General features: G+C 70.4%; 48 protein-coding genes. 41 read left to right on the plus strand and 7 right to left on the minus strand.

Annotated features, from left to right (window positions below; all coding sequences use genetic code 11):
* The 26 genes from dapF to QZ500_RS13900 all read left to right on the plus strand — a co-directional run.
* A partial coding sequence (gene dapF, locus QZ500_RS13775) for a diaminopimelate epimerase (protein WP_295855972.1) occupies positions 1 to 848 on the plus strand: 848 nt, incomplete at its 5' end.
* Complete coding sequence (locus QZ500_RS13780) at positions 845 to 1,570, plus strand: DUF484 family protein (RefSeq protein ID WP_295855973.1); 726 nt, start codon at positions 845 to 847, stop codon at positions 1,568 to 1,570. The genes dapF and QZ500_RS13780, both read left to right, overlap by 4 nt.
* A gap of 5 nt (positions 1,571 to 1,575) precedes the next feature.
* Positions 1,576 to 2,637 (plus strand): tyrosine-type recombinase/integrase, encoded by a 1,062-nt coding sequence (locus QZ500_RS13785; protein WP_295855974.1) that lies wholly within the window; start codon positions 1,576 to 1,578, stop codon positions 2,635 to 2,637.
* Between the two features lie 62 nt (positions 2,638 to 2,699).
* Complete coding sequence (locus QZ500_RS13790; protein WP_295855975.1) at positions 2,700 to 3,887, plus strand: class I SAM-dependent methyltransferase; 1,188 nt, start codon at positions 2,700 to 2,702, stop codon at positions 3,885 to 3,887.
* 69 nt (positions 3,888 to 3,956) lie between these two features.
* Positions 3,957 to 5,012, plus strand: coding sequence for a GTP-binding protein (locus tag QZ500_RS13795; RefSeq protein WP_295855976.1), 1,056 nt, complete (start codon positions 3,957 to 3,959; stop codon positions 5,010 to 5,012).
* 91 nt (positions 5,013 to 5,103) lie between these two features.
* Positions 5,104 to 5,820, plus strand: coding sequence for an RNA polymerase-binding protein DksA (gene dksA, locus QZ500_RS13800; protein ID WP_295855977.1), 717 nt, complete (start codon positions 5,104 to 5,106; stop codon positions 5,818 to 5,820).
* A gap of 52 nt (positions 5,821 to 5,872) precedes the next feature.
* Positions 5,873 to 7,639 (plus strand): STAS domain-containing protein, encoded by a 1,767-nt coding sequence (locus tag QZ500_RS13805; RefSeq protein WP_295855978.1) that lies wholly within the window; start codon positions 5,873 to 5,875, stop codon positions 7,637 to 7,639.
* A gap of 46 nt (positions 7,640 to 7,685) precedes the next feature.
* On the plus strand, positions 7,686 to 8,252 hold the full coding sequence (gene hslV, locus QZ500_RS13810; RefSeq protein ID WP_295855979.1) for an ATP-dependent protease subunit HslV: 567 nt from the start codon (positions 7,686 to 7,688) through the stop codon (positions 8,250 to 8,252).
* A 178-nt stretch (positions 8,253 to 8,430) separates the two neighbouring features.
* Positions 8,431 to 9,789 (plus strand): ATP-dependent protease ATPase subunit HslU, encoded by a 1,359-nt coding sequence (gene hslU, locus QZ500_RS13815; RefSeq protein ID WP_295855980.1) that lies wholly within the window; start codon positions 8,431 to 8,433, stop codon positions 9,787 to 9,789.
* 297 nt (positions 9,790 to 10,086) lie between these two features.
* Complete coding sequence (gene mraZ, locus QZ500_RS13820) at positions 10,087 to 10,515, plus strand: division/cell wall cluster transcriptional repressor MraZ (RefSeq protein ID WP_295855981.1); 429 nt, start codon at positions 10,087 to 10,089, stop codon at positions 10,513 to 10,515.
* Between the two features lie 17 nt (positions 10,516 to 10,532).
* Positions 10,533 to 11,441: a 16S rRNA (cytosine(1402)-N(4))-methyltransferase RsmH gene (gene rsmH / locus QZ500_RS13825; protein ID WP_295855982.1), complete on the plus strand. Its 909-nt coding sequence runs from the start codon at positions 10,533 to 10,535 to the stop codon at positions 11,439 to 11,441.
* Between the two features lie 25 nt (positions 11,442 to 11,466).
* A complete protein-coding gene (ftsL, locus tag QZ500_RS13830) occupies positions 11,467 to 11,778 on the plus strand; it encodes a cell division protein FtsL (protein ID WP_295855983.1) in 312 nt (103 codons plus the stop codon).
* Positions 11,775 to 13,526, plus strand: coding sequence for a penicillin-binding protein 2 (locus tag QZ500_RS13835; protein WP_295855984.1), 1,752 nt, complete (start codon positions 11,775 to 11,777; stop codon positions 13,524 to 13,526). Before ftsL ends, QZ500_RS13835 begins: the two co-directional genes overlap by 4 nt.
* Positions 13,526 to 15,076, plus strand: coding sequence for a UDP-N-acetylmuramoyl-L-alanyl-D-glutamate--2,6-diaminopimelate ligase (locus QZ500_RS13840; protein ID WP_295855985.1), 1,551 nt, complete (start codon positions 13,526 to 13,528; stop codon positions 15,074 to 15,076). Before QZ500_RS13835 ends, QZ500_RS13840 begins: the two co-directional genes overlap by 1 nt.
* Complete coding sequence (gene murF, locus QZ500_RS13845) at positions 15,073 to 16,500, plus strand: UDP-N-acetylmuramoyl-tripeptide--D-alanyl-D-alanine ligase (RefSeq protein WP_295855986.1); 1,428 nt, start codon at positions 15,073 to 15,075, stop codon at positions 16,498 to 16,500. Before QZ500_RS13840 ends, murF begins: the two co-directional genes overlap by 4 nt.
* Before the next feature lie 46 nt (positions 16,501 to 16,546).
* Positions 16,547 to 17,725 carry a phospho-N-acetylmuramoyl-pentapeptide-transferase gene (mraY, locus tag QZ500_RS13850; RefSeq protein ID WP_295855987.1) on the plus strand — a complete coding sequence of 393 codons (1,179 nt, stop codon included), beginning with the start codon at positions 16,547 to 16,549 and terminating at the stop codon, positions 17,723 to 17,725.
* Positions 17,726 to 17,732: 7 nt separating this feature from the next.
* Entirely contained in the window at positions 17,733 to 19,466 is a 1,734-nt protein-coding gene (gene murD, locus QZ500_RS13855) for a UDP-N-acetylmuramoyl-L-alanine--D-glutamate ligase (protein WP_295855988.1), read from the plus strand.
* Entirely contained in the window at positions 19,463 to 20,743 is a 1,281-nt protein-coding gene (gene ftsW / locus QZ500_RS13860; RefSeq protein ID WP_295855989.1) for a putative lipid II flippase FtsW, read from the plus strand. The genes murD and ftsW overlap by 4 nt, the downstream gene beginning before the upstream one ends.
* Positions 20,740 to 21,807 (plus strand): undecaprenyldiphospho-muramoylpentapeptide beta-N-acetylglucosaminyltransferase, encoded by a 1,068-nt coding sequence (gene murG, locus QZ500_RS13865; RefSeq protein ID WP_295856017.1) that lies wholly within the window; start codon positions 20,740 to 20,742, stop codon positions 21,805 to 21,807. Before ftsW ends, murG begins: the two co-directional genes overlap by 4 nt.
* Positions 21,804 to 23,240 carry a UDP-N-acetylmuramate--L-alanine ligase gene (murC, locus tag QZ500_RS13870; RefSeq protein WP_295855990.1) on the plus strand — a complete coding sequence of 479 codons (1,437 nt, stop codon included), beginning with the start codon at positions 21,804 to 21,806 and terminating at the stop codon, positions 23,238 to 23,240. The genes murG and murC overlap by 4 nt, the downstream gene beginning before the upstream one ends.
* On the plus strand, positions 23,237 to 24,226 hold the full coding sequence (locus tag QZ500_RS13875) for a D-alanine--D-alanine ligase (RefSeq protein ID WP_295855991.1): 990 nt from the start codon (positions 23,237 to 23,239) through the stop codon (positions 24,224 to 24,226). The genes murC and QZ500_RS13875 overlap by 4 nt, the downstream gene beginning before the upstream one ends.
* A gap of 4 nt (positions 24,227 to 24,230) precedes the next feature.
* Positions 24,231 to 25,091, plus strand: coding sequence for a cell division protein FtsQ/DivIB (locus tag QZ500_RS13880; protein WP_295855992.1), 861 nt, complete (start codon positions 24,231 to 24,233; stop codon positions 25,089 to 25,091).
* A gap of 49 nt (positions 25,092 to 25,140) precedes the next feature.
* Positions 25,141 to 26,370, plus strand: a complete 1,230-nt coding sequence (ftsA, locus tag QZ500_RS13885; RefSeq protein WP_295855993.1) for a cell division protein FtsA — start codon at positions 25,141 to 25,143, stop codon at positions 26,368 to 26,370.
* 176 nt (positions 26,371 to 26,546) lie between these two features.
* Positions 26,547 to 27,761 (plus strand): cell division protein FtsZ, encoded by a 1,215-nt coding sequence (gene ftsZ / locus QZ500_RS13890; RefSeq protein WP_295855994.1) that lies wholly within the window; start codon positions 26,547 to 26,549, stop codon positions 27,759 to 27,761.
* 148 nt (positions 27,762 to 27,909) lie between these two features.
* Complete coding sequence (lpxC, locus tag QZ500_RS13895; RefSeq protein WP_295855995.1) at positions 27,910 to 28,833, plus strand: UDP-3-O-acyl-N-acetylglucosamine deacetylase; 924 nt, start codon at positions 27,910 to 27,912, stop codon at positions 28,831 to 28,833.
* A 21-nt stretch (positions 28,834 to 28,854) separates the two neighbouring features.
* Positions 28,855 to 29,031 (plus strand): hypothetical protein, encoded by a 177-nt coding sequence (locus QZ500_RS13900; RefSeq protein ID WP_295855996.1) that lies wholly within the window; start codon positions 28,855 to 28,857, stop codon positions 29,029 to 29,031.
* A 48-nt stretch (positions 29,032 to 29,079) separates the two neighbouring features.
* Here the strand turns inward: QZ500_RS13900 and QZ500_RS13905 are convergent, their stop codons facing one another.
* The 3 genes from QZ500_RS13905 to QZ500_RS13915 form a co-directional block, all read right to left on the minus strand.
* Entirely contained in the window at positions 29,080 to 30,186 is a 1,107-nt protein-coding gene (locus tag QZ500_RS13905) for a porin (protein ID WP_295855997.1), read from the minus strand.
* A 128-nt stretch (positions 30,187 to 30,314) separates the two neighbouring features.
* Positions 30,315 to 30,863, minus strand: a complete 549-nt coding sequence (ruvC, locus tag QZ500_RS13910; RefSeq protein ID WP_295855998.1) for a crossover junction endodeoxyribonuclease RuvC — start codon at positions 30,861 to 30,863, stop codon at positions 30,315 to 30,317.
* 84 nt (positions 30,864 to 30,947) lie between these two features.
* Positions 30,948 to 33,404: a PAS domain-containing protein gene (locus tag QZ500_RS13915; RefSeq protein WP_295855999.1), complete on the minus strand. Its 2,457-nt coding sequence runs from the start codon at positions 33,402 to 33,404 to the stop codon at positions 30,948 to 30,950.
* An 89-nt stretch (positions 33,405 to 33,493) separates the two neighbouring features.
* On the opposite strand from QZ500_RS13915, the gene greB reads away from it, so the two are divergent.
* Positions 33,494 to 34,063, plus strand: coding sequence for a transcription elongation factor GreB (greB, locus tag QZ500_RS13920; protein ID WP_295856000.1), 570 nt, complete (start codon positions 33,494 to 33,496; stop codon positions 34,061 to 34,063).
* Here the strand turns inward: greB and QZ500_RS13925 are convergent.
* From QZ500_RS13925 to gmk, 3 genes are all read right to left on the minus strand, one after another.
* Entirely contained in the window at positions 34,039 to 36,315 is a 2,277-nt protein-coding gene (locus tag QZ500_RS13925; protein WP_295856001.1) for a bifunctional (p)ppGpp synthetase/guanosine-3',5'-bis(diphosphate) 3'-pyrophosphohydrolase, read from the minus strand. The genes greB and QZ500_RS13925 overlap by 25 nt on opposite strands.
* 110 nt (positions 36,316 to 36,425) lie before the next feature.
* Positions 36,426 to 36,626, minus strand: coding sequence for a DNA-directed RNA polymerase subunit omega (gene rpoZ / locus QZ500_RS13930; protein WP_295856002.1), 201 nt, complete (start codon positions 36,624 to 36,626; stop codon positions 36,426 to 36,428).
* Between the two features lie 39 nt (positions 36,627 to 36,665).
* Positions 36,666 to 37,289, minus strand: a complete 624-nt coding sequence (gene gmk / locus QZ500_RS13935; RefSeq protein ID WP_295856003.1) for a guanylate kinase — start codon at positions 37,287 to 37,289, stop codon at positions 36,666 to 36,668.
* A 152-nt stretch (positions 37,290 to 37,441) separates the two neighbouring features.
* Here gmk and QZ500_RS13940 point away from each other — a divergent pair, with 152 nt between their 5' ends.
* The 14 genes from QZ500_RS13940 (at position 37,442) to QZ500_RS14005 (ending at position 51,561) form a co-directional block, all read left to right on the plus strand.
* On the plus strand, positions 37,442 to 39,802 hold the full coding sequence (locus QZ500_RS13940) for a bifunctional salicylyl-CoA 5-hydroxylase/oxidoreductase (RefSeq protein ID WP_295856004.1): 2,361 nt from the start codon (positions 37,442 to 37,444) through the stop codon (positions 39,800 to 39,802).
* The gene (locus tag QZ500_RS13945; protein WP_295856005.1) at positions 39,802 to 40,578 is read left to right on the plus strand and encodes an SDR family NAD(P)-dependent oxidoreductase; all 777 of its coding nucleotides are present in this window, start codon (positions 39,802 to 39,804) and stop codon (positions 40,576 to 40,578) included. Before QZ500_RS13940 ends, QZ500_RS13945 begins: the two co-directional genes overlap by 1 nt.
* A gap of 1 nt (position 40,579) precedes the next feature.
* Positions 40,580 to 41,218, plus strand: a complete 639-nt coding sequence (locus QZ500_RS13950) for a MarR family transcriptional regulator (RefSeq protein ID WP_295856006.1) — start codon at positions 40,580 to 40,582, stop codon at positions 41,216 to 41,218.
* Positions 41,215 to 42,069, plus strand: coding sequence for an enoyl-CoA hydratase family protein (locus QZ500_RS13955; protein ID WP_295856007.1), 855 nt, complete (start codon positions 41,215 to 41,217; stop codon positions 42,067 to 42,069). The genes QZ500_RS13950 and QZ500_RS13955 overlap by 4 nt, the downstream gene beginning before the upstream one ends.
* Before the next feature lie 114 nt (positions 42,070 to 42,183).
* Positions 42,184 to 43,368: an acyl-CoA dehydrogenase family protein gene (locus QZ500_RS13960; RefSeq protein ID WP_295856008.1), complete on the plus strand. Its 1,185-nt coding sequence runs from the start codon at positions 42,184 to 42,186 to the stop codon at positions 43,366 to 43,368.
* A gap of 83 nt (positions 43,369 to 43,451) precedes the next feature.
* Positions 43,452 to 45,137 carry an AMP-binding protein gene (locus QZ500_RS13965; protein WP_295856009.1) on the plus strand — a complete coding sequence of 562 codons (1,686 nt, stop codon included), beginning with the start codon at positions 43,452 to 43,454 and terminating at the stop codon, positions 45,135 to 45,137.
* Positions 45,134 to 46,324, plus strand: a complete 1,191-nt coding sequence (locus tag QZ500_RS13970; protein ID WP_295856010.1) for an ABC transporter substrate-binding protein — start codon at positions 45,134 to 45,136, stop codon at positions 46,322 to 46,324. Before QZ500_RS13965 ends, QZ500_RS13970 begins: the two co-directional genes overlap by 4 nt.
* A gap of 5 nt (positions 46,325 to 46,329) precedes the next feature.
* Positions 46,330 to 47,250: a branched-chain amino acid ABC transporter permease gene (locus QZ500_RS13975; protein ID WP_295856011.1), complete on the plus strand. Its 921-nt coding sequence runs from the start codon at positions 46,330 to 46,332 to the stop codon at positions 47,248 to 47,250.
* Between the two features lie 13 nt (positions 47,251 to 47,263).
* A complete protein-coding gene (locus QZ500_RS13980; protein WP_295856012.1) occupies positions 47,264 to 48,277 on the plus strand; it encodes a branched-chain amino acid ABC transporter permease in 1,014 nt (337 codons plus the stop codon).
* Entirely contained in the window at positions 48,274 to 49,056 is a 783-nt protein-coding gene (locus QZ500_RS13985; RefSeq protein WP_295856013.1) for an ABC transporter ATP-binding protein, read from the plus strand. The genes QZ500_RS13980 and QZ500_RS13985 overlap by 4 nt, the downstream gene beginning before the upstream one ends.
* A 62-nt stretch (positions 49,057 to 49,118) precedes the next feature.
* Positions 49,119 to 49,820 carry an ABC transporter ATP-binding protein gene (locus QZ500_RS13990; protein ID WP_295856018.1) on the plus strand — a complete coding sequence of 234 codons (702 nt, stop codon included), beginning with the start codon at positions 49,119 to 49,121 and terminating at the stop codon, positions 49,818 to 49,820.
* On the plus strand, positions 49,817 to 50,287 hold the full coding sequence (locus QZ500_RS13995) for a thioesterase family protein (protein WP_295856014.1): 471 nt from the start codon (positions 49,817 to 49,819) through the stop codon (positions 50,285 to 50,287). Before QZ500_RS13990 ends, QZ500_RS13995 begins: the two co-directional genes overlap by 4 nt.
* A 4-nt stretch (positions 50,288 to 50,291) precedes the next feature.
* A complete protein-coding gene (locus QZ500_RS14000; RefSeq protein ID WP_295856015.1) occupies positions 50,292 to 50,684 on the plus strand; it encodes a RidA family protein in 393 nt (130 codons plus the stop codon).
* Positions 50,685 to 50,694: 10 nt separating this feature from the next.
* The gene (locus QZ500_RS14005; protein WP_295856016.1) at positions 50,695 to 51,561 is read left to right on the plus strand and encodes an alpha/beta hydrolase; all 867 of its coding nucleotides are present in this window, start codon (positions 50,695 to 50,697) and stop codon (positions 51,559 to 51,561) included.
* A 28-nt stretch (positions 51,562 to 51,589) separates the two neighbouring features.
* Here the strand turns inward: QZ500_RS14005 and QZ500_RS14010 are convergent, their stop codons facing one another.
* The gene (locus QZ500_RS14010) at positions 51,590 to 52,513 is read right to left on the minus strand and encodes a YicC/YloC family endoribonuclease (RefSeq protein WP_295856019.1); all 924 of its coding nucleotides are present in this window, start codon (positions 52,511 to 52,513) and stop codon (positions 51,590 to 51,592) included.
* Between the last annotated feature and the right edge of the window lie 19 nt (positions 52,514 to 52,532).

The following is a 52,532-nucleotide window of genomic DNA, read 5'->3' on the forward strand; positions in this document are numbered from 1 at the left end:
GCGCGGGCAACGACTTCGTCGTGCTCGACGAGACGCAGGGGCCGCTCGGCCTGTCCGCCGCGCAGTACCGCTTCCTCGCCGACCGCCATTTCGGCGTCGGCGCCGACCAGGTGCTGTCGGTACGGCCGCCGCCGTCGCCCGACGTGGACTTCGAATACGTCATCCACAACGCCGACGGCGGCGAGGTTGAGCAGTGCGGCAACGGCGCGCGCTGCTTCGCCCGCTACGTGCACCAGCGCGGCCTGACGGCGAAGGAGGTGATCCGCGTCGCCACCCGGGCCGGCACCATCGCGCCGCGGCTCGATGCCGACGGCCGGGTGACGGTCGACATGGGCGCACCGGTGTTCGCGCCGGAGCAGGTGCCGTTCGACGATGCCGGCCTGTCGCCCCAGGCCGACGGTGGGTGGCAGAAATGGCCGCTCGCGCTCGGTACGCGGGCGGATGATGCTATCGTTTCCGTAGCAATCCTGTCGATGGGCAATCCGCACGCGGTGCAGCTGGTCGACGACGTGGACACCGCGCCGGTCGCCGAACAGGGCCCGTCGATCGAGCACCATCCCCGCTTCCCGAACCGGGTCAACGCCGGCTTCCTGCAGATCGTCGACCGCGGCCGGGTGCGGCTGCGGGTGTACGAGCGCGGCGCCGGCGAAACGCTCGCCTGCGGCACCGGCGCCTGCGCAGCGGTGGTCGCCGGCATCCGGCTCGGCCTGCTCGACGACCGCGTGAACGTCGAGACCCGCGGCGGCCGGCTCACCATCGCCTGGGCGGGCGGCACGGCACCGGTCCTGATGACCGGCCCGGCCGTCACCGTCTTCGAAGGCCAGATCGACATTCCCGAGACCCTATGACCGTTCCTTCCTCCCCCGCCTCCGATTCCGCCACCGCCGTCCCGCCGATCACCGAGGACGACATCGCCCACTTCCTGGCCAACACGCCCGACTTCTTCGAGCGCCATGCCGAACTGCTGGCCGAGGTGCAGCTGACCAGCCCGCACGGCAGCCGCGCGGTCAGCCTGCAGGAACGCCAGGCCACGATGCTGCGCGAGAAGATCAAGGGCCTGGAGCACCGGATCATGGAGATGGTCCGGCACGGCCACGAGAACACGCTGATCGCCGATCGTTTCCAGCGCTGGGCGCTGGAACTCGTCGCCACCCGCGACGCCGTTGCACTGCCGGCCCGCATCGTCGAGCAGGCGCAGGAGCAGTTCCTGGTGCCGCAGGCGGCGATCCGCGTCTGGGACGTGGCGGCCGCCCATGCCGGCGCGCCGTTCGCCCAGGACGTGGGCGCCGACCTGCGGACCTTCGCCGCCTCGCTCGGCGAGCCGTACTGCGGGCCGAACCGCGGTTTCGAGGCGGTGCAGTGGCTCGACCGGCCGGCCGAGGCCGCGTCGCTCGCGCTGCTGCCGCTGCGTGCGCCGGTGTCGACAGGCGCGGCCGGCGGCGGCGCGGTGTTCGGCCTGCTGGTGCTCGCCTCGGGCGAGGCCGGGCGCTTCGACACCACCATGGGCACCGACTTCCTGCAGCGCATGGCCGCCCTGGCCAGCGCCGCGCTGACCCGGCTGCAGGGCTGAGCGGCATGCGGCCGACGGACGACGCGACACCGGCGGCCTCCCGGCCCGTCTCTGCGTCCACTTCTCCGTCGGTCTCTTCGCCCGTTGCAGCGCCCGCGCCCGCGCCGGTCGATCCGCTGGTCGTCCGCTACCTCGACCATGTGCGCTACGAGAAGCGCCTGGCCGACCGCACCACGACGCTCTACACCCTCGACCTGGAAAAGCTCGCCGCCGCCTGCGCCGCCGCCGGCATCGCGCCCGCCGCCGCCACCCAGGCCCACATCCGCCGCTTCGTCGCGCAGATGCATGCATCGGGCCGCAGCGCCCGCGGCATCGCGCTGATCCTGTCGGGCTGGCGCAGCTTCTACACCTGGCTGGGGCGGGAGGGCCTGATCGCCCAGAACCCGGTGCAGACCGTGCGCGCGCCGAAGGCGCCCAAGCCGCTGCCGAAGGCGCTGCCGGTGGACGAGGCGATGCAGCTCGCCGATTTCTCCGCGCCCGCCGGCGAGGACGAGCAGGACGCCTGGCTCGACCTGCGCGACGCCACCATCGTCGAGCTGTTCTACGGCTGCGGCCTGCGGGTAGGCGAGTTGGTCGCGCTGGACGCGACCGCCTCGGCCGCCGCCCAAGCCGCCGGCCGGGGCTGGATCGACCTGGCCGACGGCATGGCGCACGTCCGCGGCAAAGGCCGCAAGTGGCGCGCGGTGCCGATCGCCGGCAAGGCGGCGGAGGCGGTCGCGCTCTGGCTGCCGGTGCGCGCCTCCGGCCTGCCGGCCGACGCCGCCGACCAGCCGGCGCTGTTCCCCGGCCGGCGCGGCACCCGGCTCACGCCGCAGGCGGTCTGGCAACGGCTGCGCGGCCGCAGCGCCGCCGCCGGCCTGGCGACGCCGGTGCATCCGCACATGCTGCGCCACTCCTATGCGAGCCATCTGCTGCAGTCCAGCGGCGACCTGCGGGCGGTCCAGGAACTGCTCGGCCACGCCAGCATCGCCGCCACACAGGTCTACACCCGGCTCGACTTCCAGCACTTGGCACGCATCTACGACGCCGCCCATCCGCGGGCGGGCGTCAAGCTATCGAAAAAATAGCGCGCTGCGCAGGTGATGCCTGCGCAAAAGGCACTTTTCCTTCTCATATTGCCCGTTCTGCCATGAAAACCCTGCGTCTGCGCGAAGGCAAGGAGCGCTCGCTCCTGCGCCGCCATCCCTGGATCTTCGAATCGGCCATCGCCAAGGGCGGCGCCGACAGTGGCGAGACGGTGCGGGTCGAATCGCACGACGGCCGCTTCCTCGCCTGGGCCGCGTTCAGCCCGAGCTCGCGCATCCGCGCCCGCGCCTGGAGCTTCGACGAGGCGCAGCGCATCGACGCCGCCTTCTTCCAGGCGACGCTGGAGCGCGCCATCGCCGCCCGCGCCTGGTTCGACATCCGGAGCGACGGCCTGCGGCTGGTCCACGGCGAATCCGATGGCCTGCCGGGCCTGGTGGTGGATCGCTACGGCGACGTGCTGGTCGCGCAGTTCGGCTCGGCCGGCGCCGAACGCTGGAAGGGTGCGATCGCCGACGCGCTGGTGCGCATCACCGGCTGCCGCCAGCTCTACGAGCGGTCGGACGCCAGCGTCCGGGCACTCGAAGGCCTGCCCGCCGCCACCGGCTGGCTGCGCGGCGACCCGGCGGCGCCGACCGAACTGACGATCCGCGAGCACGGCTGGCAGCTGACGCTCGACGTGGCCGAAGGGCACAAGACCGGCTTCTACCTGGACCAGCGCGACAGCCGCCACCGCTTCTACGAGACCACCCGCCGACGCGGCTTCCAGCGGGTGCTCAACTGCTACTGCTACACCGGCGGCTTCACCATCGCGGCGCTGGCCGGCGGGGCCGGGCATGTCACCTCGATCGATTCGTCGGCACCGGCGCTGGCCCGTGCGGCGGCGCACGTCGCGCTCAACGGCTTCGACGCGGCCCGGGCGGAGTTCCTCGATGCCGACGTGAATGCCTCGCTGCGCCGCTTCGCGCAGGAGGGCCGGCGCTTCGACGCGATTGTGCTCGACCCGCCCAAGCTCGCACCGACCGCCGCCCATGCGGACCGCGCCGCCCGCGCCTACAAGGACATCAACCGGATCGCGCTCGGGCTGCTGGAGCCGGGCGGCGTGCTGTTCACCTATTCCTGCTCGGGCGGCATCCCGCCGGAGCTGTTCCACAAGATCGTCGCCTCGGCCGGTGCCGACGCCGGGGTGGACGGCTTCATCGCCGAGCGGCTGATGGGCGCGCCCGACCATCCGATGACGCTCGCCTTCCCCGAAGGCGACTATCTCAAAGGATTGGTTGTCGTCCGACGCTGACACGGCCCGGCCGTCGCTACACTGCCGCGTTGCTTTCCCCGCCGGCCGCTGCGCCGGCCACGTCCCGCCATGGCCCTGATCCCCGCCACCATCCTCACCGGCTTCCTCGGCTCCGGCAAGACGACGCTGCTCAAGCGCATCCTGTCGGAGAACCACGGGCAGAAGATCGCCGTCATCGAGAACGAGTTCGGCGAAGAGAACATCGACAACGACATCCTCGTCACCGAGTCGAAGGAACAGATCGTCCAGATGAGCAACGGCTGCGTCTGCTGCACGATCCGCGAGGACTTGCGCGAGGCCCTGCAGCTGCTGGCCGCGAAGAAGCGTAAGGGCCTGCTCGACTTCGACCGCGTGGTGATCGAGACCACCGGCCTCGCCGACCCCGGCCCGGTCGCGCAGACCTTCTTCATGGACGAGGAGATTGCCGAGAGCTACCTGCTCGACTCGATCCTGACCCTGGTCGATGCCAAGCATGCCGGGCAGCAGCTCGACGACCGCCAGGAGGCGCGCCGCCAGGTCGGCTTCGCCGACCAGCTGTTCCTGAGCAAGACCGACCTGGTCGCGCAGGACGCGACCGATGCCCTGATCCACCGCCTGAAGCACATGAACCCGCGGGCGCCGGTCAAGGCGGTGCATTTCGGCGAGGTGCCGATCGCCGACGTGTTCGATCTGCGCGGCTTCAACCTGAACGCGAAGCTCGACATCGACCCGGACTTCCTGAAGGACGACGGCCACGACCACCACGACCACGACCATGCGCATGGCGAGCACTGCGACCATCCGTCGCACAAGCACGACCACGGCCACGGCCACCACCATGCGCACGACGACGACGTGAAGAGCTTCGCCTTCAAGTCGGACCGTCCGTTCGACCCGGCCAAGCTCGAGGACTTCCTGGGCGCGATCGTCAACATCTACGGCCCGCGCATGCTGCGCTACAAGGGCGTGCTGCACATGACCGGCACCGACCGCAAGGTGATCTTCCAGGGCGTGCACCAGCTGATGGGCAGCGACCTCGGACCCGCGTGGGCCGAGGGCGAGACGCGCACCAGCAAGATGGTCTTCATCGGCATCGACCTGCCCCGCGACATCCTGCTGCAGGGCCTGGAACAGTGCCTCGCATGACCGCGTTTTCGTGCCGACCCTGCCTATACAATCGCGCCCCGACCAAGTCCGGGCCCCGGAACCAACACCCATTTCGCCGAGGAGCCAGAGCGTGAAAGCCCAGCCGAGCAAGACCCCCGCCAAGAGCGCCGCGCCCGCCGTTGAACCTGCTGCAGCCAAGGCCGCAGCGCCGGCCGCCGAGAACGCCGGAGGCACGTCCGAGATCGTGCGCAGCACCCGCCCGTCCTCGCGCCTGACCCAGCTGACCGTGCCGTCGATGGCCTCGTCCGCGGTCGCCTCCACCGCCGCCAAGGCCAGTTTCTCCACCCGCCCCAATGCACCCGCGCCCGCGCCGGTGGTCTACACGCCGGCCAAGAAGGACCCGAAGCTGGCGCAGAACTGGAAGACCAAGTCGGCCGAGGAACTGACCGATGCCGAAGTCATGGCGATGCCCGACGGCGAGTACATGAACGAGAAGCAGGTCGCCTTCTTCCGCCGCAAGCTGGTCCAGCTGAAGCAGGACATGCTCAACAACGCCGGAGAGACGACCGAGCACCTGCGCGAGGACACGGTAGTGGTGCCCGATCCGGCCGACCGCGCCACGATCGAGGAAGAGCACGCCCTGGAGCTGCGCACCCGCGACCGCGAACGCAAGCTGCTGAAGAAGATCGAGCAGTCGATCGCCCGCATCGATGCCGGCGACTACGGCTACTGCGACGAGACCGGCGAGCCGATCGGCGTCGGCCGTCTGCTGGCGCGGCCCACCGCCACGCTGTCGCTCGAGGCCCAGCAGCGCCGCGAGCTCAAGCAGAAGATGTTCGGGGACTGAGCCTCGGCGCAGGCAACCGCAGCAGCCTTCGCAGCCGACGTTTCCTGCATCCATGAACGGCAAGGACGACGCCCGCGGACTGTTCGGCAGGATGGTGCGCTTCGTGCGCAATCCGCTGGCCGACCCCGACGCCGACCTGCCGACCGAGCCGCCGCCCGATTCCACCCACGGCCGCCAGCTGCTGCGCGAGCTGATGGAGCGCCGCCGGCGCAATGACTTCGTCCGCCGCCGCGAGTTCGACCAGCTCCGGCGCATCCGGCGCAGCGGTGCCGGCGTCGCGGCCCCGGGCGAAGGCGAGACCCGGCTGTCGCTGTTCGACAGCGGCTTCAGCACCCGCAGCGGCAACCGCGCCCTGACGCTCCAGAAGATCGACGAGATCGAGGAGCAGATGTCGCAGCAGTGGTGGAAGAACCGCCCCACGCGGCGCACCGAACGTGCGGCCCTGGCGCCGCGCCCGTCGCCGCCGTCGGTCCTGCCGCCCCTGCCCGACCCATCGCCGGACAAGCCCCTGCCGCCGGCCGGCCCGGCGTCCGTGCCGGCACCGCCGACGACTGCCTTCCACGATCCGGCGCCGAGCTTCGCACCCACCGCCTACGAGGAAGTGCCGGCGCCGCCGGCGCACGTCGCGGAAACCGTCCTCGACCTGGAACTGCCCGATGCGGCCACCACGCTCACCGGCAGCGAGCCGACCCTGCCGCCGGACGGCGCCGACGACCGGCTGCGCGGCTTCGTGCATCCGCCGACGATGGAAGAGGCTGCGATCCAGTTCGCCAATGCCGAGGCCGAGGCCGCCGAACAGTCGCTCTGCGGCCTGATCGACGGCGGTGCCGACGACCAGGAAGGCGTCTGGCTGGCGCTGTTCGACCTCTACCGCGCCAGCGGCCGGCCCGACCGTTTCGAGGCCGCTGCCATCGCTTTCGCCGAACGCTTCGGCCGTTCGCCGCCGGCCTGGTTCGCGCTGATGGAGCCCGGTGCGGCGATCGCACTGCCCGCCGCAGCGCCGGTGCCGCAGGGCGCACAGGAGGACCACCACTGGCGCTGCCCGACGGCGCTGGGCGCCGAGGCGCTGGTGCCGCTGGAGCGCGCTACCGCCGCGCCGTCGGCCGTCTGGTGGCTCGACTGGTCCGGGCTGGTCGCCATCGCGCCCGGGGCCGCGCTGCCCTTGCAGGCGCTGCTGGCCCGCTGGAGCGTGCAGCCGATCGCGCTGCGTTTCGTCGCGGCCGACACGCTGCTCGCCGTGCTGCAGGCCGCCACGCCGCCCGGCGATCCGCAGGTCGATCCGGCCCTCTGGACGCTGCGGATGGAGGCGCTGCGCCTGCTGGGCGAGCCGGAGACCTTCGATGCCGTGGCGCTCGACTACTGCATCACCTACGAGGTCTCGCCGCCGTCCTGGCATGCGGTGGCCTGCGACTGCCGTGCCGTCGCGGCCGGCATGGCGCCGGAGCCCTCGGCCGCGGTGCAGGCGGCCGCACGGGCCGGTGCCGATCCGCGCGCCGGCGGCTTCGCGGTGGATGCGCCGCCGATGGAAGGCCGGCCGTTGCAGCTCGCCGGTGTGATCGCCGGGGCCGAGATGGCGGACGTGCTGGCCCGGATCGACCGGGCGATCGCGCAACTGCCGCCCGCTGCGCCGCTGGTGCTGGACTGCGAGGCGCTGGTGCGGGTCGATTTCGCCGCCGCCGGCACGCTGCTCGGCTGGGCGAGCACCTGGGAGGCGGACGGCCGCCCGGTGCGTTTCGAGCGGCTCCACCGCCTGGTCGCCGCCTTCTTCAACGTGGTGGGCATCGGCGAATGCGCCCTGGTACTGGCCCGCGAGGACTGACCCTGCGCGGTTGAAGAAGCGCTTCCGGCCCCCATCTGCGGCGGCTATGGAACAGTCCCGCGAATCTCCCGTCTTCCACGGCACCACCATCCTCAGCGTCCGTCGCACCACGCCCCAGGGGGTGCAGGTGGCGATCGGCGGCGACGGCCAGGTGACCCTCGGCAACATCGTCGTCAAGGGCACCGCCCGCAAGGTGCGCAAGCTTCACCACGACCGGGTGCTGGCCGGTTTCGCCGGCGCCACGGCCGACGCGTTCACGCTGTTCGAGCGCTTCGAGGCCAAGCTGGAGAAGCACCAGGGGCAGCTGACCCGCGCCGCGATCGAGCTGACCAAGGAATGGCGCACCGACCGGGTGCTGCGCCGGCTGGAGGCGATGCTCGCGGTGGCCGACCGCACCGCCTCGCTGATCATCACCGGCAACGGCGACGTGCTGGAGCCGGAGCAGGGCATCGTCGCGATCGGCTCGGGTGGCGCCTACGCGCATTCGGCGGCGAAGGCGCTGCTGGACCACACCGACCTGGCGCCGGCCGACATCGTGAAGAAGTCGCTGGAGATCGCCGGCTCGCTGTGCATCTACACCAACATGAACCACACGATAGAACGCCTCGACTGACCCCAGGCTGCGCGCTGGCGCGCTCCGCCCACCCCCTTGCAGGGGGCACCACCGGCGGACCGGCGGAGCCGGATCCGCGGTGGTTCCGGGAGATCAGGTGCTTTTGGGGCTCCAGCGCTTATCCGGGCTGCGCGTGCAGCTATCGTTTCCGTAGCAAACCTCTTTTTTCGGATCTGCCATGTCCTTTTCGATGACCCCGCAGGAGATCGTCTCCGAACTCGACCGCCACATCGTCGGCCAGCAGCAGGCCAAGCGGGCGGTCGCCATCGCGCTGCGCAACCGCTGGCGGCGCCAGCAGGTCGACGAGAAGCTGCGCCACGAGATCACGCCGAAGAACATCCTGATGATCGGCCCGACCGGCGTCGGCAAGACCGAGATCGCGCGCCGGCTGGCCCGGCTGGCCGATGCGCCGTTCATCAAGGTCGAGGCGACCAAGTTCACCGAGGTCGGCTACGTCGGCAAGGACGTGGACTCGATCGTGCGCGATCTGGTCGAGGTGGCGGTCAAGCAAACCCGCGAGGCCGAGATGAAGAAGCACCGGCTGCGCGCCGAGGACGCCGCGGAGGACCGCATCCTCGACGTGCTGCTGCCGCCCGCCCGACCCACCGGCAGCGCCGCCGAATCGGTCGCCGCCGCGGCACCTGCGCCGGACGGCCCCGCGCGCCAGGCCTTTCGCAAGAAGCTGCGCGAGGGCCAGCTCGACGACAAGGAGATCGAGATCGACCTGGCCCAGCCGCCGAAATCGGTGGAGATCATGGGCCCCGCCGGCATGGAGGAGATGACCGAGCAGTTGCGCGGCATGTTCGGCCAGCTCGGCGGCGGCAAGCGCCACACCCGCAAGCTGCGCATTGCCGAAGCGCTGCGCCTGCTGGCCGACGAGGAAGCCGCCAAGCTGGTCAACGAGGAGGAGTCGCGCGCCCGCGCGGTCGCCAACGCCGAGCAGAACGGCATCGTCTTCATCGACGAGATCGACAAGGTCACCGGCCGCAGTGGCGAAGGCGGCGGCAGTGGCGGCGAGATCTCGCGCCAGGGCGTGCAGCGCGACCTGCTGCCGCTGGTGGAGGGCACGACTGTCTCGACCAAGTACGGCATGGTCAAGACCGACCACATGCTGTTCGTCGCCTCCGGCGCCTTTCACCTGAGCAAGCCGAGCGACCTGATCCCGGAACTGCAGGGCCGCTTCCCGATCCGGGTCGAGCTGCAGTCGCTGTCGGTGGAGGACTTCGAGGCGATCCTGACGCAGACCCATGCGTCGCTGGTCAAGCAGTACCAGGCGCTGCTGGCGACCGAGGGCGTGACGGTGGACTTTGCGTCCGACGGCATCACCCGGCTGGCCCGTATCGCCCACGACGTGAACGAGTCCACCGAGAACATCGGCGCCCGGCGGCTGGCGACCGTCATGGAGCGGCTGCTCGACGAGGTGAGCTTCGATGCAGCCAAGCTCGCGGGCCAGACGGTGACGGTCGATGCGGCCTATGTGGACGCCCGGCTGGCCGAACTGAGCCGCGACGAGGACCTGTCGCGTTACATCCTCTGAGCCGGGGTGCCCGGATCGCCGGTGCGGCGGCCGTACGACGCCCGCCGCACGCTCAACCTTCACTTTGACAGACCCGTCTAAGTACTTCATCCGGAACGTTTTTCCGACGGTTACGACCTGATGAAATTGCCCTAAGTCTTTGATTTCAAAGTCAAAGTTGGTGAGGCGCCGCATGCGGCGCCTTTTTTTCCTGCTACAGTGCAAAAAAGTGCAATTAGGTGGGAAAAAGTGCCCTCGAACGCCTTTTCCGCCTGCACCGCCAACAAGCACTGATTTCGATTCCGGGGGTTATCCGTCGTGTTCCAAGGGGCCTCGTCGCTGAGTCTCGATGCCAAGGGGCGGCTGTCCGTCCCGACGCGTCACCGCGACGTCCTGGGCGCGACGGCGGCCGGGCAGCTCACCATCACCAAGCATCCGCACGGCTGCCTGATGGTGTTTCCCCGCCCCGAATGGGAGAAGTTCCGCGAGCGCATCGCCGCGCTGCCGATGTCCGCTCAGTGGTGGAAGCGGATCTTTCTCGGCAATGCGATGGACGTGGAGATGGACGGCACCGGCCGGGTGCTGGTGTCGCCCGAACTGCGCGCCGCCGCCGGCATCGAGAAGGACGCCGTCCTGCTCGGCATGGGCAACCATTTCGAGCTCTGGGACAAGGCGACCTACGACCGGCAGGAAGCCGAAGCCATGCAGGGCGAGATGCCCGACGTCTTCAAGGAGTTCTCGTTTTGAGCGCCGCGGAGCCGGCCGTGTTCGGCCATACCACGGTGCTGCTCGACGAGGCGGTCGACGGGCTGGTGCACGATGCCGACGGCCACTACGTGGACGCCACCTTCGGCCGGGGCGGACATTCGCGGGCGATCCTGGCGCGGCTGTCCGCTGCCGGCCGCCTGACCGCCTTCGACAAGGATCCGGATGCCATAGCGGCGGCGGGGGAGCTGCGGGATGCCCGCTTCTCCATCCGGCACCAGGGTTTCCGCCACCTGGGGGAGCTGCCTCCGGGCAGCGCTGCCGGGGTCCTGATGGACCTCGGCATCAGCTCCCCCCAGATCGACAACCCCGCACGGGGTTTTTCTTTTCGTTTCGACGGCCCGCTCGACATGCGCATGGACACCACGCGCGGCGAGAGCGTGGCCCAATGGCTGGCCACCGCCGGGGTCCAGCAGATCGCAGAGGTGATACGTGACTACGGCGAAGAACGGTTTGCTGGCCCCATTGCAAAGGCGATTGCAGCTCGCCGACAGGAAAGGGGCCCTCTTTCAACCACCGCCGAACTGGCCGAACTCGTGGCTGGCACGGTCAAAACCCGCGAGCCGGGCCAGAACCCTGCAACGCGCACATTTCAGGCTTTTCGGATTTTCATCAACGCCGAGCTTGAAGAGCTGCAACAGGCCCTGACGGCGAGCCTGTCGGTGCTCGCACCGGGCGGGCGGCTGGCGGTGATCAGCTTCCATTCGCTGGAAGACCGGATCGTCAAGACCTTCATCGCGCAGCACTCCAAGGAGGTCTACGACCGCCGGGCGCCGTTCGCCGCACCGCAGCCGATGCGGCTGCGCGCGCTGGAGCGGATCAAGCCGGGCGCAGCCGAGGTCGCGGCCAACCCGCGCGCCCGCAGCGCCATCCTGCGCATCGCAGAGCGCACCGAGGTGCGCGCATGAGCGCCGCGACGCGAGAGGCCCGCACATGACACGGCTGTCCATCGTGCTGCTGATCGCGGTGCTGGCGAGCGCCTTCTACCTGGTGCACACCCAGTACGAATCGCGCCGTCTCTTCACCGCCCTGGAGAAGGCGACGGCCGAGGCGCACCGGCTCGATGTGGAGCACGACCGGCTGCAGGTGGAAAAGCGCGGCCAGGCGACCCCGCTGCGGGTCGAGAAGCTCGCCCGCGACAAGCTCCAGATGAAGGCCGCTACCCCGGCCATCACCCAGTACGTCGCGATGCCCGACGGCGCCGCGACCACCGCGGTCGCGCCGCAGGAAGGGGGCCGTCCATGAGCCGCAGCCGCAGCGTTCAGTACACCACCAGCCCGCTGCTCGCGAGCAAGACGCCGGTCTGGCGCAGCAAGTTCATCGTCGCGGCGATCGCGCTCGGCTTCGTCGGGCTGGCCGGCCGCGCGGCCTACGTGCAGGTGATCGGCAACGACTTCTACCAGCGCCAGGGCGAGGTGCGCTTCGCCCGCACGCTCGAACTGCCGGCCAACCGCGGCCGCATCCTGGACCGCAACGGGCTGCTGCTGGCGTCCAGCGTGATCGCCCCCAGCATCTGGGCGATCCCCGAGGACGTGGACCGCGACGATCCGGCGGTGCGGGCCAAGCTGAAACAGGTCGCGCGCCTGCTGGAGATGACGCCGGCCGCGCTCGACAAGAAGCTCGCCGACGAGGACAAGACCTTCGTCTGGATCCAGCGCCAGGTCGACGAGCCGATCGCCAAGCAGATCGCCGCGCTCGACATCAAGGGCATCTACCAGCGCAAGGAATACAAGCGCCAGTATCCCGAGGGGGAGTCGGCGGCGCACATCGTCGGCTTCACCAACGTCGAGGACCGCGGCCAGGAGGGCATCGAGCTCGCCTTCAACCAGGAGCTCGGCGGCAAGGCCGGCTCGCGGCGCGTGATCAAGGACCGGCTCGGCCGTATCGTGGAGGGCGTGGGCGAGACGGTCCCGCCGGTCGACGGCAAGGACATCCAGCTGTCGATCGACAGCAAGGTCCAGTTCTTCGCGTACCAGAAGCTGCGCGACCAGGTGATCGCGCAGAAGGCCAAGGCCGGCAGCGTGGTGGTGCTCGACACCGTGACCGGCGAGATCCTGGCACTCGCCAACTACCCGAGCTACGTGCCCGACAAGCGGCAGAACCTGACCGGCGAACAGCTGCGCAACCGTGCGCTCACAGACACCTTCGAGCCCGGCTCGACGATGAAGCCGATCACCATCGCGACCGCGATGGAGCTGGGCCGGGTCAAGCCGCAGACGCTGATCGACACCTCGCCCGGCCGGTTGACGGTGACCGGCTCGACCATCACCGACACGCACAACTACGGTATGCAGACGGTCGAGGGCGTGATCCAGAAGTCGAGCAACGTCGGTGCCACCAAGGTCGCGCAGAAGATGACGCCGCACGAGATGTGGGACAGCTTCTCGGCACTCGGCTTCGGGCAGAAGCCGCAGATCGCCTTCCCCGGCACGGTCAGCGGCCGACTACGGCCCTGGAAGACCTGGAAGCCGATCGAGCAGGCGACGATGTCGTACGGCTACGGCCTGTCGGCGAGCCTGTTCCAGATGGCGCGCTCGTACACCGCCTTCGCCCACGACGGCCAGATCATCCCGGCCACCATCCTGAAGAGCGACCAGCCGGCCGTCGGCACGCAGGTGTTCACGGCGCAGAACGCGGCCTCGGTTCGGCACATGCTCTGGCTCGCCGCCGGACCGGGCGGCACCGGGCAGAAGGCGCAGACGGTCGGCTATTCCATCGGCGGCAAGTCGGGCACCGCGCGCAAGCAGGCGGGCAAGGGCTATGCGGCGGGCAAGTACCGCTCCTGGTTCACCGGCATGGCCCCGATCGAGAAGCCGCGCATCATCGTCGCGGTGATGGTGGACGAGCCCAACGCCGGCTCCTACTACGGCGGCACGGTCGCCGGTCCGGTGTTCGGCGAGGTGGTGCAGCAGACGCTGCGCATGCTGGGCGTGCCGCCCGACATGGCGGTCAAGCCGCAGATCGTCGCCCAAGAGGTCGAGGAATCCTTCTGATGGCCGCCCCCGCGCTCCCGCCGCTCGACGGCGCCGGCGACGCCGTGGCCTGGCTGCGCGCGCGCGTGACCGGTACGCTGCAGACCGACAGCCGCCGCGTCGGCCCGGGCGACGGCTTCATCGCCTGGCCCGGCGCCGCGACCGACGGCCGGGCCCATGTGCGGGCCGCCTTCGCGCAGGGCGCGGCGGCCTGCCTGGTGGAGCACGACGGCGCCGACGCCTTCGATGTCGGCACCGGCGACGTCGCCGCGCTGGCGGGCCTGAAGGCCGCGACCGGCCCGATCGCGGCCGATTGGTTCGGCCGGCCGTCCGACCGGCTCGACCTGCTCGCGGTCACCGGTACCAACGGCAAGACCACCACCACCTGGTGGCTGGCGCAGGCGCTATCGAAAGTAGAGCACGCTGCGCAGACCCGGTGTGCGCTGGTAGGCACTTTGGGCACCGGAATCCCGCCGCAGGTCGACTACAACGGCCTGACCACTCCCGACCCGGTGCTGCTGCAGCGGGTGCTGCGCGGTTTCGTCGATGCCGGCGCTGGCGCCTGCGCGATCGAGGCCTCGTCCATCGGCATCGCCGAGCGCCGGCTCGACGGCTGCCGCATCCGCGTCGGCATCTTCACCAATTTCACCCAGGACCACCTCGACTACCACGGCACGATGGAGGCCTACTGGCAGGCCAAGGCCGGGCTGTTCGACTGGCAGGGCCTGCAGGCGGCGGTGGTCAACGCCGACGACGCAGCCGGCGCCGACCTGGCCCGCACACTGGCAGCCCGGCCGCTCGACCTCTGGACCTTCTCCTGCGGTGGCGCGGGCGCCGACACCGCACGGCTGCGCGCCGAGGCCATCGGCTACGGCAGCGACGGCCTGCGCTGCGTGGTGGTGGAGGGTGAGGATCACCAGCCGCTCGCCACCCGCGCGATCGGCCACTACAACCTCTACAACCTGCTCGGCGTGGTCGGCACGCTGCGGGCGCTGGGCGTGCCGCTCGCCGCGGCGGTCGCGGCCTGCCACGGGCTGGGTGCGGTTCCGGGCCGGATGGAATGCGTGGTGCGCGACGGCGCGCCGCTGGTCGCGGTGGACTATGCCCACACCCCCGACGCGATCGCGCAGGCGCTCGCCGCGCTGCGGCCGCTGGCCGACGAGCGCGGCGGCGCCCTGGTCTGCGTGTTTGGCTGCGGCGGCGACCGCGACGGCAGCAAGCGCCCGCGCATGGCCGCTGCGGCGGCCGCCGGCGCCGACAAAGTCTGGCTGACCAGCGACAACCCGCGCCGCGAGGACCCTCTGGCGATCCTGGCGCAGGCGGCGGCCGGACTGCCGCCCGGTCACCCGACGCAGCAGGAGCCCGACCGCGCGCGCGCCATCGCCGCCGCGATCGCCGCGGCCGGTCCGCACGACGTGGTGCTGCTCGCCGGCAAGGGCCACGAGGACTACCAGGAGATCGCCGGCGTGCGGCGCCCGTTCTCGGACCGTGCGGAGGCCGAACGGGCCCTCGCAGCCTACCGGTCCGGCACGGCGGCACGGCACGACGCCGCACAGGAGACCGCGCGATGACGCCACCCGCCCAGATGATGACCCTGGAGCAGGCTTTCGCCTGGACCGGCGGCATGCGCCTCGTCGGCAATGGCGCGCTGCCGATCGCCCGGGTGCACACCGACACCCGCACCCTGCAGCCCGGCGACCTGTTCGTCGCGCTGCGCGGCGAGCGCTTCGATGCCAACGACTTCCTGGCCGAAGCGCATGCCAGCGGCGCCGTGGCCGCGATCGCCCACGGCGGCCTGGAAGCCGCCGGCCTGCAGGGCATCCAGGTGCCGGACAGCCGCGCCGCGCTGGCCGCATTGGCCGCGGGCTGGCGCATGCAGTTCGACCTGCCGCTGGTGGCAGTCACCGGCAGCAACGGCAAGACCACGGTCACCCAGATGGTCGCCTCCATCCTGCGCGCCGCGCACGGCGATGCCGCCTTCGCCACGCAGGGCAATTTCAACAACGACGTCGGGGTGCCGCTCACGCTGCTGCGGCTGCGCGCGGCGCACCGGGCGGGCGTGGTCGAGCTGGGCATGAACCATCCGGGCGAGATCGCGGTGCTGGCCCATATCGCCCGCCCGACCGTCGCCCTGGTCAACAACGCGCAGCGCGAGCACCAGGAATTCATGCACACCGTCGAGGCGGTCGCGCTGGAGAACGGCGCGGTGCTGACCGCCCTGCCGAACGAGGGCATCGCGGTGTTTCCCGCCGACGACGCCTTCGCGCCGGTCTGGCGCACCCTGGCCGCCCAGCGGCGCTGCCTGACCTTCGCCGAGGACGGCACCGCCGACCTGTGGCTGCGCGACGCCGTCTGGGAGGGCGACGCCTGGTCGGTCGAGGCGCACACGCCCGCCGGCCCGCTCGCGTTCCGCCTCGCGGTCGCAGGCCGCCACAACCTGCGCAACGCGCTGGCCGCGGCCGCCTGCGCGCTGGCCGCCGGTACGCCGCTGGCCGCCGTCGCCGCCGGCCTCGACGCCTTCGCGCCGGTCAAGGGCCGTTCGCGCGCGGCACGGCTGACGGTCGAAGGCCGCAGCCTGACCCTGGTGGACGATACCTACAACGCCAACCCCGACTCGGTCCGCGCCGCGATCGACGTGCTCGCCGACCTGCCCGGCCCGCGCCTGCTGGTGCTGGGCGACATGGGCGAGGTGGGCGAGCAGGGTCCGGCGTTCCATGTCGAGGCCGGCGCCTATGCGCGCCAGCGCGGCATCGACCGGCTGTTCGCCTTCGGCCCGCTCTGCGCGTCCGCGGTGCAGGGCTTCGGCGGCGACGACGGCGCCGCGGTCCATTTCGACACCTTCGCCGCGCTGGACGCGGCGGTCGCCGGCGCCATCCCGCAGGTGGCCAGCGTGCTGGTCAAGGGATCGCGCTTCATGCAGATGGAGCGCGCGGTGCAGGGCATCGAAAGCCGCGCCGCCGCTCCATCCGCCACCACCCCCGATTCGCCGGAGTAAACGACGCGATGTTTCCTGTTTCCCTCTCGTTTTTCGGAGCTGCCGCATGCTGCTGAGCCTGGCCCAGTGGCTGCAGACGCTGTCGCCCGATTTCGGGACGCTGCGGCTGTTCCAGTACCTAACCTTCCGCGCCGTGATGGCCGCCATGACCGCGCTGCTGATTGGACTGGCGGCCGGCCCGTTCGTGATCCGCCGGCTGACCGCGCTGAAGATCGGCCAGCCGGTGCGCGGCTACGGCATGCAGACCCATCTGGTCAAGAGCGGCACGCCCACCATGGGCGGGGTGCTGATCCTGCTGGCCATCGCGATCTCCACGCTGCTCTGGTCCGACCTGAGCAACCGCTTCGTCTGGATCGTCATGGTCGTCACCGGCGGCTTCGGCGCGATCGGCTGGGCCGACGACTGGCGCAAGGTGGTCCACAAGGACCCGGAGGGCATGCGCTCGCGCGAGAAATACATGTGGCAGTCGCTGATCGGCCTGATCGCGGCGCTCTACCTGGTCTTCAGCATTTCCGAGAACTCCAACTGGCGGGTGATCGAGCTGTTCGTCACCTGGGTGCGCTCCGGTTTCGACGTGAACCTGCCGCCCAAGGCCGGCCTGCTGCTGCCGTTCTTCAAGGAAGTGAGCTATCCGCTCGGCGTGATCGGCTTCGTGGTGCTGACCTACCTGGTGATCGTCGGTTCGAGCAATGCGGTCAACATGACCGACGGCCTCGACGGGCTGGCGATCATGCCGGTGGTGATGGTCGGCTCGGCGCTGGGCATCTTCGCCTACGTGACCGGTAGCGCGACCTTCTCCCGCTACCTGCTGCTGCCGACCATTCCAGGGGCGGGCGAACTGCTGGTGTTCTGCGCCGCGATGGCGGGCGCCGGCCTGGCGTTCCTCTGGTTCAACACCCATCCGGCGCAGGTCTTCATGGGCGACGTCGGTGCACTGGCGCTGGGCGCGGCGCTCGGCACCATCGCGGTGATCGTGCGCCAGGAGATCGTGCTCGCGATCATGGGCGGCATCTTCGTCGCCGAAGCGGTGTCGGTGATGCTGCAGGTGACCTGGTTCAAGTACACCCGCAAGCGCTACGGCACCGGCCGGCGGCTGCTGCTGATGGCGCCGCTGCACCACCATTTCGAAAAAGCCGGCTGGAAGGAGACGCAGGTGGTCGTGCGTTTCTGGATCATCACCATGCTGCTGTGCCTGGTCGGGCTGTCGACCCTGAAGCTGCGCTGAGCACCGCATGAAGCATCTGCAGGATCTTCCCGTTCTGGTGCTCGGCCTGGGCGCCTCCGGCCTGGCCATGGCGCGCTGGTGCGCCCGCCACGGCGCACGGGTGACCGTGGCCGATACCCGCGAGGCGCCGCCCCAGCGGGCCGCGCTGCAGGCCGAGGTGCCGGATGCGGTGTTCGTCCCCGGTCCGTTCTCCGACGCGCTGGTGCAGGGCGCTGCGATGCGGGCGGTGTATGTCTCGCCCGGCCTGTCGCCCCCCGCCACCGCGCCGGTGCTGGAGGCCGCGCGTGCGGTGGGCCTGCCGGTCGGCGGCGAACTGGACCTGTTCGCCCGGGCGCTGGCCGATCTGCGCGAGGCGGATCGGCCGTCGGCCGATGCAGAGAACGACACCGATGCGGTGTCGGAGGCCGCGTCGGTTTCGGCGGATGCCATCATGGACGCGCCGCTGCCCGCAGCCGACGTTGACGCCGTCGCTGATGCCGATGCCGTGCATGCAGATACGGAAACGGACACTGAAACGGACACGGACCCGGCCGACGCCCCCGCCGCACTGGAACCGCCGCAGGCGCCCGCGCCCGGCTACCGGCCGGCAGTGCTGGCGATCACCGGCACCAACGGCAAGACAACCGTCACCTCGCTCACCGGCCAGCTGGTCGAACGCGCCGGCAAGACGGTCGCCGTGGCCGGCAACATCGGCCCGACGCTGCTCGACACGCTGGCGGCGCACCTCGATGCCGGCACGCTGCCGCAGGTCTGGGTGCTCGAGCTGTCGAGCTTCCAGCTCGACGGCGTGCAGGGCTTCGAACCCACCGCCGCGACGGTGCTCAACCTGACCCAGGACCATCTGGACTGGCACGGCGACATGGCCGCCTACGGCGCGGCCAAGGCCCGCATCTTCGGCGCGCACGGCTTGATGGTGCTCAACCGCGAGGACCCGGCGGTGATGCGCATGCTGCCGCCGCCGGTCAAGGCCAAGCTGCGGGCACCGCAGGAGCGGCCGCACATCACCTTCGGTGGCGACATGCCGCAGCGCCCGGGCGACTTCGGCATCGAATCGGTCAACGGCATGGCCTGGCTGGTGCGCGCCCAGGAGGCCGACGAGACCCGCAAGCGGCGACGCGGCGGCGATGCGGCCGACGAACTGCACATCCAGCGCCTGATGCCGGCCGACGCGCTGCGCATCCGCGGCCGGCACAACGCGGTCAACGCGCTGGCGGCCTTAGCGCTGGCGCAGGCCGCCGGGTGCCCGCTGGCGCCGATGCTCTACGGCCTGCGCGAGTACCGCGGCGAGCCGCACCGGGTGGAACCGGTCGCGGTGATCGACGGCGTCGAGTACTTCGACGACAGCAAGGGCACCAACGTCGGCGCCACCGTCGCCGCGCTGCAGGGCCTGGGCGCCGAGCGCCGCATCGTGGCGATCCTCGGCGGCGACGGCAAGGGCCAGGACTTCGCGCCGCTGGCCTCGCCGGTCGCGCTGTACGCCCGTGCGGTGGTGCTGATCGGCCGCGACGCGCCGCTGCTGCGCGCGGCGCTCGACGGCACCGGCGTGCCGATGGACGACGCGGCGACGCTGCCCGACGCGGTGGAGGCCGCCCGCCGCCGCGCGCACGCCGGCGACGCAGTGCTGCTGTCGCCCGCCTGCGCGAGCTTCGACATGTTCACCGGCTACGAGCACCGGGCACGGGTCTTCTGCGACACCGTCGCCGCGATGGCCGACGATGCACTGGCCGGAGGTACGGCATGAGCGCGGTCCCCGAATCCCGCGGCCTCGGCGGCCGCATCGCCGGCTGGTTCGGCAGCCTGTCGCAGGCGGCGGGCGACGCCCTGCCGGTGCGCATCGGCTCGTCGGAATATGCCCGCACCCAGACCGCCCCGGCGCGGCTGCTGGGCTTCGACCAAGCGCTGCTCTGGGTCACGGTCGCGCTGCTGGCCTGGGGCCTGGTGATGGTCTATTCCGCCTCGATCGCGATGCCGGACAACCCGCGCTTCGGCCGGCTCGGCTACAGCCAGACCTATTTCCTGACGCGCCACGTGGTGGGCCTGCTGCTCGGCTTCGTGGCGGCGGTGCTGGCGTTCCAGATTCCGGTGCGCACCTGGGAGCGGGCGGCGCCCTGGCTCTTCATCCTGTCGCTGCTGCTACTGGTGCTGGTGCTGGTGCCGCACGTCGGCCGCAGCGTCAACGGCGCGCGCCGCTGGCTGCCGCTGGGCATCATGAACTTCCAGCCGTCGGAACTCGCCAAGCTGGCGATCGTGCTGTATGCGGCCGACTACATGGTGCGGAAGATGGAGGTCAAGGAGCGCTTCTTCCGTGCGGTGCTGCCGATGGGCCTGGCCGTCGCGATCGTCGGCGTGCTGCTGCTGGCCGAGCCCGACATGGGCGCCTTCATGGTCATCGCCATCGTGGCGATGGGCATCCTGTTCCTCGGCGGCGTGAATGCCCGCATGTTCTTCCTGATCGCGGCGGTCCTGCTGGTCGCCTTCGCCACGATGGTGATGGCGAGCCCCTGGCGGCGCGAGCGGATCTTCGCCTACCTCGACCCGTTCAGCGAGGCGCATGCGCTAGGCAAGGGCTACCAGCTGTCGCATTCGCTGATCGCGATCGGCCGCGGCGAGGTCTTCGGCGTCGGGCTCGGCGGCAGTGTCGAGAAGCTGCACTGGCTGCCCGAGGCGCACACCGACTTCCTGCTGGCGGTGATCGGCGAGGAATTCGGCCTGGTCGGCGTGGTCTGCGTGATCGGCCTGTTCCTCTGGATGACCCGCCGCATCATGCACATCGGGCGCCAGGCCATCGCGCTCGACCGGGTGTTCGCCGGGCTGGTGGCACAGGGCATCGGCATCTGGGTGGGTTTCCAGGCGTTCATCAACATGGGCGTGAACCTGGGCGCGCTACCGACGAAGGGCCTGACGCTGCCGTTCATGAGCTACGGCGGCTCGGCGATCCTGATGAACCTGGTGGCGGTGGCGATAGTGCTGCGGATCGACTACGAGAACAGAGTGTTGATGCGCGGGGGGCGGGTCTGATGGCGAAGACCGCACTCGTCATGGCCGGCGGCACCGGCGGCCACATCTTCCCGGGCATCGCGGTCGCCGAGGCACTGCGTGCGGAGGGCTGGCAGGTGCACTGGGTCGGCGCGCCCGCGCCCAGCATGGAGGCGCGCCTGGTGCCGCCGCGCGGCTTCGCGTTCGAGCCGGTCGCCTTCGGCGGCGTGCGCGGCAAGGGGCCGGTCACGCTCGCGCTGCTGCCGTTGCGGCTGCTGCGCGCCTTCTGGCAGAGCCTGGCGCTGGTGCGCCGGGTGAAGCCCGACGTCGCCATCGGTCTGGGCGGCTACATCGCGTTCCCCGCCGGCCTGATGGCCGTGCTGAGCTGGAAGCCGCTGGTGGTGCACGAGCAGAACTCCGTCGCCGGCCTGGTCAACCGCATCCTGGCACTGGTCGCCGACCGGACCTACACCGCTTTCCCCGGCGTGCTGAAGACCGGCGAGTGGATCGGCAACCCGCTGCGCGCCGCGTTCACGCAGCAGCCGGCGCCGGCCGAGCGCTTTGCCGGCCGCAGCGGCCCGCTGCGGCTGCTGGTGGTCGGCGGCAGCCTGGGCGCCGCGGCGCTCAACGAGGTGGTGCCGCAGGCCCTGGCGCTGCTGCCTGAGGCACAGCGGCCGCAGGTCCTGCACCAGAGCGGCGAAAAGCAGATCGATGCGCTGCGGGCCCACTACGCCCGCGCCGGCGTGGCGGCCGAACTCACCCCCTTCATCGACGACACCGCCCGCGCCTTCGCCGACGCCGACATCGTGGTCGGCCGGGCCGGCGCCAGCACCGTCACCGAGATCGCCGCCGTCGGCGCGGCCGCGCTGTTCGTGCCGTTCCCGCATGCGGTGGACGACCACCAGACCGCCAACGCCCGCTTCCTGGCCGATGCCGGTGCGGCCTGGCTGGTGCAGCAGCGCGACCTCACCCCGCAGGGCCTGGCCGACCTGCTGCGCGGCCTGACCCGCGACGAACTCCGCACCCGCGCCGAGCGCGCCCGGGCCTTGGCCAAGACCGATGCGGTCGGCGCGATCGTGGCCGCCTGCCAGGAACTGACGACGTGAAGCACGCCATCCGCCATATCCATTTCGTCGGCATCGGCGGTGCCGGCATGAGCGGCATCGCCGAGGTGCTGTCCAACCTGGGTTACACCGTCTCGGGCTCCGACCTGTCGGACGGCGCCACGCTGCAGCGGCTGCGGGCGCTCGGCATCCGGACCTGCGTCGGCCACGACGCGGCCCATCTGGGCGCGGCCGACGCGGTCGTCACCTCGACCGCAGTGCAGGCCAGCAACCCCGAGGTCGTCGCCGCACGCGCCCGCAAGATCCCGGTGGTGCCGCGCGCCGTGATGCTCGCCGAGCTGATGCGGCTCAAGCAGGGCATCGCCATCGCCGGCACCCACGGCAAGACCACCACCACCAGCCTCGTCACCAGCGTGCTCGCCGAGGCCGGGCTCGACCCGACCTTCGTGATCGGCGGCAAGCTCAACAGCGCCGGTGCCAACGCACGGCTGGGGCAGGGCGACTACATCGTGGTGGAGGCCGACGAATCCGACGCCTCCTTCCTCAACCTGCTGCCGGTGATGGCGGTCGTCACCAACATCGACGCCGACCACATGGAAACCTACGGCCACGACTTCGGCCGGCTGAAGGGTGCCTTCGTCGATTTCCTGCACCGCATGCCGTTCTACGGCGCGGCAGTGCTGTGCATCGACGACCCGGCGGTGCGCGAGATCGCGCCGCAGGTGACCTGCCCGGTGACCAGCTACGGCTTCTCCGAGGACGCGCAGGTCCGGGCGGTGGACGTGCGGCCCGATGCCGGCCGCATGCGGTTCACCGTGCAGCGGCGCACCGGCGAGGCGCTGCCCGACCTGGACATCGTGCTCAACCTGCCGGGCGAGCACAATGTGCTGAATGCGCTGTCGGCGATCGCGATCGCCGGACGGCTCGACATTCCCGACGCGGCGGTGCAGAAGGCGCTCGCCGGCTTCCACGGCGTGGGCCGCCGTTTCCAGCGCTACGGCGAACTGCCCGCAGCCGGCGGCGGGACGTTCACCCTGATCGACGACTACGGCCACCACCCGGTGGAGATGGCCGCCACCCTGTCGGCCGCGCGCGGCGCCTTTCCGGACCGCCGGCTGGTGCTGGCCTTCCAGCCCCACCGCTACACCCGCACCCGCGACTGCTTCGAGGACTTCGTGAAGGTCATCGGCCAGTACGCCGACGCGGTGCTGCTGGCCGAGGTCTATGCCGCCGGCGAGGCGCCGATCGCCGCCGCCGACGGCCGCACCCTGGTGCGGGCACTGCGCCTGGCCGGCCGGGTCGAGCCGGTGTTCGTCGATGCCGTCGCCGCGATGCCGCAGGCCATCGTCGAACGCGCGCGCGACGGCGACGTGGTGATCTGCATGGGCGCGGGCTCCATCGGCGCGGTGCCGGGTCAGGTCGTGGAATTGCTACGAAATAAAGAGCAGGATATGAAGCAGGGACGGGCGCAATGAGCGTTTTTGGTCAAGAATCGCGGTCGTTCGGCAAGGTCGCGGTGCTGATGGGCGGCGCGTCGGCCGAGCGGCAGGTGTCGCTGATGTCGGGCGGCGGCGTGCTGGAGGCGCTGCGGGCGCGCGGCGTCGACGCCCACGCCTTCGATCCCGCCGAGCGCGATTTGTCGTTGTTGAAGGCCGAGGGCTTCGAACGCTGCTTCATCGCCCTGCACGGCCGCTTCGGCGAGGACGGCACGGTGCAGGGCACGCTCGAACTGCTCGGCATCCCCTACACCGGCCCGGGCGTGCTGCCGTCGGCGATCGCGGTGGACAAGGTCATGACCAAGCGCCTGTGGCTGGCCGACGGCCTGCCGGTGCCGCGCTACGTCCGCCTGGCCGCCGGCCAGCAGGATGCGGCGCAATTGCAGGCGGTACCGGACGTGCTCGGCCTGCCGCTGATCGTCAAGCCGCCGCGCGAGGGTTCTTCCATCGGCGTGAGCAAGGTGCGTGAGGCCGGTGCGCTCGGCGATGCGGTCGCGCTGGCCGGCCGCTACGACCCGGACGTGCTGTGCGAGGAATTCATCGACGGCGAGGAATACACCTGCCCGGTGCTCGGCACCGGTGCCGACGCCCGCGCGCTGCCGGTGGTGCGCATCGTGGCGCCCGGCGGCCTGTACGACTACCAGAACAAGTACTTCACCGACGACGTGCGCTACGACTGCCCGAGCGGCCTGCCAGCGGCGGAGGAAGCCGAACTGCAGCGCCTGGCGCTGGCCGCCTACCGCGCGCTCGGCTGCCGCGGCTGGAGCCGTGCCGACTTCATGGTGCGTGCGAGCGACCGCCGGCCATTCCTGATCGAGATGAATACCTCGCCGGGCATGACCTCGCATTCGCTGGTGCCGATGTCGGCCCGCGCCGCCGGCATCTCCTACGAGGACCTGTGCCTGCGCATCCTGGCGTCGGCCAGCCTCGACTACTCGGCCGCGCAGCGCGCCGCGAAAGCCTGACGCGATGGCCGATACGCTGCCCCAGCCGTTCGACGTACGCCTGATGAACGTGACCGCCGCGGTCCTGTTCGTCGGCTGCGCCGGCCTGCTGCTGGCCGCGGGCGGCTGGTGGGTGCTGCGGCATCCGGCGTTCGCTATCGGCAGCATCACCGTCGACGGCAGGCTCGCCCACCACAACGCCGTCACGCTGCGCGCCAACGTGGCGCACAAGCTGGCGGGCAACTTCTTCACCGTCGACCTGCCGGCCACCCGGGCGGCCTTCGAATCGGTGCCGTGGATCCGCCGTGCCACCGTACAGCGCGAATTCCCCAACCGGCTGCATGTGCGTCTCGAGGAACACGAACCGGTGGCGCTGTGGGGCCCCGAGAGCGGCTCCGCGATGCTCAACACCCATGCCGAGGTGTTCGAGGCCAACGTGGCGGAGGTCGAGGGCGACGACCTGCCGCGCCTCTCGGGCCCCGACGGCCATGCGCCCGAAGTGCTCGCGATGTACCGGACCCTGTCGCCGGCCTTCGAGCCGCTCGACGTGTCGATCGAGGCGCTGTCGCAGTCCGGCCGCGGCAGCTGGCGCGCCACGCTCGATACCGGCGCCGAGATCGACTTCGGCAGCGGCACGCCGCAGGAACTGCTGCAGCGCACCCGACGCTTCGTCAGCACGCTGACCGCCGTCACCGCCAAGTACGGCCGCCGCGCCGAGGCGCTGGAATCGGCCGACCTGCGCCACGCCGACGGCTATGCGCTGCGGCTGCGCGGCGTCTCGGTCATGACGCCCGAAGCCGCTGCCGCCGCCCAGCGCGCGGCCGAAGCCAAGGCCAAGGCGCGGGCGGCCCGCGCCGCGGCGCCCGCCACTCCGAAAAACAGGTGAGGACCGCCATGACCGCACCGCACACAACGAGCCCTGAGGGTTGAGAGCAATGTCGAAAGAGTACAAGGACCTGGTCGTCGGACTGGACATCGGCACCGCCAAGGTGAGGGCGGTGGTGGCCGAGGTGCTACCGGGCGGCGAACTCAAGCTCGCCGGCCTGGGCGTGGCGCCGAGCAACGGCCTGAAGCGCGGCGTGGTGGTCAACATCGACGCCACGGTGCAGTCGATCCAGCAGGCCCTGAAGGAGGCCGAGCTGATGGCCGACTGCAAGATCACCCGGGTCTACACGGGCATCACCGGCAGCCACATCCGCGGGCTCAACTCGAGCGGCATGGTGGCGATCAAGGACAAGGAAGTCACGCCGGCCGACGTGGCGCGGGTGGTGGAGACCGCCAAGGCGATCAACATCTCGACCGACCAGCGGCTGCTGCTGGTCGAGCCGCAGGAATTCGTGATCGACGGCCAGGACGTGCGCGAGCCGATCGGCATGAGCGGCATCCGGCTGGAAGCCAAGGTGCACATCGTCACCGGTGCGCAGAGCGCGGCCGAGAACATCATCAAGTGCGTGCGCCGCTGCGGCCTCGACGTCGATCAGCTGATGCTCAATCCGCTCGCCTCCAGCCAGGCGGTGCTGACCGACGACGAGCGCGAGCTGGGCGTGGCGGTGGTCGACATCGGCGCCGGCACCACCGACGTGGCGATCTTCACCAACGGCGCGATCCGCCATACCGCGGTGATCCCGATCGCCGGCGACCTGATCACCAGCGACATCGCGATGGCGCTGCGCACCCCCACCAAGGACGCTGAGGACATCAAGGTCGAAGCCGGCTACGCCAAGCAGCTGCTGGCCGACCCCGAGGCGCAGGTCGAGGTCCCCGGCCTCGGCGACCGCGGCCCGCGCATGCTGAGCAAGCAGGCGCTGGCCGGCGTGATCGAGCCGCGCATCGAGGAGATCTTCTCCCTCGTGCAGCAGGTCATCCGCGATTCCGGCTACGAGGAGATGCTGTCGTCCGGCATCGTGCTGACCGGCGGCAGCGCGGTCATGCCCGGCATGGTCGAGCTCGGCGAGGACATCTTCCTCAAGCCGGTGCGCCGCGGCCTGCCCAAGTACCGCAGCGCGCTGGCCGACATGGTCAGCCAGCCGCGCGCAGCCACCGTGATGGGCCTGATGGAAGAGGCCCGGCTCGCACGCATGCGCGGCTTCAAGGTCGCGCAGAAGCACGGTTCCGTGAAGACGGCCTTCGGCCGCTTCAAGGATTTCATCGTCGGGAATTTTTGACGCCGTTGCCATGAGTTACCCGCTCGTTTCCGGCTGCGCGCGCGACAATGCCTGTTCGATGCGACGATGGCGATGGCGGCCCACCGGGCCGCCGTGGCCGCCCTGGTCCTTCAGCTCCCCCTGATCGTTCACACCCCCTTTTTTGTTTTCAGCCGTCCAGATTCCAGGAGTTCCCCATGTCCATCGAAATGATCGAAGTCGAAGAGTTCAACCAGGGCACGCAGATCAAGGTGATCGGTGTCGGCGGCGGCGGCGGCAATGCCGTCGAGCACATGATCCAGCGCGCCGTGCAGGGCGTGGAATTCGTGTGCGCCAACACCGACGCGCAGGCCCTGGGCCGCAGCGCCGCGCACCGCACCATCCAGCTCGGCCAGAGCGGCCTGGGTGCCGGCGGCAAGCCCGACAAGGGCCGCGAGGCGGCCGAGGCGGCGGTGGACGACATCCGCTCGGCGATCGAAGGCGCGCACATGCTGTTCATCACCGCCGGCATGGGCGGCGGCACCGGCACCGGCGCCGCGCCGGTGATCGCACGCGTGGCCAAGGAGATGGGCATCCTGACCGTCGGCGTGGTCACCAAGCCGTTCGAGTTCGAAGGCGGCCGCCGCATCCAGCATGCCGACGCCGGCCTGTCGGAACTGGAAACGAACGTCGATTCGCTGATCGTGGTGCTCAACGAGAAGCTGCTGGAAGTGCTGGGCGACGACGTAACCCAGGACGAAGCCTTCGCCCACGCCAACGACGTGCTGAAGAACGCGGTCGGCGGCATCGCCGAAATCATCAACGTGCCGGGCCATGTGAACGTCGACTTCGAGGACGTGCGCACCGTGATGGGCGAGCCGGGCCGGGCCATGATGGGCACCGCTGTCTCGGAAGGTCCGGACCGTGCGCGCATCGCGGCCGAGCAGGCCGTCGCCTGCCCGCTGCTCGAAGGCATCGACCTGTCGGGCGCCAAGGGCGTACTGGTGCTGATCACCGCCGCCAAGGGCAGCCTGAAGCTGGCCGAATCCAAGCTGGCGATGAACACCATCCGCGCCTATGCCTCGCCCGACGCGCAGGTGATCTACGGCACCGCGTACGACGACAGCCTGGGCGAGCAGATCCGGGTGACCGTGGTCGCCACCGGCCTCTCGCGCCAGAGCCAGCAGCGCCGCACCGCGCCGCCGCTGCAGGTGCTGCGCACCGGCACCCACGACGTGCCTTTCAACCTGCCGGTCGGCACCGCAGGCGGCGCGCTCGCCGGCGGCGCCGCGGCGCAGGACTACGGCAACATGGCCGTGCCGAGCGTCTGGCGCACCAATCGCGCCCAGGCCTCGGCGCGCGTCGATGCGCTGGCGTCGGGCGGCATGGACGACCTGGAGATCCCGGCCTTCCTGCGCAAGCAGGCGGACTGACCCGCACGGTCGATCTCGGCGACGCCAACGGCCTCTTCGGAGGCCGTTTTCCATGGCGCCGGCAACGGGCGTCCTTTACCGGTCGCCGCTATCCCGGCGATAAATCCGTGCACGCCCGTGGCGAAAGGCGTCTCCCTAGAATCCCCGCATGCTCCAGCAACGTACCTTGAAGACGCTGACCCGCGCGGTCGGCGTCGGCCTGCACAGTGGCCAGCGGGTCGAACTGACGCTGCGGCCCGCGCCGCCCGATACCGGCATCGTGTTCCGCCGGGTGGACCTGCCGGAGCCGGTGGACATCCCGGTCTCGACGCGGGCGGTGACCGACACGCGGCTGGCCTCGACCCTCTCGACCGGCAACGCCAAGGTGTTCACCGTCGAGCACCTGATGTCGGCCTGCGCCGGCCTGGGGCTCGACAACCTGTATGTCGACATCACCGCCGAAGAGGTGCCGATCCTCGACGGCTCGTCCTCGTCGTTCGTGTTCCTGCTGCAGAGCGCAGGCATCGTGGTGCAGAACGCGCCCAAGCGGTTCATCCGGGTGCTGCGGCCGGTGGAGGTGCGCGAAGGCCAGGGCGCGTCCACCAAGTGGGCGCGGCTCGACCCGTACCACGGCTACAAGCTGAGCTTCGAGATCGACTTCGACCATCCGGCGGTGGACTCCACCGGCCAGCGGGTGGAATTCGACATGGGCGCCGGCAACTACATCCGCGATATCGCGCGCGCCCGGACCTTCGGCTTCACCCGCGACGTGGAGATGATGCGCTCCAGCGGACTCGCGCTCGGCGGCGGGCTCGACAACGCGATCGTCCTGGACGACTACAAGGTGCTCAATACCGGCGGCCTGCGCTACGACGACGAGTTCGTGAAGCACAAGATCCTGGATGCGATCGGCGACCTGTACTGCGTCGGCCGGCCGCTGCTGGCCGCCTACAGTGCCTTCCGCTCCGGCCACGGCATGAACAACCAGCTGCTGCGCGCGCTGCTGGCCGACGAGGCGAACTACGAGATCGCCACCTTCTCCGACGAGCGCCAGGCGCCGCGCGGCTTCGCGCAGATCGCCCGGGCCTGGTAGGCACCGGACGGACCGACCGCCATGCTGCTGTTCCGCTGGGCCGTGATGTTCCTGCTGCTCGGCTCGGCCGTGTGCTTCGCCTTTTTCATCGGCACCGGCGACCACCGCTGGCGGCGGCGCGGGCTGATCATCCTGAAATGGACGGTGATCGCCGCGCTCGCCTTCTTCGGCGTGCTGGTGCTGGAACGGCTGGCGTAGCGCGGCGCCGGCACCGGCCGCCGCGACGGGTGCCCGCTCCGACCCGCGTCAGAACCGGTGACGCACCCCGACCGTATAGCCGTTGCGCGACTTGGCGCCGTTGGCCGCGCCGTTCGCACCGTTCAGGCTGACGTCGCCGCTCAGGCGGGTGGCGTCGGCCTCGATATACACGTCGGTTCGCTTGGAGAACGCATAGTCCGCCGCCGCGGTCAGGAAGCGGGCACGGCCGTCGGCGTTCGAGGTCGGGCCGGACTGCCGCGCGTAGAAGTAGTGGGCGCCCAGGTTGAGCTGGGGCGTGACCTGGTAGCCGACGCCCAGCTTGGCGATCTCGCGCTTGTCGGCCGCGAGGAAGGCCGGACCGCCGAAGCCGCCGTTCATGCCGCCGCCCCAGAAGGCCGACAGCACCGCGCGGTCGGTGGCGGTCAGGCCTGCATCGACCTTGTTCTGGCCGTAGCCGGTGTTGAAGTACCAGGGGCCGACACGGTAGGAACCGCCGAGCGTCCAAGCCTCGATCTTGCGGCCCGAGCCGAACTGGTAGTTCTGGTAGCCGACGCCGGCGGCGATCGGTCCCTGGGCATAGCGCAGGTAGCCGCCCCGGGTCATACCGCCGGTCGGGCTCCGCTCGGCGGCCGAGGCCTGCAGCGCACCGCGGAACGGGCCGACTTCGATCAGGTACTTCGCCATGTTGTCGGCGCGTGCGCCGAGGGCGAAGCCGATCTCGGGCTTGTAGGCGTCGAAGTAGGGGGAGTAGGGATAGGACGCGTAGGTGCTGGTCACCAGGTCGAACAGCACGTTGTACTGCCGGCCGAGGGTGATGCGGCCGAAACTGGCGCTCTGCAGACCAACCCACGACTGCTGGAAATAGGGTGTCGTCGGCAGGCCGGTGTCGGCGCCGAAACGGTTCTCCAGGTTGGCCAGCGCCTTCAGGCCGCCGCCCATGTCCTCGGTCACGTTGATGCCCCAGCGGCTCTGCGACATGCCGCCGCCCATGAGTTGGGTGACGGTGCCGCGGTTGGACCCGGCCGACCCTTCGTTGTTGGTGTGGCGCACCGCCGCGTCGACGATGCCGTAGATCTGCACGCTGGACTGGGCGAAGGCCGGTGCGGCGGCCGACAGGCCGAGGACGCCGGTGGCCAAGACCGTCTTGATCTGCATGATTTGTCGCTTTCTGTGTGAATCGGTATCCAACTTTCGCGCGCCGTGTGGTGCGACGCTTCCGCGATTTCCCTAGATCGCTGTCGCACAGTCGACAGCAAGAGCCGATTCCGCAGGCGTGTCTGCCGCTAGTAACTGCGCCCGTTCCGGTACATCGCGTGCTGTCGGCGTTGTAACGGCGCAACTTCTTCCAGCCGCGCCATCGCCTGGCCCGCATGGGCGTGCACCACCGCGAGGCCGAGCGCATCGGCGGCGTCCGGCCCCGGGAGGGCCGGCAACTGCAGCAGCCGGCGCACCATCTCCTGCACCTGCGCCTTGGCGGCGCGGCCGTGGCCGACGACGGCCTTCTTCATCTGCAGGGCGGTGTACTCGGCCACAGGAAGGTCGCGCGACACCAGGGCGGTGATGCAGGCCCCGCGTGCCTGTCCGAGCAGCAGGGTGGACTGCGGGTTGACGTTGACGAACACGATCTCCACCGCCGAGCTGTCGGGCTGGTAGCGCTCGGCCACCTCGCGCACGCCGTCGTAGAGCACCTTGATCCGGCCCGGCAGGTCGCCGAGCGGCAGGTGGGTGGTGCGGATCGTGCCGCTCGCGACATAGCGCAGGGCATGACCGTCGAGGTCGAGCACGCCGAAGCCGGTGGTCTGCAGACCGGGGTCGATACCGAGAATACGCATGCGAGGGGTTTGCTACTGAATCGATAGCGAACTGCGCAGGTGCAGCGGGCGCAAAGGGCGGATTTTGTCGAAAAAGATGTCGGCTCAGCCGGCCGACGGCCGCGCCATGATGCCGTTCACCTTGGCCACGAGCTGTTCCGCACCGAACGGCTTCACCAGCAGTTCCATCGCCTGCCCGAGGAAGCTGGCGCGCATCGTGGCCTGCTCGGCGTAGCCGGTCATCAGCACGATGCGAATGCCGGGCAGCCGTTCGCGGGCGTAGTCGGCGAGCTGCCGGCCGTTCGGGCCGGGCAGGCCCATGTCGGTCAACAGAAGGTCGAAGCGTAGCGCGCCCGACAGCAGCGTCATGCCCTCGCTGCCGTCGGCGGCCTCCATCACTTGGTAGCCCTGTTCCTGCAGCAGGTCGACCACCAGCTGCCGCACCACCGCATCGTCCTCGACCACCAGCACCGATTCGGGCCGCGAATCGGACGGCTCGGCGGCCGCGCCCAGCAGGGCGGCGTCGCGCACGATGGCCGCGAAGCCGGTGCTGCGCGGCAGGTAGAGCTTGACGGTGGTTCCCTCGCCGACGGTGCTGTCGATCGCCGTATAGCCGCCGGACTGGCGGGCGTAGCCGTAGATCATCGACAGGCCAAGGCCGGTGCCCTGGCCGATCGGCTTGGTGGTGAAGAACGGGTCGAAGGCCTTGGCGATCACGTCCTCGGTCATGCCGACGCCGGTGTCCTGCACCGCCACCCGCAGGTAGTCGCCGGGCTCCAGCCCGCGCACGCCGGCGACCGCCTTGTCGGTCAGCGTCAAGTTCTCGGCGACCACGGTCAGCGTGCCGCCGTCGGGCATGGCGTCGCGGGCGTTGATCGCGAGGTTGAGGATCGCGTTGTGGAACTGGGGCAGGTCGGTGATGGCCGGCCACAACGCCGGCTGCAGCTCGAAGCGCAGTGCGATGTTCTCGCCGACCGTGCTGCGCAGCATGCCTTCGAGCTCCAGCAGCGCCTCGGCGATGTCCACCGCCTTGGAGTCGAGCGGCTGGCGCCGCGAGAAGGCGAGCAGCCGCTGCGTCAGGCTGGCGGCGCGCTGCGCGGAGGACAGGCCGGCCGCCGCATAACGCTCCACCCCGTCGAGTTCGCCGGCCTGCGCGCGGCGCTGGATCAGCTGCAGCGGCACGACGATGCCCTGCAGCATGTTGTTGAAATCGTGCGCGATGCCGCCGGTCAGCTGGCCGATCGCTTCCATCTTCTGCGACTGGCGCAGCTGCTCCTCGGTCTGTGCCAGGGCCTCCGCGCGCTCCCGCTCGGCGGTCACGTCGCGGCCCACCGCGTAGAGGCGGCCGGTCTCGTGCTCGTGCGTCGCCACCCAGGCGATCGCGCGATAGCGGCCGTCGGCATGGCGCATCCGGACGGTGAAGGCGATGGACGTGTCGCCCTCGGCGCTGCCGAGCGCCGTCGCGGCTTCGGCGACGTCGTCGGCGTAGAGCAGGGCGGACAGGGCGCCGCCGGCAAGCGTCTTTTCCGCATGTCCGAGGACCTGCGTCCAGGCCGGGTTCAGCGCCTCTAGCCGGCCCGCGCCGTCGATGATCGCCTTCAGGTAGGGCGAGCTGCGCCACCAGCGCGCCAGTTCGCGGCTGCGCTCTTCCACCCGCGCTTCGAGGGTGTCGGCCAGCTCCTGCAGCCGCTGCCGTGCCAGGTGCTCGGCGGTGACGTCGTTGCCTTCGACGAAGATGCCGTCCATCTCGCCCGCGGCATTGCGCACCGGCTGGTAGAGGAAGTTCAGGTAGTGCAGCCGCTCTGCAGTGCCGGGCAGGGCGATGCGGACCGGTACGCCGGCGCCGACGTACGGCACGCCGGTCCGGTAGACCTGGTCGAGCAGTTCGACGAAACGCTGGTCGACCAGCTCCGGCAGCATCTCGCGGATCGTGCGGCCGGTCGGGTCGCGCTGGCGCATCAGGCGCCGGCAGGCGGCGTTGGCCATCTCCACCCGGTGGTCCGGGCCGCGCAGGAAGGCGATGAAGCTGGGCGCCTGCTCGAAGAGTTCCTGCAGGCGGCCGAATTCCGCCGACCGCGCCTGGCGGGCGTGCACCTCGTGGGTGGTTTCGCGGCAGGCGCAGAACACGCCGGCGACGACGCCTTGTTCGTCGCGCACCGGCGTGTACGACAGGGCGAAATGCGCCCGCTCCGGGTAGCCGTTGCGCAGCACGGTGTAGGCGGCGTCTTCCTGGTGAATACCTTCGCCGTCGAGGACGCGGCGCAGGACCGGTACCAGTTCCGGCCAGACCTCGGGCCAGACATCCCGGAACGGCCGGCCGAGTGCCGCCGGATGCCGCTGGCCCAGGATGCGTGCGTAGCCGTCGTTGTAGAGCAGCGTGCATTCCGCGCCCCAGATCAGCCGCATCGGCTGCTCCGCCCCCAGCATGATGCCGACCACCGTGCGCAGCGGATGCGGCCAGCTCATCGGGTCGCCGAGCGGCGTACTGCGCCAGTCCAGCGAGCGCATCTGTGCGCCGACCGCGCCGCCGCCGGCCAGGAAGTTCGCGTCGGATTCGGGCATGGGGTGGAGGGAGGGCACGGGGGACGGGAGGGGCGGCGGTCATTACATCATGCGATCCGACCGCCGGTGTTTCGTGCCACAGTGCGCCGATGAGCAAGGCCTTCACCCGCGAAACCGACGCGCCCGAGGACGACGACGGCCCCGAGGCCGGACTGCCGCCGCTGCCGGCCGGCAGCCGCAACTACATCACCCGCGCCGGCTACACCCGGCTGCGCGACGAACTGCTGCAGCTGATCGACGAGGAGCGGCCGCGCATCGTCGAGATCGTGCACTGGGCGGCCAGCAACGGCGACCGGTCGGAGAACGGCGACTACCTCTACGGCAAGAAGCGGCTGCGCGAGATCGACCGGCGCATCCGCTTCCTCACCAAACGGCTGGAGATCGCCGAGGTGACCGATCCGGCGGTCCACCACGGCAGCGACCAGGTGTTCTTCGGGGCGACGGTGGACTACGCGATGGACGACGGCGAGGAGCGCACCGTCACCATCCTGGGCATCGACGAGGCCGACACGCAGCGTGGCGAGGTGAGCTGGGTGTCGCCGGTCGCGCGGGCCCTGCTGAAGTCCCGCGAGGGCGACACGGTGCGGTTGATGACGCCGGCCGGCTGGCGCGACATCGAGGTGCAGGCGGTACGCTACCCTGCGGCGGCGCCGGCCTGAGGCGCCGGGCGGATCCGGCGGGTCCGCAGCACCTGCGGCGTGCGCGCCAGGTTGCGCAGGGCGGCTTCCAGGTGCGCCGCATCGCGCACCTCGATCACGAAGCGCAGGTCGGTCGTGTCCAGCCCCGCTTCCTCGCCCATATCCACATGGGTGATATCGACCTCGGCCCGGGCCAGTTCGGCCGACACCCGGGCGAGCACGCCCTTGCGGTTGGTGACGGTGACGACGATGCCGGTCTCGAACAGCCGGACCGGCTCGTCGGCCCATGCCACCGCGATGAAACGCTCGCTGTCCTTGTACTGCAGCCGCGCGGCGACGGCGCAGTCGGCGGTGTGGACCGTCAGGCCCTCGCCACGGCCCAGATAGCCCAGGATCGCATCGCCCGGCACCGGCCGGCAGCACTTGGCGTACTGCACCGAAGCCCCTTCGCTGCCGTCGAGCGTGACCGCCCCCTGCGACACCTTCTCGTGCGAGGAGTAGCGCTCGCGGGTCAGCAGCAGCGCGTCGGGCCGTGCGCCGCCGCCTTCGGTCATCAGCACCACCAGCCGCTTGGCGACGATGCTCGCGATGCGCTTGCCGAGGCCGATGTCGGTCAGCAGCTCGGCACGGTCGCGGCTGCCGGTGAAACGCAGCAGCTTGTCCCAGGTCGGCTGCTGCGCCGGCGACTCGTCCGGCAGCGCCTCGATGCCTTCGGCACGCAGGGCCTGGGTCAGCAGCTTCTCGCCGAGCGTGCGGGACTCGTCCTGCTCCAGCGTCTTCAGGTAGTGGCGTATCTTCGAGCGTGCCCGGCCGGTGCGCACGAAGCCTAGCCAGGCCGGGTTGGGCGTGGACACCGGCGCGGTGATCACCTCGATCACGTCGCCGTTCTTCAGCTCGGTGCGCAGCGGCACCTGCTCGCCGTTGATCTTGGCCGCGACGGTGCGGTCGCCCACGTTGGTATGGATCGCATAGGCGAAGTCCACGACCGTGGCACCGCGCGGAAGCGCCATGATCTGGCTCTTGGGCGTGAAGACGTAGACCGCGTCGGGAAACAGGTCGACCTTGACGTGGTCCCAGAACTCGGCGGCGTCACGGGTCTCGTGCTGGATGTCGAGCAGCGACTGCAGCCAGCGGCTGTCGAGCCGCTCCGACGCCTCGGTCGGCTCGTCGCCCTTGTAGAGCCAGTGCGCCGCGACGCCCGACTCGGCCACCACGTGCATTTCCTCGGTCCGCATCTGGAACTCGATGTTGATGCCCGACGGACCGACCAGCGTGGTGTGCAGCGACTGGTAGCCGTTGACCTTGGCGATCGCGATGTGGTCCTTGAACTTGCCGGGCACCGGCTTGTACATCTGGTGCAGCAGGCCGAGCGCGGTGTAGCAGTCGGTCACGCCCGGCACGATGATGCGGAAGCCGTAGATGTCGGTCACCTGGGCGAAGCTCAGGTGCTTGTCGGTCATCTTGCGGTAGATGGAATAGAGCGTCTTCTCGCGTCCGGCGATGCGCATGCGCATGCCGGCAGCGGTGAAGACGGCGTCCACTTCCGCCTGCACCTTCTGCAGCAGGTCGCGGCGGCGGCTGCGGGCCTTGGCGACCGCCTTGGCCAGCGTGGCCTGGCGCCAGGGATGCAGGTAGCGGAAGGCGAGGTCCTGCAGTTCGCGGTAGGTCTGGTTCAGGCCGAGCCGGTGGGCGATCGGCGCGTAGATCTCGAGCGTCTCGGAGGCGATGCGGCCCCACTTGGCGCGGGGCATGTCGCCCATGGTGCGCATGTTGTGGGTGCGGTCGGCGAGCTTCACCAGAATCACCCGCACGTCGCGCGCCATCGCGAGCAGCATCTTACGAAAGGACTCGGCCTGGTTCTCCTCGCGGGTGTTGAACTGCAGCTTGTCGAGCTTGGTCAGCCCGTCCACCAGTTCCGCCACCGGCGCGCCGAAACGCTCGATCAGCTCCGGCTTGGTGACGCCGCAGTCCTCCATCGCGTCGTGCAGCAGCGCCGCCATCAGTGCTTGGGCGTCGAGCTTCCAGGTGGCGCACTGGGCGGCCACCGCGATCGGATGGGTGATGTAGGGCTCGCCGCTGTTGCGCAGCTGGCCGAGGTGCGCCGCGTCGGCGAACCGGTAGGCCTGGCGGACCTGCTCGATGCCCTCGGGCCCCAGGTAGTCGAGGCTGGCGGTCAGGGTCGCGAAGCTGGCGGCGGCCGCATTCGCCGCGGCAGCGGCCGAGGCGGGGGGTTTGGAGCCGGCAGGGGTGGTCGTGTGCAGCGCCGCGGTCATTCGTCAAATGTAGCGCGGGGTACAAGACCGTATTGCATCCGCGTTTAACGGGAACGGAAACAAAAAAGGCACCGCGTTGCGGTGCCTGGCGGCGGGGCGATCGACGCGCGTCAGGGCACGCGCTTGAGCATCTCGATACCGACCTTGCCGTCGGCGATCTCGCGCAGGGCGGTCACGCCCGGCTTGTTCTTGCTCTCGATCTTCGGCGCATGGCCCTGGCTCAGCATGCGCGCCCGGTAGGTCGCGGCGAGGACGAGTTGGAACCGGTTGGGGATCTGCGTCAGGCAGTCTTCGACGGTGATGCGGGCCATGGGATATCTCCAGGAGAAAAAGGGGCGGCTGCCGGACGGCTAGGGAGCGATGCCGAGCGACTGGAAGGTGTCGGCCCGGGAGCGGCGCTGGGCGGCGAACTTGAGGCGCTGGGCGTGAACCACGGCTTTCAGGTCGAAGAGCGCGCGCTCGAATAACTCATTGATTATAACGAAGTCGAATTTGCAGGCCTGGGCCATCTCCTCGGCCGCGTTCTGCAGGCGCAGCTCGATGATGTCGGGCGCATCCTCGCCGCGGCGCTCCAGCCGGGAGCGGAGTTCCTCCCAGCTCGGCGGCAGGATGAAGATCAGCACCGCGTTGGCAAAGGCCTGCTTGATCTGCACCGCGCCCTGGAAATCGATCTCCAGGATCACGTCGGCGCCCTGGGCGATCCGGTCCTCGATCGCGCGCTTGGAGGTGCCGTAGCGTTGGCCGTGGACATGCGCCCATTCGACGAAGGCGTCGTTAGCCACCATCATGTCGAATTCGCCGTGCGAGACGAAGAAGTATTCCCGGCCGTGATGTTCCTGGCCGCGCGGCGGCCGGGTGGTGTGCGAGATCGACAGCTGCACACCCGCATCCAGCTCCATCAGCGCCTTCACGAGGCTCGATTTGCCGGCCCCGCTGGGCGCGGCCACGACGAAGAGGTTTCCGGGATAGTCCATGGTGCAGGCCGGGCGGGGGAGGGTGGGAACGAGGCGGGAGAAAGGGCCCGTATTTTGCACGCACGTCCCGGGCGCCTCTTCGCCAATTTAGTTGACAACTAAACTATTGACGCATAGATTGGCTGCATCTTGGCGCCCGAGGGCTGTTCACCATGAAGATCGTCTGCATCGGCGGAGGCCCCGCCGGCCTGTATTTCGCGCTGCTCATGAAGCTGCAGAACCCGGCGCACGAGATCCGGGTGGTGGAGCGCAACCGGCCCTACGACACCTTCGGCTGGGGCGTGGTGTTCTCCGACCAGACGCTGGGCAACCTGCAGGCGGCCGACCCGGTTACGGCGGCGCAGATCCTTGACGCGTTCAACCACTGGGACGACATCGAGGTGCACATCGGCGGCCACCGGGTGCGCTCGGGCGGCCACGGCTTCTGCGGCATCGGGCGCAAACGGCTGCTCAACATTTTGCAGGCACGCTGCGAGCAACTCGGCGTGCATCTGGTCTTCGAGACCGATGTACAGGACGACACCGCCTATGCCGACGCCGACCTGATCATCGCCGCCGACGGCCTGAACAGCCGCATCCGCACCAAATACGCCGCCACCTACCAGCCCGACATCGACCTGCGCCTGTGCCGCTTCGTGTGGCTCGGCACGACGAAGCTGTTCGACGCCTTCACCTTCGCGTTCCAGAAGACCGAACACGGCTGGTTCCAGGCGCATGCCTACCGCTTCGACGACAAGACCTCCACCTTCATCGTCGAGGCGCCCGAGCACGTGTGGCGCGCCGTCGGCCTGGAGACGATGGAGAAGGAGGAGGCCATCGCCTTCTGCGAAAAGCTCTTCGCCGAGCAGCTCGACGGCCACCCGCTGATCTCCAACGCCGCCCACCTGCGCGGCTCGGCCCAGTGGATCCGCTTCCCGCGGGTGGTCTGCGGCCGCTGGGTGCACCACAACGGCCATGCGCCGGTGGTGCTGATGGGCGACGCGGCCCATACCGCGCATTTCTCGATCGGCTCGGGCACCAAGCTGGCGCTGGAGGATGCGATCGAGCTGGCCCGCTGCATCGGCCGCCAGCCGGGCGATCTGAGCGCCGCGTTGGCCGACTACGAGGCGGTGCGCAGCGTCGAGGTGCTGCGCATCCAGAACGCAGCGCGCAATTCGACCGAGTGGTTCGAGAACGTCGACCGCTATGCCAGCCTGCCGCCCGAGCAGTTCGCCTATTCGCTGCTGACCCGCAGCCAGCGCATCAGCCACGAGAACCTACGGCTGCGCGACAAGGGGTACGTCGAGCGCTACGAGGACTGGATCGCCGAACGCGCCGGCCTTCCGCGCGGCACCGCGACACGCGCCACGCCGCCGATGTTCACGCCCTTCACCCTGCGCGGCGTGACGCTGAAGAACCGCGTCGTCGTGTCTCCGATGGCGCAGTACTCCTGCGTCGACGGCCTGCCCGCCGACTACCACCTGATGCACCTGGGCGCCCGCGCCATGGGCGGTGCGGGCCTGGTCTTCGCCGAGATGACCTGCCCCTCGCCCGACGCCCGCATCACGCCCGGCTGCCCCGGCCTGTGGAACGAGGCGCAGCGCGACGGCTGGAAGCGCATCGTCGATTTCGCCCATGCCCACAGCACCGCGAAGATGGCGATCCAGCTCGGCCATGCCGGCGCCAAGGGCGCCACGCGGCTGGCCTGGGACGGCATCGACCAGCCGCTGCCCGAGGCCGACCGCTGGCGGCTGCTGTCGGCTTCGCCGCAGCAGTACCTCGACGGAGTGAGCGACTGGTCGCACGCCATGACCGCCGCGGACATGGACCGCGTCCTGCGCGACTTCGTGCAGTCCACCCGCTGGGCCGACGAGGCCGGCTTCGACTGGCTGGAATTCCACTGCGCGCACGGCTACCTGTTCAGCAGCTTCATCTCGCCGCTGACCAACCAGCGCACCGACGAGTACGGGGGATCGCTGGAAAACCGGCTGCGCTATCCGCTGGAGGTATTCACCGCGATGCGTGCCGCCTGGCCCGAACACAAGCCGATGTCGGTCCGGATCTCGGCGCACGACTGGGTCGCGGGCGGCATCACGCCCGACGACGCGGTGGAGATCGCGCGGGCCTTCAAGGCCGCCGGTGCCGACATGATCGACTGCTCGTCGGGCCAGGTCAGCAAGAAGGAGAAGCCGGTCTACGGCCGGATGTTCCAAACGCCGTTCTCCGACCGGGTGCGCAACGAGGCCGGCATTGCCACCATCGCGGTCGGCGCCATCTCGGAAGCCGACCATGTCAACAGCATCGTCGCGGCCGGCCGGGCCGACCTGTGCGCGGTGGCGCGGCCGCACTTGGCCAATCCGGCGTGGACGCTGAACGAGGCGGCGCGTATCGGGTATTTCGACGTGGCCTGGCCCAAGCAGTACCAGGCCGGCAAGGTGCAGCTGGAGCGCAACCTGGAGCGGGAGCGCGCCCAGGCCGCGCAGGCCTCGGCGATGACACCGGCGCAGCGAGCCCGCGAAGCGGAGGCCGGCTGATGGGGGCGTCGCTGCAGGGCCGCCACGCGGTCGTCACCGGCGCGGGACGGGGCATCGGCGCGGCGATCGCCGAGCGCCTAGCGGCCGAGGGCGCGGTGCTCACGCTGCTGGGCCGCAACCTCGACACGCTGCAGGCGCTGGCCGCGCGGCTGCCGGCGTCGGCTCGGGCGCTGCCGGTGGCCTGCGACATCACCTCGGACGCGAGCGTGACGGAGGCCTTCGCTGCGGCGCGGGCCGCGTCCGGACCGGTCGCGGTGCTCGTCAACAACGCCGGCCAGGCCGAGAGCGCGCCCTTCCACCGGATCGACGCCGACCACTGGCAGCGCATGCTGGAGGTGAACCTCACCGGCACCTTCCGCTGCATCCAGGCGGCGCTGCCGGACCTGCTCGCGGCCGGGGCGGGCCGCATCGTCAACGTCGCGAGCACCGCCGGGCTGCGCGGCTACGCCTATGTGGCGGCCTATGCCGCGGCAAAGCACGGCGTGGTCGGCCTGACCCGCTCGCTGGCGCTGGAACTGGCCGCCAAGGGCATCACCGTCAACGCGGTCTGCCCGGGCTACACCGACACCGACATCGTCCGCGACAGCGTGGCGCGCATCGTCGCCAAGACCGGCCGTAGCGCCGAGGCGGCGCAGGCCGAGTTCGTTCGCGGCAACCCGCAGCGCCGGCTGGTCGCGCCGGCCGAAGTGGCCGACACGGTCGCTTGGCTCTGCGGCGACGGCGCGGCGGCGGTCACCGGACAGGCGATCTCGGTCTCCGGCGGCGAGGTGATGTGACATGGGCCGCCCCGTTCCGCTCGTACTTGCCTCCGTTCCCGCGCCGGTCCTCGACGACGACCGCATCGGGCACGAGGCCCGGGCCGTCGCAGGCGACCACATCGACCTGAAGATCTGGCTGCGCCTGCTGGCCTGCAGCACCCAGATCGAGCAGCAGATCCGCCAGCGGCTGCGCACCCGCTTCGGCACCACGCTCGCGCGCTTCGACTACCTGGCGCAGCTGCAGCGCCACCCGGACGGCCTGCGCATGAACGCGCTGTCGCGCTACCTGATGGTGACCGGCGGCAACATCACCGGCCTGACCGACCAACTGGCCAAGGAAGGCTTGGTCGAGCGGGTCGATGATCCGGAGGACCGGCGTTCCTGGCGGGTGACGCTCACCGCCCGCGGCTGCACCGAATTCGCCGCGATGGCCACCGAGCACGAGGGCTGGCTCGCCGGCATGTTCGCGGAGCTGGCGCTGGCCGACAAGGAAACGCTGTACGACCAACTCGGCCGGCTGCGCGTGCTGCTGGCCCGCCACGAAACCGCGCACGACGCCGCGCCCGACCACCCTGACGCCGCGCCGCCCGCCGCTGACGCGCCGGCGCCGCGCGCCGCTCGCAAGACCCCGACCCCCCGCAGGAGACCCGCCCCGTGACCGCATCCGCCATCGATCCCGCACTGCTCGCCGGCAACCGCCAGGCCCTCGCCGGCTACCAGGCGACCCATTTCCTCTGGAGCGTGGCCGACGGTGTCGGCACCATCACCCTCAACCGGCCCGAGCGCAAGAACCCGCTCACCTTCGATTCGTACGCCGAACTGCGCGACCTGTTCCACCGCCTGCGGCAGGCGACCGACGTGCATGCGGTGGTGCTGCAGGGCGCCGGCGGCAACTTCTGCTCGGGCGGCGACGTGCACGAGATCATCGGCCCGCTGGTGCAGCTGAAGGCGCCCGAGCTGCTGCTGTTCACCCGCATGACCGGTGCGCTGGTGTCGGAGATGCGGCACTGCCCGCAGCCGATCGTCGCGGCCATCGACGGCGTCTGCGCCGGGGCCGGCGCGATCATGGCGATGGCGTCGGACCTGCGGCTCGGCACTACGCGCAGCAAGACCGCCTTCCTGTTCAACCGCGTCGGCCTGGCCGGCTGCGACATGGGCGCCTGCGCGATCCTGCCGCGCATAGTCGGCCAGGGCCGGGCGTCGGAGCTGCTCTACACCGGCCGCGCGCTGCCGGGCGACGAGGCCGAGCGCTGGGGCTTTCTGAACCGCCTGTGCGAGCCCGACGCGCTGGCCGCCGAGGCGCAGAAGCTGGCGCAGGACATCGCCGCCGGCCCGACCTTCGCCAACGGCATCACCAAGACGATGCTGCACCAGGAATGGGCGATGACGGTGGACCAAGCGATCGAGGCCGAGGCCCAGGCCCAGGCGCTCTGCATGCTGACCGGCGACTTCGACCGCGCCTACCGCGCCTTCGTGGACAAGCGGCGGCCGGTGTTCGAAGGTAACTGACGGCCCCCGCTGCGCGTTTGCTCACTTTTCGATAGCTGACTGCGCAGGTGCAGCGGGCGCAGAAGCACGATTTTCATCATAAAGCCGGCTTCCGGCCGGCCACGGAGACACCCGATGCGCGACGACGGCACCCTCGACTGGCCCTTCTTCGACGACCGCCACCGCGCGCTCGCCCGCAGCCTCGACGCCTGGGCCGCCGACCACGTGGCCGACGACGCCCACGGCCCCGACGTCGACGATGCCTGCCGCGCGCTGGTCCGCAGCCTCGGCGACGCCGGCTGGCTGCGGCACGCGGTGGCCGCCGCGGCGGGCGACACGATCGATACCCGCGCGATCTGCCTGATCCGCGACACGCTGGCGCGCCACGCGGGCCTCGCCGACTTCGCCTTCGCGATGCAGGGGCTGGGTTCCGGCGCGATCTCGCTCGCCGGCAGCGACGACCAGCGTGCCCGCTACCTGGGCAGGGTCGCGCGCGGCGAGGCGATCGCCGCCTTCGCGCTGTCGGAACCCGATGCCGGCTCCGACGTCGCCGCGCTCGCCTGCGCCGCGCGGGAGGAGGGCGGCGACTATGTCCTCGACGGCGAGAAGACCTGGATCTCCAACGGCGGCATCGCCGACTTCTATGTCGTGTTCGCCCGCACCGGCGAGGCGCCGGGCTCCCGCGGGATCAGCGCCTTCATCGTCGATGCGGACACGCCCGGCTTCGAGATCGCCGAACGGATCGACGTGATCGCGCCGCATCCGCTGGCGCGGCTGCGCTTCGCCGGCTGCCGCATCCCCGCGTCGCAGCGCATCGGCGCCGCCGGCGAGGGCTTCAAGATCGCGATGCGCACGCTCGACGTGTTCCGCACCTCGGTCGCGGCCGCGGCGCTCGGCTTCGCCCGGCGGGCGCTGGACGAGGCGATGGCGCGCGCCACGCAGCGCCGCATGTTCGGCGGCGTGCTGGCGGATTTCCAGCTCACGCAGGCGAAGCTCGCGCAGATGGCGACCGCGATCGACAGCGCGTCGCTGCTCACCTACCGCGCCGCCTGGCTGCGCGACCAGGGCCGCACCGTAACCCGCGAGGCCGCGATGGCCAAGCTCACCGCCACCGAGAACGCCCAGCAGGTGATCGACATGGCGGTGCAGATGTGGGGCGGCCTGGGCGTGGTGAGCGGCCAGCCGGTCGAGCGGCTCTACCGCGAGATCCGTTCGCTGCGGATCTACGAGGGCGCGACCGAGGTGCAGCAGCTGATCATCGCCCGCGACCTGCTGAAGACCTGGAAGGACGCCGGCCGCAAGGTCCATGCACCGACCTAGGGTGATCCCGCTGGCCTGCCAATTGCTTTAAGCCTAAAGTAATTCCCGGTTCCGACCGCTTCGCACCAAAAGGGGTTTTTCGCATGGCCAGCGCGCACATCGACACCTTCGCCCGTGACCGGCTGCCGCCGCTCGAGGCGCAGCCCGTCTACCGCTTCGACCTGCCCGAACTGCAGTTCCCGGCGCAGCTGAACTGCGCGACCGAACTGCTCGACCGTGCGGTCGCCGACGGCCGCGGCGACCGGCTCTGCATCCAGGGGGCCGGCGTGCGCTGGACCTATGCCGACCTGCAGGCGCAGGCCAATCGGATCGCGAACGTGCTGGTGCACGACATGGGTCTGGTGCCCGGCAACCGGGTGCTGCTGCGGGCGCCGAACACGCCGATGCTGGCGGCCTGCTGGTTCGCGGTGATGAAGGCGGGCGGCATCGCGGTGGCGACCATGCCGCTGCTGCGCGCCAAGGAACTGCAGGCGATCGTCGACAAGGCGCAGGTCACCCATGCGCTGTGCGACTTGCGCCTGGCCGACGAGCTGCGCACTGCGGCCGAGGCCTGCCCGGTGCTGCGGCAGGTTCGCCATTTCCACGACCCGTCGGCGAACGGCCTGGAGGCGGCGATGGCCGCGCAGCCGGCGCAGTTCGACACGGTCGACACCGCCGCCGACGACACCTGCATCCTCGCCTTCACCTCCGGCACCACCGGCGTGCCGAAGGCGACGATGCACTTCCACCGCGACGTGATGGCGATCTGCGCTTGCTGGCCGCGCCATGTGCTGCGCGCCCACGAGGACGATGTCTTCATCGGCAGCCCGCCGATGGCCTTCACCTTCGGACTCGGCGGGCTGCTGCTGTTCCCGATGGCGATCGGCGCGTCCACCGTGCTGCTGGAGAAGGCCTCGCCCGCGCAGCTGATCGACGGCATCCGCGACTACGGCGCGACGGTGCTGTTCACCGCCCCGACCTCCTACCGCACGATGGCGGCCGACGGCGAAGCGCTGCGCGCCGGCACGCTGCGCCGCTGCGTGTCCGCCGGCGAAGCGCTGCCGGCCGCGACCCGCGCGCTGTGGAAAGAGGCGACCGGCATCGAACTGATCGACGGCATCGGCGCGACCGAGCTGCTGCACATCTTCATCTCGGCCGACGAGGCCCATGCCCGCCCGGGCGCCACCGGTGTGGCGGTGCCCGGCTACCGCGCCCGGATCGTCGATGCCGAGGGCCGGGCGCTGCCGCCCAACACCGTCGGCCGGCTCGCGGTGCAGGGCCCGACCGGCTGCCGCTACCTGGACGATGCGCGCCAGGCGCAGTACGTGCAGGACGGCTGGAACCTGACCGGCGACGCCTACCGGATGGACGAGGACGGCTACTTCCACTACCAGTCGCGCACCGACGACATGATCATCTCGGCCGGCTACAACATCGCCGCGCCGGAAGTGGAGGAGGCGCTGCTGCAGCATCCGGCGGTGGCCGAATGCGGCGTCATCGGCGTGCCCGACGAGGAGCGCGGCCAGATCGTCAAGGCCTTCGTCGTCCTGCGCCCCGGCCATGCCGGCGAGGACGCGACCGCCCGCCTGCTGCAAGACTTCGTCAAGCAGACCGTGGCTCCGTACAAATACCCCCGTGCCATCGCCTTCGTGGCCGGTCTGCCGCGCACCGAAACAGGCAAACTCCAGCGCTTCCGCCTGGGCCGCGACGACACGGCCCCGGCACCGATTCCCGCCACCGCCGTGTCCGGCATCGCCTCCCGCTCCACCGACAGAAAGGTCGCACCATGAAGTCCGTTTCCGCATCGTCGCTCAAGCCCCTCGCCGCCGCTGTTCTCGCAGCGCTCGCCCTGTCCGCCCAGGCCGCGGACGCGGTCAAGGTCGGGCTGCTCAGCACGCTTTCCGGCCCGGGCGCCGGGCTGGGCATCGACATCCGCGACGGCTTCCAGCTGGCGATGAAGCACGGCGGCGGCAAGCTCGGCGGCCTGCCCGCCGAGGTGGTGGTGGCCGACGACCAGCAGAGCCCCGACGTGGCCCGCCAGACCGCCGACCGGCTGATCAAGCGCGACAAGGTCGACTTCATGACCGGCGTGGTGTTCTCCAACGTGATGCTCGCCGTCGGCGCGCCGACGTTCGCCTCCAAGACCTTCTACATCAGCGCCAACGCCGGCCCGTCGCAGTACGCGGGCGAGCAGTGCAACCCCTACTTCTTCAGCGCCAGCTACCAGAACGACAACCTGCACGAGGCGGTCGGCAAGACGGTGACCGACAAGGGCTTCAAGCGCGTTGCGCTGCTGGCGCCCAACTATCCCGCCGGCAAGGACGCGCTGGCCGGCTTCAAGCGCTTCTACAAGGGCGAGGTGCTGATGGAGGCGTACACGCCGCTCAACCAGCTCGACTACGGCGCCGAGATCGCCAAGATGCGCGCTGCCAAGCCGGATGCGGTCTACATCTTCCTGCCGGGCGGCCTGGGCATCAACTTCATCAAGCAGTTCGTCGGCTCCGGCCTCTCGAAGGACATGACCCTTTTCGGCCCGGGCTTCTCGGCCGACGAGGACGTGATCAAGGCGGTCGGCGAGCCGATGCTCGGCATGTTCAACAGCTCGCTCTGGGCGCACGACCTGGACAACGCCGCCAACAAGAAATTCGTCGCCGACTTCCAGAAAGAATACGGCCGGCTGCCGTCGCTCTATGCAGCGCAGGGCTACGACGCGGCCCGGCTGATCGACGGCGCGGTGCGCGACGTGAAAGGCAGGATCGAGGACAAGGCTGCCGTCCGCAAGGCGCTGGAGGCGGCGCGCTTCGAGTCGGTGCGCGGACCGTTCAAGTTCAACACCAACCATTTCCCGATCCAGGATTACTACCTGCGCGTGATCACCAAGGACAGCCAGGGCCGGGTCACCAACCGCACGCTCGGCACCGTGTTCAAGAACCATGCGGACGCCTACGTCGGCGCCTGCAAGATGCCGGCGGCCTGACGCGCATGAGCGGCGTGCTGGTTCTGGAGCAGTCCCTGAACGGGCTGCAGTTCGGGCTGATGCTGTTCCTGCTGGCCGCCGGCCTGACGCTGGTGTTCGGCATCATGGACATGATCAACCTGGCGCACGGCTCGCTCTACATGGTGGGCGCCTACCTGATCGCCACCGCGGCCGCCGCTTCGGGCTCCTTCTGGATCGGCCTGGGCGCGGGTGTCGTCGGCACCGCGCTCGTCGGCATGCTGCTGGAGGTGACCGTGCTGCGCCGCCTCTACAAGCGCGACCACCTGTCGCAGGTGCTCGGCACCTTCGCGATCCTGCTGATGGCCAACGAGGGCGTGCGCATGATCTGGGGCTCGCAGCCGGTTGCGCTCAACCCGCCGGCCAGCCTGTCGGGCCCGATCGAGCTGCTGCCGGGCTTCTCCTATCCGGCCTATCGGCTGCTGATCATCGGCGTGGGTCTGGCGGTGGCGGCGCTGCTCTACGTGCTGGTCACGCGCACCCGCATCGGCATGCAGGTGCGCGCCGGCGCCTCCAACCGCGAGATGGCGCTGGCGATGGGCACCAACGTGCAGCGGCTCTTCACCGCGGTGTTCGGCCTGGGCGCGGCGCTCTGCGCGGCGGCCGGCGGCATGCTCGGGCCGCTGCTGGCGGTGCAGGTGGGCATGGGCGAGAGCATCCTGATCCTCGCCTTCGTGGTGATCGTGATTGGCGGCATCGGCTCGATCCGCGGCGCGCTTTTCGGCGCACTGCTGGTCGGCGTGGTGGACACCGCCGGCCGCACGCTGATACCGCTGGCCTTCGGCGCCTGGCTGGGGCCGGAGGCGGCCGGCAGCGCCGGGCCGGCGGTGGCATCGATCCTGATCTACCTGCTGATGGCCGCGGTGCTGTTCTGGAAACCGCGCGGGCTGTTCCCGGCGCACGGATGAAGGGCCCGACCGCATGACGACGACGATTCCATCCCCCGCGGGCGCCCGGTCCGTACCGGTGCCGGACGCGGCGCCCGCCGGCCTGCTCGACCATGCGCTGCGCCCGCGCTGGACGGTGCCGGTGCTGCTCCTGCTGGCCGTGCTGCCGTTCGCCGCGCGGGCGATCGGCGAGGACTTCTATATCGGCCTGGCGACCCGCATCCTGATCTTCGCGCTCGCCGCCACCAGCCTCAACCTGGTGCTCGGCTTCGGCGGCATGGTGAGCTTCGGCCACGCGGCCTTCATCGGCATGGGCGCCTATGCGGTCGGCATCCTGATGCAGCAGGGTATCGCGTCTGCCTGGATCGCCTGGCCGGCGGCGGTGCTGGCGAGCGCGCTGTTCGCCTTCGCGGTGGGGGCCGTCAGCCTGCGCACCCGGGGCGTCTACTTCATCATGATCACGCTGGCCTTCGCGCAGATGCTGTTCTACCTGATGGTGTCGATCAAGGCCTGGGGCGGCGAGGACGGCCTGACGCTGGCGGGCCGCTCGGTCCTCGGCGGCGGTGTCGATCTGGCGGACGACACCCGCTTCTACTACGTGGTCCTGGTGCTGTTCGTGCTGGCCTTCCTCGGCATCCAGCGGCTGCTCAATGCCCGCTTCGGCCATGTACTGCAGGCGATCCGCGAGAACGAGACCCGCATGGGCGCCATCGGCTTTCCGGTCTACCGCTACCAGCTGGCGGCCTTCACGCTGGCGGGCGCCATCGCGGGCCTCGCCGGCGCGCTGCTGGCCAACCAGTCGAGCTTCGTCAGCCCGTCGCTGCTGCAGTGGAACCAGTCGGGCCTGCTGCTGGTAATGGTGATCCTCGGCGGCGTCGGCCATGTCTGGGGCGGCTTTATCGGCGCGGTGGTGTTCCTGCTGCTGGAGGAAATCCTGGCGGCCTACACGATCCACTGGCAGTTCGGCCTGGGGGCGGTGCTGCTGCTGGTGGTGCTGGTGGCGCCGCACGGCCTGGCCGGGCTGCTGCAGCGCAGGAGGAGCGCATGAGCACGCGCGCCGACACGCCACCGCTGCTGCACATCGACGGGCTGGTCAAGCGCTTCGGCGGGCTGGTCGCCACCGACCATGCGCAGATCGCCGTGCAGCCCGGCGAAATCCATGCGCTGATCGGCCCGAACGGCGCCGGCAAGACGACGCTGATCCACCAGATCTCCGGCACCCTGGCGCCGGACGCGGGCCGCATCCTGTTCCGCGGCGAGGACATCACCCGGCTGCCGATGCCGCAGCGGGTGCTGCGCGGCCTGGCGCGGTCCTACCAGATCACCAGCATCTTCCGCCGGCTGTCGGTGCTCGACAACGTGGCGCTGGCGGTGCAGGCGCGCGAGGGCAGCAGCATGCGCTTCTGGCAGGCCGCGCGCAGCGAGCGCGCCCGCTATGCGCAGGCGGCGGCCGTCGTCGAGCGGGTCGGGCTGGCCGCGCAGATGCATGCGGTCGCCGGCGCGCTGGCGCACGGCGAGCAGCGGCAGCTGGAGGTGGGCCTCGCGCTCGCCACCGCGCCGCAGCTGCTGCTGCTCGACGAGCCGATGGCCGGCATGGGCCCCGACGAATCCGAGCGCATGGTGGCGCTGCTGCAGTCGCTGCGCGGCGAAGCCACGGTGCTGCTGGTGGAGCACGACATGGATGCGGTGTTCCGCCTCGCCGACCGCATCTCGGTGCTGGTGTTCGGCCGGGTGATCGCCTGCGGCACGCCGGACGACATCCGCGGCAACGCCGAGGTCCGCCGCGCCTACCTGGGCGACGAAGCCGCCGAGGAGGCCGCCGCATGACGACGCACGCCCCACACTCCGCCGACGTGCGGCAGCCCGCCGTGCCGGGGGACCGGCCGGCCCTGCTCGAGGTCGACGACCTGCAGACGTCCTACGGCAGCAGCCAGGTGCTGTTCGGCGTCGGGCTGCGCATCGGCGCCGGCGACGTCGCCACGCTGCTCGGCCGCAACGGCATGGGCAAGACGACGACGGTGCGCTCGGTGCTCGGCCTGGTACGGCCGCGCGGCGGCACGGTGCGCTTCCGCGGCGAACGCATCGACCGGCTGGAGCCCGACCGCATCGCCCGCATGGGCCTGGCGGTGGTGCCCGAGGGCCGGCAGATATTCCCGAACCTGTCGGTCGCCGAGAACCTGCGTGCCTTCGGCGCCAACCGCAACCAGTCGGCCGACCCCTGGACGCTCGACCGGGTGTACGCGCTGTTTCCGCGGCTAGCGGAGCGTTCGCGCAACATGGGCAACCAGCTGTCGGGCGGCGAGCAGCAGATGCTGGCGATCGGCCGGGCACTGATGACGAATCCCTACCTGCTGGTGCTCGACGAGGCGACCGAGGGCCTCGCACCGCTGATCCGCGAGGAGATCTGGCGCTGCCTCGCGCAGCTGCGCGCGCAGGGCCAGAGCATCCTGGTCATCGATAAATATGTGCAGCGGCTGATCTCGCTGGCCGACCGGCACACGATCGTGCAGCGCGGCCGGGTGGTGTGGCAGGGCGATTCGGCGGCGCTGGCGGCCGACCCGGGCCTCTGGCAGCGGTACATCGGCGTATGACGCAGCTCGCCTTCGCCGACCCGACGGTGGTGTTCGCGCAACCGCTGCGCATCCGCTTCGCCCACTGCGACCCGGCGGGCATCGTGTTCTTCCCGCAGTACTTGGTGCTGCAGAACGGGCTGGTCGAGGACTGGTTCACCGACGGCCTCGACATCAACTACGCCGACCTGCTCGGCCGCCGGCGCGTCGGCGTGCCGATCGTGCAGTTGCAGTGCCAGTTCCAGGCGATCAGCCGGATGGGCGACGCGGTGCGGCAGACGGTCGGCATCGAGCGCGTCGGCCGCAGCTCGCTGACGCTGGTGCTGCAGTGCCGCGGCGACGACGGCCTGCGCATGCAGTCGCGCCAGGTGCTGGTCACCACCGATCTCGATACCCACAAGGCTGTGCCGCTGCCCGATGACCTGCTGGCGGCCCTGCGCGGCCTGCCGCAGGGCAGCGACCCACCGACGACGACCGACCGGAGATAACCCGATGCAGACCCTTCTTCCCCCCGGCTGGCCCCGTCCGCGCGGCTATGCCAACGGTGTCACCGCCCGCGGTCGCATGGTGTTCGTCGCCGGCATGATCGGCTGGGATGCTGACGGCGTTTTCCACACCGACGACCTGGCCGGTCAGGTGCGCCAGGCGCTGCAGAACGTGGTCGCGGTGCTGGAGGCCGGCGGCGCGAAGCCCGAGCACATCGTGCGCATGACCTGGTACGTGACCGACCGCAAGGCCTACGTCGCCGCCTATCCCGAGATCGGCAAGGCGTTTCGCGAGCTGATCGGCAGCTTCAACGCGGCGATGACGGCAGTCGAGGTGTCGGGCTTGGTCGAGGACCGGGCGAAGGTCGAGATCGAGGTTACGGCCGTCGTACCGGACTGAGGCGGTCGCCGTGCTCCCGCTGTACCGCGACTTCACGACGCAGGAACAGATCGACGCGCAGTACGACACCGCGATCCCGGTGGCCGACCGCGCGGCCGAGCTGCGCCACTACGCGGAGCGCAGCGCCCATGCGCGTGCCACGCTGCGCTGCATTCTCGACGTGCCCTACGGCCCGACCCGGGCCGAGTCGCTCGACATCTTTCCGGCGGACCGTCCGGGCGCGCCGGTGTTCGTCTTCATCCACGGCGGCTACTGGCGCGCGCTGTCGTCCAAGGAATTCAGCTGCGTGGCGCTGGGCCTGCAGCGGCGCGGCATCACGGTGGTGGTGCCCGACTATGCGCTGTGCCCGGCGGTGACGGTCGGCGAGATCGTCCGGCAGATGCGCGCGGCCTGCGCCTGGGTCCTGCGCCAAATCGAAAACCACGGCGGCGATCCGCGCCGGGTGGCGGTGGGCGGCAGTTCCGCCGGCGCCCACCTGGCTGCGATGTGCCTGCAGACCGAATGGGACGCCGACTACGGTCTGCCGCAGGACCCGTTCGCCGCCGCGGTGCTGGCGAGCGGCCTCTACGACCTGGCGCCGCTGCGCTGGAGCTGGCTGCAGCCCAAGATCCAGCTGACCGAAGGCGACGTGCGCCGCCTGTCGCCAATCCATGGCGTGCGGTCCTGCGCCACGCCGGTAATGCTCACCTGGGGCGGCCGCGAGCAGGCCGAGTTCGCGCGGCAGTCGCTCGCCTGGCGCGATGCCTGGACGGCGGCGGGCAACGCATCGTCGCTGCTGGACCAGCCCGACGCCCACCACTTCTCGGCGATCCACGGCTTCGAGGCGCCGGACAGCCCGCTGTGCGACTGGCTGGCGAACGTCCTGCAGCAGGGCTGACGCCGGGACCGACTCCCGGCGGAGCGCCTCACTCCAGGTTCTGCACCTGCTCGCGGATCTGCTCGATCAGCACCTTCATGTCGACGCTGATCCGCGTCAACTCCAGCGCGGCGGACTTTGAGCCCAGCGTGTTGGCTTCGCGGTGCAATTCCTGGATCAGAAAGTCGAGCCGCTTGCCGAGTTCGCCGCCCTTGCCGAGCAGCCGGTCGATCTCGTCGAGGTGGGAGTCGAGCCGGGTGATCTCCTCGGCCACGTCGATGCGGATCGCGAAGGCGGTCGCTTCCGACAGCGCGCGGTCCTGCGCGGCTTCCGGCAGCACGGTGCCTTCGCCGAGGGCCATCGCCTCGCGCCAGCGTTCCATGAAGCGCTGGCGCTGCTGTTCCACCAGCTGCGGCACCAGCGGTGTGGCCTGGGCGGCCAGGGCGCGCAGCTGGGCGACGCGGTCGCGCAGCATCGCGGCCAGGCGCGCGCCTTCGCGTTCGCGTGCGGCCTGCAGGTCGGCGATCGCCTGGTCGGCGAGCGCCATCAGGCTGGCGCTCCAGTCGTAGGGGCGGCCGCGGTCCTGTTCGGCCGCCGAGAAGCGCAGCACTTCGGCGACCGACAGCGGCACCGCGCCCGGCAGCCAGGCGCGCACCGCATCCTGCAGTCCGTTGAGCCGTTGCAGCATGCGGACCGACGGGTCGGGCAGGGCGGTGTCCGCATCGGTCTCGATGGCGGCACGCACCTCGACCTTGCCGCGCTTGATGCGGGTGGTGATGCGTTCGCGCAGGGCCGCCTCGTGGCTCCGCAGCTCGTCCGGCAGCCGGAAGGCGATGTCGAGGAAGCGGCTGTTGACCGAGCGGATCTCGAGTCCGAGCCGGCGTGCCGGCCCGGCGCGGCCGTCGCCTTCGGCACCGGCTGCGGGGCCGGTGTCCTGGACGCTGGCGTAGCCGGTCATGCTGTAGACTGCCATGAGAATTCTGGAAGGTTGG

The sequence above is a fragment of the uncultured Xylophilus sp. genome (assembly GCA_913776965.1).
Lineage (GTDB): Bacteria > Pseudomonadota > Gammaproteobacteria > Burkholderiales > Burkholderiaceae_C > Xylophilus.

Excerpts from the sequence above, each read along its gene's own strand:
- QZ500_RS13780 (WP_295855973.1), top strand. The coding sequence starts at position 845 with ATGACCGTTCCTTCCTCCCCCGCCTCCGATTCCGCCACCGCCGTCCCG.
- QZ500_RS13785 (WP_295855974.1), top strand. The coding sequence starts at position 1,576 with ATGCGGCCGACGGACGACGCGACACCGGCGGCCTCCCGGCCCGTCTCT.
- QZ500_RS13790 (WP_295855975.1), top strand. The coding sequence starts at position 2,700 with ATGAAAACCCTGCGTCTGCGCGAAGGCAAGGAGCGCTCGCTCCTGCGC.
- QZ500_RS13795 (WP_295855976.1), top strand. The coding sequence starts at position 3,957 with ATGGCCCTGATCCCCGCCACCATCCTCACCGGCTTCCTCGGCTCCGGC.
- QZ500_RS13805 (WP_295855978.1), top strand. The coding sequence starts at position 5,873 with ATGAACGGCAAGGACGACGCCCGCGGACTGTTCGGCAGGATGGTGCGC.
- hslV (WP_295855979.1), top strand. The coding sequence starts at position 7,686 with ATGGAACAGTCCCGCGAATCTCCCGTCTTCCACGGCACCACCATCCTC.
- hslU (WP_295855980.1), top strand. The coding sequence starts at position 8,431 with ATGTCCTTTTCGATGACCCCGCAGGAGATCGTCTCCGAACTCGACCGC.
- ftsL (WP_295855983.1), top strand. The coding sequence starts at position 11,467 with ATGACACGGCTGTCCATCGTGCTGCTGATCGCGGTGCTGGCGAGCGCC.
- QZ500_RS13835 (WP_295855984.1), top strand. The coding sequence starts at position 11,775 with ATGAGCCGCAGCCGCAGCGTTCAGTACACCACCAGCCCGCTGCTCGCG.
- QZ500_RS13840 (WP_295855985.1), top strand. The coding sequence starts at position 13,526 with ATGGCCGCCCCCGCGCTCCCGCCGCTCGACGGCGCCGGCGACGCCGTG.
- murF (WP_295855986.1), top strand. The coding sequence starts at position 15,073 with ATGACGCCACCCGCCCAGATGATGACCCTGGAGCAGGCTTTCGCCTGG.
- mraY (WP_295855987.1), top strand. The coding sequence starts at position 16,547 with ATGCTGCTGAGCCTGGCCCAGTGGCTGCAGACGCTGTCGCCCGATTTC.
- murD (WP_295855988.1), top strand. The coding sequence starts at position 17,733 with ATGAAGCATCTGCAGGATCTTCCCGTTCTGGTGCTCGGCCTGGGCGCC.
- ftsW (WP_295855989.1), top strand. The coding sequence starts at position 19,463 with ATGAGCGCGGTCCCCGAATCCCGCGGCCTCGGCGGCCGCATCGCCGGC.
- QZ500_RS13875 (WP_295855991.1), top strand. The coding sequence starts at position 23,237 with ATGAGCGTTTTTGGTCAAGAATCGCGGTCGTTCGGCAAGGTCGCGGTG.
- QZ500_RS13880 (WP_295855992.1), top strand. The coding sequence starts at position 24,231 with ATGGCCGATACGCTGCCCCAGCCGTTCGACGTACGCCTGATGAACGTG.
- ftsA (WP_295855993.1), top strand. The coding sequence starts at position 25,141 with ATGTCGAAAGAGTACAAGGACCTGGTCGTCGGACTGGACATCGGCACC.
- ftsZ (WP_295855994.1), top strand. The coding sequence starts at position 26,547 with ATGTCCATCGAAATGATCGAAGTCGAAGAGTTCAACCAGGGCACGCAG.
- lpxC (WP_295855995.1), top strand. The coding sequence starts at position 27,910 with ATGCTCCAGCAACGTACCTTGAAGACGCTGACCCGCGCGGTCGGCGTC.
- QZ500_RS13900 (WP_295855996.1), top strand. The coding sequence starts at position 28,855 with ATGCTGCTGTTCCGCTGGGCCGTGATGTTCCTGCTGCTCGGCTCGGCC.
- QZ500_RS13905 (WP_295855997.1), bottom strand. The coding sequence starts at position 30,186 with ATGCAGATCAAGACGGTCTTGGCCACCGGCGTCCTCGGCCTGTCGGCC.
- ruvC (WP_295855998.1), bottom strand. The coding sequence starts at position 30,863 with ATGCGTATTCTCGGTATCGACCCCGGTCTGCAGACCACCGGCTTCGGC.
- QZ500_RS13915 (WP_295855999.1), bottom strand. The coding sequence starts at position 33,404 with ATGCCCGAATCCGACGCGAACTTCCTGGCCGGCGGCGGCGCGGTCGGC.
- greB (WP_295856000.1), top strand. The coding sequence starts at position 33,494 with ATGAGCAAGGCCTTCACCCGCGAAACCGACGCGCCCGAGGACGACGAC.
- QZ500_RS13925 (WP_295856001.1), bottom strand. The coding sequence starts at position 36,315 with ATGACCGCGGCGCTGCACACGACCACCCCTGCCGGCTCCAAACCCCCC.
- rpoZ (WP_295856002.1), bottom strand. The coding sequence starts at position 36,626 with ATGGCCCGCATCACCGTCGAAGACTGCCTGACGCAGATCCCCAACCGG.
- gmk (WP_295856003.1), bottom strand. The coding sequence starts at position 37,289 with ATGGACTATCCCGGAAACCTCTTCGTCGTGGCCGCGCCCAGCGGGGCC.
- QZ500_RS13940 (WP_295856004.1), top strand. The coding sequence starts at position 37,442 with ATGAAGATCGTCTGCATCGGCGGAGGCCCCGCCGGCCTGTATTTCGCG.
- QZ500_RS13945 (WP_295856005.1), top strand. The coding sequence starts at position 39,802 with ATGGGGGCGTCGCTGCAGGGCCGCCACGCGGTCGTCACCGGCGCGGGA.
- QZ500_RS13950 (WP_295856006.1), top strand. The coding sequence starts at position 40,580 with ATGGGCCGCCCCGTTCCGCTCGTACTTGCCTCCGTTCCCGCGCCGGTC.
- QZ500_RS13960 (WP_295856008.1), top strand. The coding sequence starts at position 42,184 with ATGCGCGACGACGGCACCCTCGACTGGCCCTTCTTCGACGACCGCCAC.
- QZ500_RS13965 (WP_295856009.1), top strand. The coding sequence starts at position 43,452 with ATGGCCAGCGCGCACATCGACACCTTCGCCCGTGACCGGCTGCCGCCG.
- QZ500_RS13970 (WP_295856010.1), top strand. The coding sequence starts at position 45,134 with ATGAAGTCCGTTTCCGCATCGTCGCTCAAGCCCCTCGCCGCCGCTGTT.
- QZ500_RS13975 (WP_295856011.1), top strand. The coding sequence starts at position 46,330 with ATGAGCGGCGTGCTGGTTCTGGAGCAGTCCCTGAACGGGCTGCAGTTC.
- QZ500_RS13980 (WP_295856012.1), top strand. The coding sequence starts at position 47,264 with ATGACGACGACGATTCCATCCCCCGCGGGCGCCCGGTCCGTACCGGTG.
- QZ500_RS13985 (WP_295856013.1), top strand. The coding sequence starts at position 48,274 with ATGAGCACGCGCGCCGACACGCCACCGCTGCTGCACATCGACGGGCTG.
- QZ500_RS13995 (WP_295856014.1), top strand. The coding sequence starts at position 49,817 with ATGACGCAGCTCGCCTTCGCCGACCCGACGGTGGTGTTCGCGCAACCG.
- QZ500_RS14000 (WP_295856015.1), top strand. The coding sequence starts at position 50,292 with ATGCAGACCCTTCTTCCCCCCGGCTGGCCCCGTCCGCGCGGCTATGCC.
- QZ500_RS14010 (WP_295856019.1), bottom strand. The coding sequence starts at position 52,513 with ATGGCAGTCTACAGCATGACCGGCTACGCCAGCGTCCAGGACACCGGC.